Origin of the sequence: Pseudomonas sp. 14P_5.3_Bac1 (genome assembly GCF_025466135.1) — a bacterium.
In the GTDB taxonomy this organism is placed as follows: Bacteria; Pseudomonadota; Gammaproteobacteria; order Pseudomonadales; family Pseudomonadaceae; genus Aquipseudomonas.
Genome location: NZ_JANLOF010000001.1, coordinates 1 through 55,991, shown reverse-complemented (window position 1 = coordinate 55,991; position 55,991 = coordinate 1). Strand labels below are relative to the sequence as shown.

54 protein-coding genes and 1 pseudogene (1 of these 55 running past the window's edge) are annotated in these 55,991 nt (G+C 59.9%); 22 read left to right on the top strand and 33 right to left on the bottom strand.

What is annotated here, in order from left to right:
- Nucleotides 1-242 carry the 3' end of a cytochrome c oxidase subunit 3 gene (locus NTD89_RS00275; RefSeq protein ID WP_262206033.1) on the top strand. It extends 646 nt beyond the left edge of the window, so only the last 242 of its 888 coding nucleotides appear in the window; its start codon lies off the left edge, out of view; its stop codon occupies nt 240-242.
- A gap of 6 nt (nt 243-248) precedes the next feature.
- Here NTD89_RS00275 and NTD89_RS00270 read toward each other — a convergent pair whose 3' ends face one another.
- The gene (locus NTD89_RS00270; RefSeq protein WP_016969525.1) at nt 249-452 is read right to left on the bottom strand and encodes a twin transmembrane helix small protein; all 204 of its coding nucleotides are present in this window, start codon (nt 450-452) and stop codon (nt 249-251) included.
- A 28-nt stretch (nt 453-480) separates the two neighbouring features.
- Between NTD89_RS00270 and NTD89_RS00265 the strand changes: the two genes are divergently transcribed.
- From NTD89_RS00265 to NTD89_RS00245, 5 genes are read left to right on the top strand one after another with little or no spacing between them, the layout of a single operon-like run.
- Entirely contained in the window at nt 481-1,245 is a 765-nt protein-coding gene (locus tag NTD89_RS00265) for an SURF1 family protein (protein WP_262206032.1), read from the top strand.
- Nucleotides 1,211-1,795 (top strand): hypothetical protein, encoded by a 585-nt coding sequence (locus tag NTD89_RS00260; protein WP_262206030.1) that lies wholly within the window; start codon nt 1,211-1,213, stop codon nt 1,793-1,795. The genes NTD89_RS00265 and NTD89_RS00260 overlap by 35 nt, the downstream gene beginning before the upstream one ends.
- A gap of 10 nt (nt 1,796-1,805) precedes the next feature.
- Nucleotides 1,806-2,885 (top strand): COX15/CtaA family protein, encoded by a 1,080-nt coding sequence (locus NTD89_RS00255; RefSeq protein ID WP_262206028.1) that lies wholly within the window; start codon nt 1,806-1,808, stop codon nt 2,883-2,885.
- The gene (cyoE, locus tag NTD89_RS00250; protein ID WP_262206027.1) at nt 2,873-3,772 is read left to right on the top strand and encodes a heme o synthase; all 900 of its coding nucleotides are present in this window, start codon (nt 2,873-2,875) and stop codon (nt 3,770-3,772) included. The genes NTD89_RS00255 and cyoE overlap by 13 nt, the downstream gene beginning before the upstream one ends.
- Nucleotides 3,769-4,404: an SCO family protein gene (locus NTD89_RS00245; RefSeq protein ID WP_145158510.1), complete on the top strand. Its 636-nt coding sequence runs from the start codon at nt 3,769-3,771 to the stop codon at nt 4,402-4,404. Before cyoE ends, NTD89_RS00245 begins: the two co-directional genes overlap by 4 nt.
- 639 nt (nt 4,405-5,043) lie before the next feature.
- On the opposite strand, the gene NTD89_RS00240 is transcribed toward NTD89_RS00245, so the two are convergent.
- Genes NTD89_RS00240 through NTD89_RS00230 form a run of 3 tightly spaced genes read right to left on the bottom strand, consistent with a single transcriptional unit; the run spans nt 5,044 to nt 7,549 of the window.
- Nucleotides 5,044-5,817 (bottom strand): MetQ/NlpA family ABC transporter substrate-binding protein, encoded by a 774-nt coding sequence (locus NTD89_RS00240; protein WP_106576026.1) that lies wholly within the window; start codon nt 5,815-5,817, stop codon nt 5,044-5,046.
- A 50-nt stretch (nt 5,818-5,867) separates the two neighbouring features.
- On the bottom strand, nt 5,868-6,542 hold the full coding sequence (locus tag NTD89_RS00235) for a methionine ABC transporter permease (RefSeq protein ID WP_106576027.1): 675 nt from the start codon (nt 6,540-6,542) through the stop codon (nt 5,868-5,870).
- Nucleotides 6,542-7,549, bottom strand: coding sequence for a methionine ABC transporter ATP-binding protein (locus NTD89_RS00230; RefSeq protein ID WP_145158580.1), 1,008 nt, complete (start codon nt 7,547-7,549; stop codon nt 6,542-6,544). The genes NTD89_RS00235 and NTD89_RS00230 overlap by 1 nt, the downstream gene beginning before the upstream one ends.
- A gap of 265 nt (nt 7,550-7,814) precedes the next feature.
- Here NTD89_RS00230 and katE point away from each other — a divergent pair, with 265 nt between their 5' ends.
- A complete protein-coding gene (gene katE, locus NTD89_RS00225; protein WP_106576029.1) occupies nt 7,815-9,956 on the top strand; it encodes a catalase HPII in 2,142 nt (713 codons plus the stop codon).
- A gap of 101 nt (nt 9,957-10,057) precedes the next feature.
- Here the strand turns inward: katE and NTD89_RS00220 are convergent, their stop codons facing one another.
- Genes NTD89_RS00220 through NTD89_RS00205 form a run of 4 tightly spaced genes read right to left on the bottom strand, consistent with a single transcriptional unit; the run spans nt 10,058 to nt 12,863 of the window.
- On the bottom strand, nt 10,058-10,777 hold the full coding sequence (locus tag NTD89_RS00220) for a PA5502 family lipoprotein (protein WP_262206026.1): 720 nt from the start codon (nt 10,775-10,777) through the stop codon (nt 10,058-10,060).
- Nucleotides 10,778-10,814: 37 nt separating this feature from the next.
- Nucleotides 10,815-11,603: a zinc ABC transporter permease subunit ZnuB gene (gene znuB, locus NTD89_RS00215; protein ID WP_094949676.1), complete on the bottom strand. Its 789-nt coding sequence runs from the start codon at nt 11,601-11,603 to the stop codon at nt 10,815-10,817.
- Nucleotides 11,596-12,381, bottom strand: a complete 786-nt coding sequence (gene znuC, locus NTD89_RS00210) for a zinc ABC transporter ATP-binding protein ZnuC (protein ID WP_145158518.1) — start codon at nt 12,379-12,381, stop codon at nt 11,596-11,598. The genes znuB and znuC overlap by 8 nt, the downstream gene beginning before the upstream one ends.
- Nucleotides 12,381-12,863, bottom strand: coding sequence for a Fur family transcriptional regulator (locus NTD89_RS00205; RefSeq protein WP_106576033.1), 483 nt, complete (start codon nt 12,861-12,863; stop codon nt 12,381-12,383). Before NTD89_RS00205 ends, znuC begins: the two co-directional genes overlap by 1 nt.
- Nucleotides 12,864-12,921: 58 nt before the next feature.
- Here NTD89_RS00205 and NTD89_RS00200 point away from each other — a divergent pair, with 58 nt between their 5' ends.
- On the top strand, nt 12,922-13,851 hold the full coding sequence (locus NTD89_RS00200; protein WP_262206025.1) for a zinc ABC transporter substrate-binding protein: 930 nt from the start codon (nt 12,922-12,924) through the stop codon (nt 13,849-13,851).
- Between the two features lie 142 nt (nt 13,852-13,993).
- Here NTD89_RS00200 and NTD89_RS00195 read toward each other — a convergent pair whose 3' ends face one another.
- Complete coding sequence (locus NTD89_RS00195; protein ID WP_262206024.1) at nt 13,994-14,947, bottom strand: homoserine kinase; 954 nt, start codon at nt 14,945-14,947, stop codon at nt 13,994-13,996.
- A 56-nt stretch (nt 14,948-15,003) separates the two neighbouring features.
- A complete protein-coding gene (locus NTD89_RS00190; RefSeq protein WP_145158523.1) occupies nt 15,004-15,294 on the bottom strand; it encodes a DUF2782 domain-containing protein in 291 nt (96 codons plus the stop codon).
- A 74-nt stretch (nt 15,295-15,368) separates the two neighbouring features.
- Between NTD89_RS00190 and polA the strand changes: the two genes are divergently transcribed.
- Nucleotides 15,369-18,164, top strand: a complete 2,796-nt coding sequence (gene polA, locus NTD89_RS00185; RefSeq protein ID WP_262206023.1) for a DNA polymerase I — start codon at nt 15,369-15,371, stop codon at nt 18,162-18,164.
- 269 nt (nt 18,165-18,433) lie between these two features.
- Here polA and yihA read toward each other — a convergent pair whose 3' ends face one another.
- Nucleotides 18,434-19,075 carry a ribosome biogenesis GTP-binding protein YihA/YsxC gene (gene yihA / locus NTD89_RS00180; RefSeq protein ID WP_262206022.1) on the bottom strand — a complete coding sequence of 214 codons (642 nt, stop codon included), beginning with the start codon at nt 19,073-19,075 and terminating at the stop codon, nt 18,434-18,436.
- 192 nt (nt 19,076-19,267) lie between these two features.
- On the opposite strand from yihA, the pseudogene NTD89_RS00175 reads away from it, so the two are divergent.
- The 6 genes and pseudogenes from NTD89_RS00175 (at nt 19,268) to NTD89_RS00150 (ending at nt 24,844) form a co-directional block, all read left to right on the top strand.
- A pseudogene (locus NTD89_RS00175) lies at nt 19,268-19,568 on the top strand (c-type cytochrome).
- A gap of 33 nt (nt 19,569-19,601) precedes the next feature.
- The gene (locus NTD89_RS00170) at nt 19,602-20,228 is read left to right on the top strand and encodes a c-type cytochrome (RefSeq protein ID WP_106576039.1); all 627 of its coding nucleotides are present in this window, start codon (nt 19,602-19,604) and stop codon (nt 20,226-20,228) included.
- 169 nt (nt 20,229-20,397) lie between these two features.
- Entirely contained in the window at nt 20,398-21,036 is a 639-nt protein-coding gene (locus NTD89_RS00165) for a thiol:disulfide interchange protein DsbA/DsbL (RefSeq protein WP_119741330.1), read from the top strand.
- A gap of 10 nt (nt 21,037-21,046) precedes the next feature.
- Nucleotides 21,047-21,925, top strand: a complete 879-nt coding sequence (locus NTD89_RS00160) for an endonuclease/exonuclease/phosphatase family protein (protein WP_119741332.1) — start codon at nt 21,047-21,049, stop codon at nt 21,923-21,925.
- On the top strand, nt 21,922-23,979 hold the full coding sequence (locus NTD89_RS00155; protein WP_262206021.1) for a GGDEF domain-containing protein: 2,058 nt from the start codon (nt 21,922-21,924) through the stop codon (nt 23,977-23,979). The genes NTD89_RS00160 and NTD89_RS00155 overlap by 4 nt, the downstream gene beginning before the upstream one ends.
- A gap of 88 nt (nt 23,980-24,067) precedes the next feature.
- Entirely contained in the window at nt 24,068-24,844 is a 777-nt protein-coding gene (locus NTD89_RS00150; protein ID WP_262206020.1) for an N-acetylmuramoyl-L-alanine amidase, read from the top strand.
- Between the two features lie 3 nt (nt 24,845-24,847).
- Here NTD89_RS00150 and NTD89_RS00145 read toward each other — a convergent pair whose 3' ends face one another.
- Nucleotides 24,848-26,635 (bottom strand): KinB sensor domain-containing domain, encoded by a 1,788-nt coding sequence (locus tag NTD89_RS00145; protein ID WP_262206019.1) that lies wholly within the window; start codon nt 26,633-26,635, stop codon nt 24,848-24,850.
- 10 nt (nt 26,636-26,645) lie between these two features.
- Nucleotides 26,646-27,992 (bottom strand): sigma-54-dependent response regulator transcription factor AlgB, encoded by a 1,347-nt coding sequence (algB, locus tag NTD89_RS00140; protein WP_145158535.1) that lies wholly within the window; start codon nt 27,990-27,992, stop codon nt 26,646-26,648.
- Between the two features lie 392 nt (nt 27,993-28,384).
- Between algB and NTD89_RS00135 the strand changes: the two genes are divergently transcribed.
- The 5 genes from NTD89_RS00135 to NTD89_RS00115 all read left to right on the top strand — a co-directional run bounded on the left by NTD89_RS00135 (nt 28,385) and on the right by NTD89_RS00115 (nt 32,768).
- Nucleotides 28,385-28,669 (top strand): hypothetical protein, encoded by a 285-nt coding sequence (locus tag NTD89_RS00135; protein WP_106576045.1) that lies wholly within the window; start codon nt 28,385-28,387, stop codon nt 28,667-28,669.
- A gap of 78 nt (nt 28,670-28,747) precedes the next feature.
- Nucleotides 28,748-28,912: a DUF1328 domain-containing protein gene (locus tag NTD89_RS00130; RefSeq protein ID WP_003170804.1), complete on the top strand. Its 165-nt coding sequence runs from the start codon at nt 28,748-28,750 to the stop codon at nt 28,910-28,912.
- 2 nt (nt 28,913-28,914) lie between these two features.
- Complete coding sequence (locus tag NTD89_RS00125; protein WP_119741338.1) at nt 28,915-29,382, top strand: inhibitor of vertebrate lysozyme family protein; 468 nt, start codon at nt 28,915-28,917, stop codon at nt 29,380-29,382.
- Between the two features lie 727 nt (nt 29,383-30,109).
- A complete protein-coding gene (gene gltP, locus NTD89_RS00120) occupies nt 30,110-31,441 on the top strand; it encodes a glutamate/aspartate:proton symporter GltP (RefSeq protein WP_145158539.1) in 1,332 nt (443 codons plus the stop codon).
- Between the two features lie 97 nt (nt 31,442-31,538).
- Nucleotides 31,539-32,768, top strand: a complete 1,230-nt coding sequence (locus NTD89_RS00115) for a nucleoside recognition domain-containing protein (RefSeq protein WP_145158541.1) — start codon at nt 31,539-31,541, stop codon at nt 32,766-32,768.
- Nucleotides 32,769-32,862: 94 nt separating this feature from the next.
- Here the strand turns inward: NTD89_RS00115 and NTD89_RS00110 are convergent, their stop codons facing one another.
- The 20 genes from NTD89_RS00110 to NTD89_RS00015 all read right to left on the bottom strand — a co-directional run bounded on the left by NTD89_RS00110 (nt 32,863) and on the right by NTD89_RS00015 (nt 53,328).
- Nucleotides 32,863-33,474, bottom strand: a complete 612-nt coding sequence (locus NTD89_RS00110; protein ID WP_262206018.1) for an ABC-type transport auxiliary lipoprotein family protein — start codon at nt 33,472-33,474, stop codon at nt 32,863-32,865.
- Nucleotides 33,471-34,409 carry an MlaD family protein gene (locus NTD89_RS00105; RefSeq protein WP_262206017.1) on the bottom strand — a complete coding sequence of 313 codons (939 nt, stop codon included), beginning with the start codon at nt 34,407-34,409 and terminating at the stop codon, nt 33,471-33,473. Before NTD89_RS00105 ends, NTD89_RS00110 begins: the two co-directional genes overlap by 4 nt.
- Before the next feature lies 1 nt (nt 34,410).
- Nucleotides 34,411-35,214 (bottom strand): ABC transporter ATP-binding protein, encoded by an 804-nt coding sequence (locus NTD89_RS00100; RefSeq protein ID WP_242200467.1) that lies wholly within the window; start codon nt 35,212-35,214, stop codon nt 34,411-34,413.
- On the bottom strand, nt 35,211-36,359 hold the full coding sequence (locus tag NTD89_RS00095) for an ABC transporter permease (RefSeq protein ID WP_145158549.1): 1,149 nt from the start codon (nt 36,357-36,359) through the stop codon (nt 35,211-35,213). The genes NTD89_RS00100 and NTD89_RS00095 overlap by 4 nt, the downstream gene beginning before the upstream one ends.
- A 54-nt stretch (nt 36,360-36,413) precedes the next feature.
- Complete coding sequence (locus NTD89_RS00090; RefSeq protein WP_106576053.1) at nt 36,414-37,445, bottom strand: DUF5924 family protein; 1,032 nt, start codon at nt 37,443-37,445, stop codon at nt 36,414-36,416.
- A 70-nt stretch (nt 37,446-37,515) separates the two neighbouring features.
- Nucleotides 37,516-38,898 carry a M16 family metallopeptidase gene (locus NTD89_RS00085; protein ID WP_262206016.1) on the bottom strand — a complete coding sequence of 461 codons (1,383 nt, stop codon included), beginning with the start codon at nt 38,896-38,898 and terminating at the stop codon, nt 37,516-37,518.
- Between the two features lie 57 nt (nt 38,899-38,955).
- Entirely contained in the window at nt 38,956-40,614 is a 1,659-nt protein-coding gene (locus NTD89_RS00080; protein ID WP_106576055.1) for a Na/Pi cotransporter family protein, read from the bottom strand.
- A gap of 208 nt (nt 40,615-40,822) precedes the next feature.
- Complete coding sequence (locus tag NTD89_RS00075) at nt 40,823-41,590, bottom strand: TerC family protein (protein ID WP_106576056.1); 768 nt, start codon at nt 41,588-41,590, stop codon at nt 40,823-40,825.
- Between the two features lie 65 nt (nt 41,591-41,655).
- On the bottom strand, nt 41,656-42,963 hold the full coding sequence (locus NTD89_RS00070; RefSeq protein WP_106576057.1) for a CitMHS family transporter: 1,308 nt from the start codon (nt 42,961-42,963) through the stop codon (nt 41,656-41,658).
- 274 nt (nt 42,964-43,237) lie between these two features.
- Nucleotides 43,238-45,199 (bottom strand): DUF4105 domain-containing protein, encoded by a 1,962-nt coding sequence (locus tag NTD89_RS00065; protein WP_262206015.1) that lies wholly within the window; start codon nt 45,197-45,199, stop codon nt 43,238-43,240.
- Entirely contained in the window at nt 45,196-45,516 is a 321-nt protein-coding gene (locus NTD89_RS00060; RefSeq protein WP_145158555.1) for a DUF2388 domain-containing protein, read from the bottom strand. The genes NTD89_RS00065 and NTD89_RS00060 overlap by 4 nt, the downstream gene beginning before the upstream one ends.
- Nucleotides 45,517-45,542: 26 nt before the next feature.
- On the bottom strand, nt 45,543-45,851 hold the full coding sequence (locus tag NTD89_RS00055; RefSeq protein WP_106576060.1) for a DUF2388 domain-containing protein: 309 nt from the start codon (nt 45,849-45,851) through the stop codon (nt 45,543-45,545).
- A 105-nt stretch (nt 45,852-45,956) separates the two neighbouring features.
- Entirely contained in the window at nt 45,957-46,277 is a 321-nt protein-coding gene (locus NTD89_RS00050; RefSeq protein WP_106576061.1) for a DUF2388 domain-containing protein, read from the bottom strand.
- Nucleotides 46,278-46,434: 157 nt separating this feature from the next.
- Nucleotides 46,435-46,614, bottom strand: a complete 180-nt coding sequence (locus NTD89_RS00045) for a DUF1127 domain-containing protein (protein WP_145158557.1) — start codon at nt 46,612-46,614, stop codon at nt 46,435-46,437.
- A gap of 261 nt (nt 46,615-46,875) precedes the next feature.
- On the bottom strand, nt 46,876-47,091 hold the full coding sequence (locus NTD89_RS00040; protein ID WP_003214752.1) for a DUF1127 domain-containing protein: 216 nt from the start codon (nt 47,089-47,091) through the stop codon (nt 46,876-46,878).
- Between the two features lie 318 nt (nt 47,092-47,409).
- Nucleotides 47,410-48,903 carry an acetyl-CoA hydrolase/transferase family protein gene (locus tag NTD89_RS00035; RefSeq protein ID WP_262206014.1) on the bottom strand — a complete coding sequence of 498 codons (1,494 nt, stop codon included), beginning with the start codon at nt 48,901-48,903 and terminating at the stop codon, nt 47,410-47,412.
- A gap of 179 nt (nt 48,904-49,082) precedes the next feature.
- Nucleotides 49,083-50,519, bottom strand: a complete 1,437-nt coding sequence (locus NTD89_RS00030; protein WP_119741358.1) for an NAD(P)(+) transhydrogenase (Re/Si-specific) subunit beta — start codon at nt 50,517-50,519, stop codon at nt 49,083-49,085.
- The gene (locus tag NTD89_RS00025; RefSeq protein ID WP_003187417.1) at nt 50,519-50,839 is read right to left on the bottom strand and encodes an NAD(P) transhydrogenase subunit alpha; all 321 of its coding nucleotides are present in this window, start codon (nt 50,837-50,839) and stop codon (nt 50,519-50,521) included. The genes NTD89_RS00030 and NTD89_RS00025 overlap by 1 nt, the downstream gene beginning before the upstream one ends.
- Before the next feature lie 15 nt (nt 50,840-50,854).
- Nucleotides 50,855-51,976, bottom strand: coding sequence for a Re/Si-specific NAD(P)(+) transhydrogenase subunit alpha (locus NTD89_RS00020; RefSeq protein WP_262206012.1), 1,122 nt, complete (start codon nt 51,974-51,976; stop codon nt 50,855-50,857).
- A 452-nt stretch (nt 51,977-52,428) separates the two neighbouring features.
- Nucleotides 52,429-53,328 carry a LysR family transcriptional regulator gene (locus tag NTD89_RS00015; protein WP_262206011.1) on the bottom strand — a complete coding sequence of 300 codons (900 nt, stop codon included), beginning with the start codon at nt 53,326-53,328 and terminating at the stop codon, nt 52,429-52,431.
- A gap of 157 nt (nt 53,329-53,485) precedes the next feature.
- On the opposite strand from NTD89_RS00015, the gene NTD89_RS00010 reads away from it, so the two are divergent.
- Nucleotides 53,486-54,667 carry an acyl-CoA dehydrogenase gene (locus NTD89_RS00010; RefSeq protein ID WP_053253703.1) on the top strand — a complete coding sequence of 394 codons (1,182 nt, stop codon included), beginning with the start codon at nt 53,486-53,488 and terminating at the stop codon, nt 54,665-54,667.
- Between the two features lie 12 nt (nt 54,668-54,679).
- The gene (locus NTD89_RS00005) at nt 54,680-55,900 is read left to right on the top strand and encodes a CaiB/BaiF CoA transferase family protein (protein WP_262206009.1); all 1,221 of its coding nucleotides are present in this window, start codon (nt 54,680-54,682) and stop codon (nt 55,898-55,900) included.
- The last annotated feature ends 91 nt before the right edge of the window (nt 55,901-55,991 follow it).

Below are 55,991 nucleotides of genomic sequence, written 5' to 3'. Positions count from 1 at the left end.
CCTACAAAGAACTGGGCCTGACCCTCGGCTCGGGCGTGTACGGCGCGACCTTCTTCATGCTCACAGGCTTTCACGGCGCTCACGTAACCATCGGCACCATCATTCTGTTCGTGATGCTGATGCGCATCCTGCGCGGGCATTTCAATGCCGAGCACCAGTTTGGTTTCGAGGCAGCCAGCTGGTATTGGCACTTTGTGGATGTGGTGTGGATCGGCCTGTTCTTCTTCGTGTATGTGCTGTGAGGCGCCTTACCACGGCGCATGAGACACCAGCTGGCCGCTGAAAAAGCCCCAGGCGATCAAGCCCACGGTGATCGCGGCCAGTACGACGCGCACGGTCAAGGCAGTGACGAGGCGGTTGGAGTTGCCCTCGTCCTTGACCAGAAAGAACAAACCACTGAACAGGCTCACGACAGTCGCGATCAGCATCAGGGCAATGGCTGCTTTGAGCATGGTCAGGTTCCCTTCGGATGGGCGGGCAATGAAAACAAGTATAGCCAGCGCCATAAAAGACTTTCGCCCAGGACTCGCACCCACGCTGGTGGTGCTGGTGCTGCTGCCGTTGATGGTGGGCCTGGGGTTCTGGCAACTGGCGCGCGGCCATGAAAAACAGTTGCTGGTGGACAGCTACGCCGAGCGGCGCGTGGCCGATCCCATCAGCAGTGTCCAGCTCAATGAGATGCCCGACCCTGCCTTTCGCCGCGTGCGCCTGCGCGGCCAGTTCGACGCCGAGCACAGCGTGTTGCTCGACAACCGCATGCGCGACGGCAAGGCCGGCGTCGAGTTGCTGCAACCCTTTCATGATCAGGCCAGCGGCCAGTGGCTGTTGCTCAATCGCGGCTGGCTGCCGTGGCCGGACCGGCGCACGCCACCGGTCTTCACCACACCCGATCAACCGTTGAATCTCGACGCCTGGGTCTACGTCGCCCCCGGCGAAACCTTCCAACTGCACGCCGACCCAGCCACCACGCAATGGCCGCGCTTGCTTACCGCGCTGCACCCCGCCGCCCTGTGGACTGAATTGGGCCGTGGCGGTTTTGCCTACGAACTGCGCGCCGAACCCGGCCCGGGCACGTATGACACCACGTGGCCGGTGGTCGCCATGGGCCCGGAAAAACATTTGGGGTACGCCGTGCAGTGGTTCGCCATGGCCTTGGCGCTGCTGGCGCTGTACCTCTACCTCGGATGGCACAACAAAAAGGAGAAGTCCCATGGGAGCGGCCATGAATCCACCCAGCATGTCTGAGGCGCCCGACCGGCGCAAAGGCCGCTGGCAGCTGATCTTGATCCTGATGATGGTGATCGGCCCGATGGCGCTGGCCACCTTCATGTACAAGTTGCAGTTCTGGGTGCCGGACAGCCGCAGCTACCACGGCGAGCTGATCGGCAACGGCCAGACCCGCGCCGACATTGGCGTGCAGGCCGATGAAGATCGCTGGCAACTGCTGGTCACCGCGCCCACCGCCTGCGCCGCTGAGTGCCAGCAGTTGGTATACCTGGCGCGCCAACTGCAAATCAGCCTGGGCCGTGATGCCTCGCGCGCCAGCCATGCCTTGGCCAGTGCGCAGCCAGTGAGCAGCGCCTACGCGGCCAAGCTCAAAACCGAATACCCGCAACTGCACCGCTATCCGCTGGACCTGTCGACCTTCACCAAGGACGCCGCCGCACCCGGCGATGCGCAACTGTGGATCGTCGACCCGCACGGCAACTTGGTGCTGCGCTACGACGCCAAGGTCAAGGGCAAGGACCTGCTCAACGACCTGCGCTTGCTGCTGAAACTGTCGAACATCGGATAAGGGCATCGTCATGGCCAAACCTGGATTTCGCCTCGCGTTGTTTGCCACCTTGCTGGCGCTGATCGTCGTGCTGCTCGGCGCCTATACGCGCCTGACCCATGCCGGCCTCGGTTGCCCGGACTGGCCCGGCTGTTACGGTTTTATCAGCGTGCCGGAGAGCGAAGCCCAACTGGCGCACGCCGAGCTGCACTTCCCTGATACGCCGGTGCAGGCCGACAAGGGCTGGGCCGAGATGACCCATCGCTACTTTGCCGGCACCTTGGGGTTGCTCATCGTGCTGTTGGCGGCGCGTTCGTGGAGCCATCGGGGTGATCCAGGCCAGCCGGTGAAATTGCCGCTGTTTGTGTTGGCGGTGGTGTTCGCCCAGGCCGCGTTTGGCATGTGGACGGTGACATTGAAGCTGTGGCCGCAAGTTGTAACCGGCCATCTGCTCGGCGGTTTTGCCACCTTGAGCTTATTGTTTCTGCTGACCCTGCGACTGTCCGGCGTGCTGCCCGCGTTGATCGTGCCCAAGCGCCTGCAATACTGGGCGACTGCCGGGTTGGTGTTGGTAATCGGGCAAATTGCGCTGGGCGGCTGGGTGAGTTCCAACTATGCGGCGGTGGCCTGTATCGACCTGCCCACGTGCCATGGCCAGTGGTGGCCGGCGGCGGACTTTGCCAACGGCTTTCATCTCACTCAGCACATCGGGCCCAACTATCTCGGTGGCCAGCTCGACAGCGAAGCGCGTACCGCTATCCACCTGACCCATCGCCTTGGCGCGATGCTGGTGACACTGGTGCTGTTGGGGCTGGCCTGGCAATTGCGCGCAGTGGGCATGACGCGACTGGCGGGCTTGTTGCTGATCGCCCTGGCGGTGCAAATCAGCCTGGGCGTGAGCAATGTGGCGTTCGGCCTGCCGCTGCCGGTGGCGGTCGGCCATAACGCAGGCGGCGCGGCGTTGCTGCTGACGTTGGTGCTGGTCAATTACCACGCGCGCACCAGCCTGGTCCGGGTGCGCCATCAGTTGCCGTTCGGCTGGCGCTTCATTCCGCGCAAACACGTTTCGGGCCTCATCACCCTTAAAGGAGAGACGCCATGGCGACCTTGATCGACGCGCGCCGCGATCAGGCGATCTGGCGGGACTATTTGGAACTTACCAAGCCAAAAGTGGTGGTGCTGATGCTCATCACCTCGTTGGTGGGTATGTTCCTCGCGACCCGCGCCGGGGTGCCATGGGCGGTGCTGATTTTCGGCAACCTGGGCATTGCGCTGTGTGCCGGTGGTGCGGCGGCGGTCAACCATGTGGTGGATCGGCGCATCGATGCGGTGATGGCGCGCACGCATAAGCGGCCGATGGCCGAAGGGCGGGTGTCGCCGGTGGCGGCATTGGCCTTTGCTTTGTTTCTGGCTGTTGCAGGCTTGGCCTTGCTGCTGGCGTTCACCAATCCACTGGCGGCCTGGTTGACGCTGGCGTCGCTGCTCGGCTACGCGGTGATCTACACCGGCTTCCTCAAGCGCGCAACGCCACAAAACATCGTCATCGGCGGCCTCGCCGGCGCGGCGCCGCCGCTGTTGGGCTGGGTTGCCGTGACCGGGCATATCAGCGCCGAGCCGCTGCTGCTGGTGTTGATCATCTTCGCCTGGACCCCGCCGCACTTCTGGGCTCTGGCCATTCACCGCAAGGAGGAATACGCCAAGGCCGACATCCCGATGCTGCCGGTCACCCACGGCGAGCACTACACCAAGGTGCACATCCTGCTCTACACCTTCGCCCTGCTGGCGGTGAGCCTGATGCCGTATGTGATTCACATGAGTGGCCTGCTGTACCTGGCGTGCGCGCTGGTGTTGGGCGCACGCTTTCTGCAATGGGCCTGGGTGCTGTACCGTGGCAGCCAGCCGCACGCGGCGATCAACACCTTCAAGTACTCTATCTGGTACCTGTTTGTGCTGTTTATCGCCCTGCTCGTAGACCACTACTTACTGTTGAACCTATGACTCGAACTCAAAAAACCGTCTTTATCCTGGTGGCCATCGTCGCGTTGATCATGGGCCTGACCGTCAACAAAGTGCTCAGCGGCAAAGGCCAGGGCGACCCTACTGCGCTGATCGACGCGGGCATCATCCTGCTGCCGCAAAGCCGCCAGCTGCCGCCAGTGACCATGACAGACCAGAACGGCCAGCCGGTGGTGGTCAACGAGTTGAAAGGCAAATGGAGCCTGCTGTTTTTCGGCTACACCTTCTGCCCCGACATCTGCCCCACCACCCTCGCCCAACTGCGCCAGATCAAGAGCGAGCTGCCCAAAGAGGCGGTGGATAAGTTGCAGGTGATTCTGGTCAGCGTCGACCCGAACCGCGACACGCCGGCTCAGCTCAAGCAATACCTGGGCTACTTCGACCCGCAATTCGAAGGCCTGACCGGCGCGAATGTGGACGATGTGCAGAAGGTCTCGAATGCGGTGAGCATCCCGTTTATTCCAGCGGATACCAGCAAGCCCAACTACACCGTCGACCACAGCGGCAACCTGGCGCTGATCGGGCCGGACGGCACGCAGCGCGGGTTTATTCGTGCGCCGCTGAACAATCAAAAGCTGGTGGCGCAGTTGCCGGGGTTGCTGCAGCGTAAATAACAGGCACCGTACCGTACATGTGGGAGCTGGCATGCCTGCGAGGGCGGTGGATCAGAGGCTAATAGGCTGACTGACCCACCGCCATCGCAGGCAAGCCAGCTCCCACAGTGCTTTGTGCAAGGTTTGAACAACGCGTAGCGGGTAAGTGCGCCGGCCTGATCTTCCAAGCAACACAAAACAAATGTGGGAGGGGGCTTACCCCCGAAGACGGTGGTTCAGTCGATAAATTCGGTGGCTGACACTGCGCCTTCGCGGGCAAGCCCGCTCCCACAGGGTTTTGTGCAGGTTTGAGCAATGCGTAAGCAGGTAAGTGCGCAGGCCAGGCCTTTCAAGCAACACAAAAACAAATGTGGGAGGGGGCTTGCCCCCGAAGACGTTGGTTCAGTCGATAAATTCGGTGACTGACACTGCGCTTTCGCGAGCAAGCCCGCTCCCACAGGGGTTTTGTGCAAGGTTTGAACAATGCGTAAGCAGGCAAGTGTGCTGCTTGATCTTCCAAACAACACAAAACAAATGTGGGAGGGGGCTTGCCCCCGAAGGCGGTGGGCCAGTCACCATCTTCGGTGACTGACACTGCGCCTTCGCGAGCAAGCCCGCTCCCACATTTTTGATCTTCAGAGTTTTGAAGATCGGGGCAGATCAGAACGCCGGCAGGATCGCGCCTTTGTACTTCTCAAGAATGAACGCTTTCACTTCCGGCGTGTGCAGGGCTGCAACCAGCTTCTTCACGGCGTCTGAGTCTTTGTTGTCTTCGCGGGTCACCAGGATGTTCACGTAAGGCGAGTCGTTGCCTTCGATCACCAGGGCGTCCTTGGATGGGTCCAGTTTGGCTTCCAGGGCGTAGTTGGTGTTGATCAGCGCCAGGTCGACCTGGGTCAGCACGCGCGGCAGTGTGGCGGCTTCCAGTTCGCGGAATTTCAGGTTTTTCGGGTTACCGGAGATGTCCTTGATGGTCGACAGGATGTTGGTCGGGTCCTTCAGGGTGATCAGGTTGTGCTTGGCCAGCAGCAGCAACGCGCGGCCACCGTTGGTGGCGTCGTTCGGGATCACGACATTGGCGCCATCCGGCAGGTCTTCGAGTTTTTTGTACTTGCTGGAGTAGGCGCCCAAGGGCTCCAGGTGCACGGCACCGACGCTCACCAGGTGAGTGCCCTTGGCCTTGTTGAACTCATCCAGGTACGGCTGGTGCTGGAAGAAGTTGGCGTCCAGGCGCTTTTCAGCCACTTGTACGTTCGGCTGCACGTAGTCGGTGAAGACTTTGACCTGCAGGTCCACGCCTTCTTTGGCGAGTGCGGGCTTCACAAACTCCAGGATTTCCGCGTGCGGCACTGGCGACGCGGCGACCGTGAGGGTCTCGGCAGCGTGGGCGGAAAACGCGGCAACGGCAGCGAAAGCAACCAGTAGTTTTTTCATCCAGCAAGCTCCTTGTTCGGGCATGCGCCGGCGGGGGCCGGCCATGGCCGTTATTTTCGAGAAAAGTGCACCACCAGCTTATCGCCGACGGTTTGCAGAATTTGCACCAGGATCAGCAGCATCACCACAGTGACAACCATCACGTCAGTCTGAAAGCGCTGGTAACCAAAGCGGATCGCCAGGTCGCCCAAGCCGCCGGCGCCGACAACACCGGCCATGGCCGTGTAGGAAACCAGTGTAATGGCCGTCACCGTAATCGCAGCGAAAATACCGGGGCGCGCTTCGGGCAGCAGTGCATTGATGATGATCTGACGCGTGCTGGCGCCCATGGACTGCGTGGCTTCGATGATGCCGCGGTCCACTTCACGCAGGGCGGTTTCCACCAGGCGCGCGAAGAACGGCGTCGCGCCTACGACCAGTGGCGGAATCGCACCGGCCACGCCCAGCGAGGTGCCGGTGATCAGTATGGTGAACGGGATCATCACGATCAGCAGGATGATGAACGGCAGCGAACGCAGGATGTTCACGATCAGCGACAGCAGCGCGTACAGGCCTTTTTGTTCGAACAGTTGGCGCGGGCTGGTCAGAAACAGCAGCACACCCAGTGGCAGGCCGAGCAGGATGGTAAAGAACAGCGAACCGAGCAGCATGGTCATGGTGTCGCCGGTGGCGAGCCAGATCTCGGACCAGTCGATATTGGCGAAGAAACTCAACAGGATTTCCATTAGCGCAGAACCTCCATGTGGACGTCTGCCGCGGTAAAGCGGGCGAAAGCGGCGTCCATGTCCCCGCCGGTCACGGCGAGGGTCAGTTGGCCGTAGGGAATGTCTTTGATGCGGTCAATACGACCGGCGAGGATGCTGTAGTCCACGCCGGTTTCGCGGGCGACGGTACCCAGCAGCGGCGCGTAGGTTGCTTCGCCCTGGAACGTCAGACGCACGATACGTCCTGGCACGTGAGCAAAGTCATCGCGCTGCTCGCTTTCGTCGACCTGATCCGCTTCTTGCACAAAGCGCTTGGTGGTCGGGTGCTTGGGGTGCAGGAACACATCGGCCACCGAACCTTGCTCGACGATCACGCCAGCATCCATCACCGCCACTTGGTCGCATACGCGACGGATCACGTCCATTTCGTGGGTGATCAGCACGATGGTCAGCTTCAACTCGCGGTTGATCTCGGCCAGCAGTTGCAGCACCGAGGCGGTGGTTTGCGGGTCGAGGGCGCTGGTGGCTTCGTCGCACAGCAGGATTTTTGGCTTGGTTGCCAGGGCGCGGGCGATGCCGACGCGCTGCTTCTGGCCACCGGACAACTGCGCCGGGTATTTCTTGGCATGGTCCGACAGGCCGACACGGGCGAGCAGCTCAGCCACGCGCTGGTCGATTTCCTTGCGCGACAGTTCGCCAGCCAGCGTCAGCGGCAGCGCTACGTTGTCGGCGACGGTCTTGGAGGCAAGCAGGTTGAAGTGCTGGAAGATCATCCCGACTTGCTGGCGAAAACGGCGCAGGCCATTGGCGTCCAGGGCGGTGACTTCTTCGCCGTCGACATTGATCTGGCCACCGCTGGGTTGCTCCAGGCGGTTAATCAGACGCAACAGGGTACTTTTTCCCGCACCGGAGTGGCCAATCAGGCCGAACACCTGGCCGTTTTCGACACGCAGGCTGGTGGGGTGCAGCGCGGGGATTTCCTTACCGGCGACGCGGTAGGTTTTATGGACGTTATGAAACTCGATCACGTAGCGAACCTTGTGGGGCGCATGGAAAAGGGATCAGCGGTTAGCCGGGCGCGCATTTTAGCCTGTCCGTATAGTGTTTCTTAGCATTTATTTCGCATTCAACCAGCGATTTGGCAATAACGCGATCAAAGGTCATAAAAAAGGAACGGTGCAAATCCGTGTCAGTCACTACTTAAGCAACTCAATTTCCCAGGTGCCGTGCCTGGGGGTTTGCTCAAACGAGCCGGGGACCGCTCTGGCCAATTTGAATAAGGAGTTTTGACTGATGAGTACCAAGAAGCCAGCTACCCCGCCGAAGAGTGAACTCGCGGGCACCGATACCCTGGACCGTGGCAACACCAACGCCAAGCTGCAGGCCCTGGAAGAGTTCCGTTCCGACGCAACCGGCCAGGCGCTGCGCACCAATCAAGGCGTAAAGATTTCTGACAACCAGAACACCCTGAAAGTCGGCGCCCGTGGCCCATCGCTGCTGGAAGACTTCATCATGCGTGAAAAAATCACGCACTTTGACCATGAGCGTATCCCGGAGCGCATCGTGCATGCTCGCGGCACTGGCGCCCACGGCTATTTCCAGACCTATGAGAACCATTCGGCGCTGAGCAAGGCCGGTTTCCTGCGCAACCCCGAGCATAAAACCCCGGTGTTTGTGCGGTTCTCCACCGTGCAGGGCCCGCGTGGCTCGGGCGATACGGTGCGTGACGTGCGTGGTTTTGCTGTGAAGTTCTTCACCGACGAAGGTAACTTCGACCTGGTGGGTAACAACATGCCGGTGTTCTTTATTCAGGACGCGATCAAGTTTCCTGACTTCGTGCACGCGGTCAAACCTGAGCCGCATAACGAGATTCCCACCGGCGGTTCTGCCCACGACACGTTCTGGGATTTCGTCTCGCTGCAGCCAGAATCCGCGCACATGGTGCTGTGGGCCATGTCCGACCGTGCCATCCCCAAAAGCCTGCGCGCCATGCAGGGCTTCGGCATTCACACCTTCCGCTTGATCAATACCGAAGGTAAGTCGAGCTTTGTGAAATTCCACTGGCATCCAAAAGTGGGCACCTGCTCGCTGGTGTGGGACGAAGCGCAAAAGCTTGCCGGTAAAGATACCGATTACCACCGTCGCGACCTGTGGGAAGCGATTGAAAGCGGCGACTACCCTGAGTGGGAATTGGGCGTGCAAATCGTTGCGGAAGAAGACGAGCACAAGTTCGACTTCGACCTGCTCGACCCGACCAAGATCATCCCTGAAGAATTGGTGCCGATTACGCCGCTAGGCAAGATGGTGCTTAACCGTAACCCGGATAACTTCTTCGCTGAGGTTGAACAGGTGGCTTTTTGCCCGGGCCATATCGTGCCGGGTATCGACTTCACCAACGACCCACTGCTGCAAGGCCGTCTGTTTTCCTACACGGATACTCAGATCAGCCGTCTCGGTGGCCCGAACTTTCATGAGCTGCCGATCAATCGGCCGGTCACGCCGTTCCATAACGGTCAGCGCGACGCTCAGCATCGCACCGTGATCGACAAGGGTCGCGCGGCCTACGAGCCGAACTCGATTGACGGCGGCTGGCCGAAAGAAACGCCACCGGCTGCGCAGGATGGCGGTTTCGAGACCTATTACGAACGTGTCGACGCCAATAAAGTGCGTGAGCGCAGCGAGTCGTTTGGCGATCACTTCTCGCAAGCCACGCTGTTTTTCCACAGCATGAGCCACCACGAGAAAGAGCACATCATCGCGGCGTACAGCTTCGAGTTGGGCAAGGTGGAGCGTGAGTTTATACGCGCCCGTCAAGTCAACGAGATTCTGGCCAATATCGACCTGGAGCTGGCCAAGCGCGTAGCACAGAACCTCGGTTTGCCAGCGCCAACCAAAGGCACCGTGCCACCGCGTGAGTCGTCGCTCAAAGAGTCGCCTGCGTTGAGCCAGGTGAACCTGCTGTCGGGCGATATCAAAACGCGCAAAGTTGCGATCCTCGCGGCTAACGGCGTGGACGGCGCGGCAATTGCTGCGTTGAAGAAAGCGCTGGAAGCTGAAGGTGCACACGCCAAGCTGCTGGGGCCAACTTCGGCGCCGGTGACCACCGCCGATGGCAAGAGCCTGAAGGTGGATGCGTCGATGGAAGGCATGCCGTCGATTGCCTTTGACGCGGTGTTCGTACCGGGCGGCGCCAAGTCGGTGCAGGCATTGAGCGGTGATGGTGTGGCGTTGCACTTCCTGCTGGAGGCGTACAAGCACCTGAAGGCGATCACGGTTGCCAATGATGCCAAGCCGTTGCTGGATCTGCTGAAGCTTGAAGTGGATGCGGGGCTGATCGTGGGGTCGGATGCGAAAGCGTTCAAGGCGTTCTTTGCCGCGATTGCACAGCACCGGGTTTGGGATCGTGAGCCGAAGGCTAAGGCGATTCCGGCTTAATTCATTGGTTGTTGGTTAGACAGCTATCGCGGGCGAGCCCGCTCCCACATTTGAATGTATTCACAGTTCAAAATGTGGGAGCGGGCTTGCCTGCGATGCTTTTATTGCGCCTTGCGCGGAATCAGCACTACCTGCGCCGGAATGTGTTTCACAATCTGCCGGTGAATCTTCAGGTCATACCCCGAATCAATTCGCTTCACCCGTTTGGTCAGCAATGTGGCCAGCCACGGGTAGTCCTGCGTGCGCGGCGCTTGAATGGTCACGTCGCACTGGTAGTTCACTACGTCGGTAGCGATAGCGTCCAGTTGATGGCGAAGTTCTTCGATATCGACGAGGTTCAGCGCCACAGTGGTGCTTTCAGCGGCCGGGTCGATGACTTTGGCAGGCGGCTTGGCTTCAGCGGCTTTCAAGGCGGCTTCGGCTTTATCCAGCTCGGCTTTGCGCGCATGGCTGATGGCGCTGTTGACGCCACCGGTCAGTGCCGGGGCCTTGGGCATCAGCGCACGTGCACGGCTCAGGGCCGTGGCGGCAGCGTTGACATCGCCTTTTTGCAGCACAATCTGGCTGCGCTGCAAGTAGGCTTCGGCCAATTGACGCTGGTAAGCCTCAAGGGCCGGGTCGTTGGGCGACTGGGCCTGTAACGCGGCCAATTCGTCTTCGGCAGTGGCAAGCTCGCTGCTGGCCAGGTTTTGCTCAAGCTGCGCGATGGCCGCAGCGCGTGCGTCCGGTACCTCAGGGGCGGCGGGCGGCGTACTTTGACAGGCGCCCAGCAGCAGGGAAAATGCGGCAAGGAGCAGATAACGGGCGTTGAACAGCTTCATTCCTGCGACTCTCTATTTGCGCAAAAAGCGAGCAAGTCTACACCCCTCGACGGGGCAGGACAAAACTCAGCAGAAAGAGGGCGGCCGCCGTGACGACAATCGACGGGCCGGCTGGCGTGTCCTTGAACCACGACAGCGCCAGGCCCCCGCACACTGCAAGCATGCCCAACAGGCTGGCGCCGATCGCCATTTGCTCGGGTGAGCGCGCATGGCGTTGGGCGGCGGCTGCGGGAATGATCAGCAGCGAGGTGATCAACAATACGCCGACAATCTTCATCGCGACAGCAATCACCACCGCGATCAACAGCATCAGGGTCATGCGCAGGGCGGGCACGGGCAAACCTTCCACCGTGGCCAGTTCTTCATGCACGGTGATCGCCAGCAACGGACGCCACAGAGCCACCAGCAAGAGCAGCACGGCGGCGCTGCCACCGAGGATCCACGCAAGGTCTGTAGGGCTGATCGCCAGCAGGTCGCCGAACAGGTAGGCCATCAGGTCGATGCGCACTTCATGCATGAAGCTCAGCACCACCAGGCCCAGGGACAGGGTGCTCGGCGCCAGGATCCCCAGCAGTGTGTCGGAGGCCAGCGGTTGGCGCTGTTGCAGGGTCACCAGCAGCACCGCCAGCAGCAGGCAGCCCACGGTGACGGCGATGGTCGGGCTCACGTCCAGCAAAAAGCCCATGGCCACGCCCAGCAGCGCGGCATGCGACAACGTGTCGCCAAAATAGGCCATGCGCCGCCAGACCACGAACGAGCCCAACGGGCCCGCCACCAGCGCCAGAGCCAAGCCTGCTAGCAGGGCGTAGAGCAGAAAATCAGCCATGCTTGCAGCTATCTCCATGAACATGTGTATGAGGGGCGGCGGGATCGTCAACCACGGCGCCGTGCAAATCATGGGCGTGGTCGTGATGGTGGTGGTAGATCGCCAGGCTCGGGGCATTCTTGCCGAACAGCTCGACAAACGCCGGGTCGCTACTGACCTGCTCCGGGTGGCCGGAGCAGCAGACGTGGCGGTTGAGGCACACCACCTGATCGGTGGTGCTCATGACCAGGTGCAGGTCGTGGGAGACCATCAACACGCCACAGCCGTGGCGGTCACGCAGGCGGGTAATCAGGCTGTACAGTTCGGCCTGGCCGGCAACGTCAACGCCTTGCACGGGTTCATCGAGCACCAGCAGTTCAGGCTCGCGCAGCAAGGCGCGGGCCAGCAGCACGCGCTGCATTTCGCCGCCGGAGATGCTTTGCACCGGGCTGTCGATCACCTGTTCGGCACCGACCTCCTTGAGCGCAGCCTGCGCGCGGGCGCGGTCTACACCGGGCACCAGGCGCAAAAAGCGCAGCACGGACAGCGGCAGTGTCGGGTCGACGTGCAATTTTTGCGGCATGTAACCGACGCGTAGCTTGGGCTTGCGCCATACGCTGCCACTGTCCGGCTTCAACAAACCGAGTACTGCGCGCACCAGCGTGGTCTTGCCGGCGCCATTGGGGCCGATCAGCGTGACGATCTGGCCCGGCTCGACGCTCAGCCCGATGTTATCCAGCACGTTTTGCCCGGCGAACGTGACACCAACCCCTTCGAGGCGGATTAACGCATTGCTCATCAAGCCCCCTGGCAACCCGAGCAGAGCCCGACCACTTCGACCGTTTGCCCTTCGACCCTGAAGCCGACGTCGGCCGAGCTTTTGATGATGGCGTCGCTGATGCTTTTTTGTTCAAGCTCGATGGCCGCATGGCACTCGCGGCAGATCAGGAACTGGCCCTGATGCGCGTGTTCCGGGTGGTTGCAGCCAACAAAGGCATTGAGGGAGGCGATGCGGTGCACCAGGCCGTTTTCCAGCAGGAAATCCAGCGCGCGGTACACCGTTGGCGGCGCGGCGCGACGGCCGTCCTGCTCGCTGAGCACGCCAAGAATGTCGTAGGCGCCCAGCGGCTTGTGGCTTTGCCACACCAGTTCCAGCACCCGACGACGCAGCGCGGTCAGGCGCAGGCCCTTCTGTGCGCACAGGGTATCGGCCTCCGACAGCGCGGTATGCACGCAGTGAGAGTGGTCGTGGGGGCGGCTGGCAATGGGTGTTTTAGGCATGAGCGGCGACAGACATTTGATAGAGACGTTATTATGTTACCCGTTCCTACGTCATTGAGTGGTCATCGTGTCCCGACTTTTTCCCGTTTTTGTCGTATTTGTCACCAGTTTGTTCATTGCCGGGGCCGCTCAGGCCGAGGTCAAGGTGCTGACGAGCATCAAGCCGTTGCAGTTGATTGCCGCGGCTGTGCAGGACGGTGTGGCCATTCCAGAGGTGTTGTTGCCGCCCGGCGCTTCGCCGCACAACTACGCCCTGCGTCCATCCGACGTACGGCGCGTGCAGTCGGTGGACCTGCTTTATTGGATCGGCCCGGACATGGAAAGCTTCCTGCCGCGCGTGCTTAAGGGGCGTAGCCTGCCGACCGTGGCGGTTCAAGACCTGCCGGGGATGAAGTTGCGTCGTTTCGCCGAAGATAGCCACTCGCACGCCGATGATGCTGACGAACATGATCACGATCACCGCCCAGGCAGCCTGGATGCGCACTTGTGGCTCTCGACGGTCAACGCGCGCGTGATCGCTGCGCGCATGGCGGCTGACCTGAGCACTGCCGACCCGGCCAATGCTGCGCGGTATCAGAGCAACGTGCAGGCATTCGATGAGCGTCTGGATGCGTTGGATGCCCGTTTGAAGGCGCGCTTGGCGAGTGTGGGCGACAAGCCTTACTTCGTATTCCACGAGGCCTTTGATTACTTCGAAGACGCTTACGGGCTCAAGCACACTGGCGTGTTCAGCGTGGCCGCCGAAGTGCAGCCCGGCGCCCAGCACGTGGCAGCAATGCGTACGCGGTTGCAGGAAGTCGGCAAGACCTGTGTGTTCAGCGAGCCGCCGTTGCGTCCGCGCTTGGCTGAGACGTTGGTGGCGGGGTTGCCGGTGAAGTTGGCGGAGTTGGATGCGTTGGGCGGTTACACCCCGGCCACAGCGCAGGGTTACGAGCAGGTGCTGGAGAAGTTGGGGAATGACTTGGCTGGGTGCCTGGAATCGTTATAACAACCAACACAGAACTACTGTGGGATCGGGCTTGTGTGGGAGCGGGCTTGCTCGCGAATGGGAGTGTCAGTAAATACCTCTGTTACTGACCCACCGCATTCGCGAGCAAGCCCGCTCCCACATTTTCTGACCGAGTGCAGCTTTAGAGTGCGAACGGCAGATGGAGCGTGACCTGCTGACGCTGCGCCAGCCGATGCTCGAACTCCGCAGGGTCATGAATCAATACATCCTGCCCGGCAAACGACTCCGCGGCGATCAGGCGTGACAGCCAGAAGCGCACACACGCTACCCGCAGCATCGTTGGCCACAACTCCGCTTCCTTGGCCGTGAATGGCCGCAGAGCCGCATACGCACCTAGCAGTGCACGGGCGCGTTGCCCATCAATCGCGCCCTCGGCGTCCGAACACCAGTCATTCAAGGCGATCGCCACGTCGTACAGCATCGGGCCTGAGCAAGCGTTGTAAAAGTCGATCAGACCGGTCAGGTGTGTGCCTTCGAACATCGCGTTATCGCGGAACAGATCGGCGTGAACGTTGGCGCGTGGCAGCGCGAGAATGTGAGCCTTGTGGGCTTTGATCTCGCTCAGCGCGTCTTGCAGCAGGCGCTGCTGCGCGTCGTTAAGGTGCGAGATCAGCTGCGCACCTTCGGTGAGCATCCAGTCCAGCCCGCGATCAGTCTTGCGCTCCAGCACTTTCTCGCCCTGAGTGGCCAAGTGCAAATGGCCGAGCAGGTCGCCAACCTGGGCGCAATGCTGCGCGTTGGCTTCCTTGATATGTTTGCCGGCCAGGCGTGGTTGCAGCAGCGCCGGTTTGCCCTTCAATTCGCGCAAGGCCACGCCGTCGGTGGTGCGCAGCGCATAGGGCACCGGCAAGTCAGCGTCATGGAGCACGTCGAGCAGTTCGATGAAAAACGGCATTTCTGCGACTGGGCCGCGCTCAACCAGGGTCAGAACGAATTCGCCCTGTTCCAGGCTGACAAAGAAGTTGGTGTTTTCGCTACCGGCGGCAATCCCCTGGAAATCAAGCAGGCGGCCGAGCCCGTAAGGGCCGAGAAAGGTTTCCAGCTCGGGCCGAGCCAGCGGGGTGAACACAGACATGGTTAAAACTGCCAGTACGGGCGCCGCGAGGGGCGGCGCCAATTTAAGTTAAGAAATCATTTCCATTCGAAGATCTTCCATGACGGAATCAGCATATCCGGCTGGTCAGAACGGATGAAGTTCGCATCGGTTCCGTCCGCGCGCACCAGGAAATACGGCGGCGCGCCCTTTACGGTGACCTTGATCGCGTACAGGAAACCGTTTTGGCGGTACTCCTGGATGGTTCTGTCACCTTCGGTGCGGATCGTGACTTCCGGGTCTGCCGAGGGTGCGCTGTCAGCTGCCGTGGCGGCCAGCGGCAAGAACGCAATCAAGCCGGTCAACAACAGGCGATTTACTGTACGCATGATAACCTTGTCCCTTTGTCGTCATTGGTCCGGCTATTCTAGCGCCTGACCCGCCGAAAAGGTTGATCCTGCTCATGAGCCAAGCCCCCCTCGTCCTGGTGGACGGTTCTTCTTATCTGTACCGCGCCTTTCACGCGCTGCCACCGCTGACCACTTCCAAAGGCCTGCCGACCGGTGCGGTCAAGGGCGTGTTGAACATGCTCAAAAGCCTGCGCAGGCAGTACCCGGACAGCCCGTTTGCCGTTGTTTTCGACGCCAAGGGTGGGACCTTTCGCGATGAAATGTTCGCCGAATACAAGGCCAACCGCCCGAGCATGCCCGATGACATGCGCCTGCAAATCGAGCCGCTGCACCAAAGCGTCATCGCGCTGGGCTTCCCGCTGCTGTGCGTCGAAGGCGTCGAGGCCGATGACGTCATCGGCACTTTGGCCCGCAGCAGTGCGGCGGCGGACCGCCCGGTAGTAATTTCTACCGGCGACAAGGACATGGCGCAGTTGGTCGACGGGCACATTACCTTGGTCAACACCATGACCGGTAGCGCGATGGACATTGAGGGCGTGAAGGAGAAATTCGGTGTCGCTCCCGAGCAGATCATCGATTACCTGGCGCTGATGGGCGATTCGTCCGACAACATCCCGGGCGTTCCGGGCATTGGCCCGAAGACCGCGTCCGGCTTGCTCGTAGGCGTGAATGGCGGCCTCAAAGAGCTTTATGAACAGCTGGATATCGTGCCGACCCTGCCGATTCGCGGGGCCAAGAACCTGCCGGCCAAGCTGGAAGAGCACAAGGAGATGGCGTTCCTGTCCTATCAACTGGCGACGATCAAAATCGACGTACCGCTGGATGTAGGCCTGGAAGATCTGCACCTGATCGAGCCTGACCGTGAAAAGCTGCTGGAGCTGTACACGCTGCTGGAGTTCAAGAGCTGGATTGATGAGATTCAGCGCGACGCCAAGCGTGTCGAGCTCAAGGCTTCGACCGAGGCGGCGCCGTCTGCCGAAGCCGTGGCTGAGGTAGTAGCGGCCGCGCCGGTGGAGGCGTCCTACACGACCATCCTGGACCAGGCGACTTTCGATAGCTGGCTGAAGAAGCTCAACGACGCCAAGCTGTTCGCATTCGATACCGAAACCACCGGGATCGACGCGCAAAAAGCGCAGTTGGTTGGGGTTTCCTTCGCCGTGCAGCCGCATGAAGCCGCCTACATCCCGTTGACCCATTCCTATGTCGGTGCGCCCGAGCAGTTGGATCGCGACACGGTTCTGTTGGCGTTGAAGCCGCTGCTCGAAGACCCGACCAAACTCAAGGTCGGCCAGCACGCCAAGTTCGACATGAACATCCTGGCCAATTGCGCCATCGGTGGTGACCCTGCGCACGGCATCACCGTGCGCGGCATCGCCTTCGACACCATGCTTGAATCCTACGTGTTGAATTCCACCGCGACCCGGCACGACATGGACAGCTTGGCCAAGAAGTACCTGGACTACGACACTGTCAGCTTCCAGGACATCGCCGGCAGAGGCGTCAAGCAACTGACATTCGACCAGATCGCGCTTCAGCAGGCCGGGCCATACGCAGCTGAAGATGCGGATATAACCCTGCGCCTGCACCAGGCGTTGCATGCACAGCTGTCAGCCATACCGAGCCTGGCCAGTGTGCTGACGGATATCGAAATCCCGTTGGTGCCGGTGCTGGCGCGTATCGAGCGCCAGGGCGCATTCGTGGATAAGGACCTGCTGGGCATCCAGAGCATCGAGCTGGGTAACAAGATGGTTGAGCTGGAGCGCCAGGCGTTCGAGATCGCCGGTGAAGAATTCAACCTGGGTTCGCCCAAGCAGCTCGGGGCGATTCTCTACGAAAAGCTCGGCTTGCCGGTGTTGAAAAAGACGGGCAAGGGGCAGGCGTCCACGGCCGAAGAAGTGCTGGCCAAGTTGGCCGAAGACGACTTCCTGCTGCCCAAAGTGCTGATGCAGTACCGCAGCATGAGTAAGCTGAAGAGCACCTACACCGATCGGCTGCCTGAGCAGATCAACCCGCGTACCGGGCGTATTCACACCTCTTATCATCAGGCTGTGGCGGCGACCGGGCGCTTGTCTTCGAGCGATCCGAACCTGCAGAACATTCCGGTGCGCACCGCTGAAGGGCGGCGGATTCGTCAGGCGTTTGTCGCGCCCAAGGGCTACAAGCTGCTGGCGGCGGACTATTCGCAGATCGAGCTGCGGATCATGGCGCACTTGTCCAAGGATGAGGGCTTGATGAACGCGTTCCGTAACGATTTGGACGTGCACACCGCTACAGCGGCCGAGGTGTTCAAGGTTGAGTTGGCTGAGGTCAGTTCCAACCAGCGTCGCAGTGCCAAGGCGATCAACTTTGGACTGATCTACGGCATGGGCGCGCAGAAGCTTGGCAAGGATATCGGCGTCGATACCAAGACCGCCAAGGCGTATATCGACGTGTATTTCGCGCGCTACCCTGGCGTTCGCGAGTACATGGAGCGCACGCGTGCTCAAGCGGCCGATCAAGGCTATGTAGAAACCTTCTTCGGGCGTCGGCTGTACTTGCCGGATATCAATTCCAACAAGCCTCAGGAGCGAGCAGCTGCAGAGCGCACGGCGATCAACGCGCCGATGCAGGGCACCGCGGCGGACATCATCAAGAAGGCCATGGTGTTGGTGGATAACTGGCTGACGGAGTCGGGCCTGGATGCCAAGGTCATCCTGCAAGTGCACGATGAACTGGTGCTTGAGGTGCGCGAGGACTTGGTTGCGCACGTCAGCGAGAAGGTCCGCGAGTACATGAGCGCAGCGGCCAAGCTGGATGTACCGTTGGTGGTGGACGTAGGTGTGGGCGATAACTGGGACGAGGCGCACTGATTTCGCGGCTCTGCCACTGCCGGGGGTGGTGGCAGAGCGCTTTAGATCGGAAAACGGTGTCAGTTATTTCCAATAGTTTTTTTAACCTGCCGGAACTTAACCTGTGAACTGCTACTCAGAGTTACTGAATGGGTGGTGAAGCCCTTCAATGCTCCTATGTTGTGTTAAGTGTTGGCAGATATCTGGACCCCGCCCTAGCGGTCCGGAACTTGGACCCCGAACTTCCCCTCCCCATACGAAGTCCGGGGTTTTTTTTGCCTGCAGAAAAGTTATTCCGCGTCTTGCGCGCCCTTGTCCGCCAATTCCATCCAACCGGCCAACACAGTGTAGGCGTCTTCAAGGCCCATGCGCTTGGGCGCCGAGAACAGCTGGATGGTGATCGCATCACCCCAACCCTTACGGATCTCGGACTGCACTTTGAGCAGGGTGTTCTTGGCTGCGCCGTAGGTCAGTTTGTCTGCCTTGGTCAGCAGGATATGCATCGGCATGCCGCTGGCGACGGCCCAATCGAGCATCAGCAGGTCGAAGTCGGTCATTGGATGACGGATGTCCATCATCAAAATCAAACCCTTCAAACTCTCCCGGCCACCCAGGTAAGCCTCAAGGTGACGCTGCCAGTGCAGCTTCAACGGGATAGGTACTTTTGCGTAACCGTAGCCCGGCAGGTCGACCAGACGCCGATCATCGTCTAGCTTGAAGAAATTGAGAAGTTGCGTGCGGCCCGGGGTTTTCGAGGTGCGTGCCAGGCTGGCATGGGTCAGGGTGTTCAACGCGCTGGACTTGCCGGCGTTGGAACGACCGGCAAAGGCGACTTCAAAGCCTTCGTCATCGGGGCATTGGTCTACTTTGGCGGCGCTGAGCATAAACGTGGACTGTTGGCACAGGCCGAGGATGGGATTCTTGAGTTGCATGAGATTTCCGATGTGGGCGGTGCCGAAAAAGGGTGCGGCAAGCGGTGTCGTTTCCGTTTCAGTAGCGCCAGTATATAATGCCGCAGATTTTGTGTGTGCTTTGTCCCAGCGAAGGATGAGGTTCACGGGAGCGAAAGACCTTCATTGCGCATTAGAACGCAAAACGCTCTCAAACCCTGAAAAGGTCGATGTATGACCCGATGGTTGCTCGCTTTTGGTGTCCTGATGCCGCTTTACGGCGCTCAGGCTACACAGGATCCGGAGGCGGTGTACAACCGAGTTTGCGTAGCTTGCCATGCCGGCCAGCTGCCTAACGCCCCCAAACGGGGACCAGGCAGCCTGGCAGCCAAGACTGGCTAAGGGCATGAACACGTTGGTGCAAGACGTGACCCAGGGTTTCAAGGCAATGCCGCCGCGTGGTTTGTGCATGGACTGCAGTACTGAGGATTACCAGGCCATCATTGAATTGATGGTGAGTAAACCCGGTAGATAACTCTTAAACCCTTAGCCGTAGTTGGATTAGCTGATGAACAAACTGATCGTGAGTCTGCTGTTGACCTTGGGCATCACCGGTGTTGCCCATGCTGCAGGCGACGCTACAGCGGGTCAGGCGAAAGCCGCCGTGTGTGGTGCTTGCCATGGACCGGATGGCAATAGCCCGGCGCCGAACTTCCCCAAACTCGCCGGCCAGGGTGAACGTTACCTGACCAAGCAGATGCACGACATCAAGGACGGCAAGCGCACGGTGCTGGAAATGACCGGCTTGCTGACCAACCTCAGCGATCAAGACCTGGCGGACATCGCGGCGTATTTTGCCAGCCAGAAAGGCAGTGTGGGAGCTGCCGACCCGAAACTGGTCGAAAAAGGCCAAGCGTTGTTCCGTGGCGGCAAACTCGCCGAAGACCAGCCTATCGGCGGCATGCCGGCGTGCAAGGCTTGCCACATTCCGGACGGCGGCGGTGTCGCAGCGGCGGGCTTCCCTCACCTGAGTGGTCAACATGCTCAGTACACGGCCAAGCAATTGAAGGATTTTCGCGAGAAGGTTCGCTATATCGATGGCGACGCGGGTAACAAAATGATGACTGATATCGCGGCCAAGCTTTCGGATAAAGACATCGAGGCGCTGTCCAGCTACATCCAGGGCCTGCACTGATCCGGGCAGGACGTTAACGCTCGATTAATCCATCGATGCAAGCATAAAAAGGGTGGCTTAGGCCGCCCTTTTTTATGGCCGGTGCCGTTACACTAACGAACTCATGCCCGCGTAGACCTGTCACACCTAAAGGTCGCGTGAGGCGACTTTATTTGTCCAGGAGTAAAGCATGCGTAATCTGATCCTCAGCGCCGCTCTCGTCACTGCCAGCCTCTTCGGCATGACCGCACAAGCTGCCGATAATGTGCCGCTTGAAGCCGGTAAAACCTACGTTGAATTGGCCAACCCGGTGCCGGTTTCGGTGCCAGGCAAGATCGAAGTCGTGGAGCTGTTCTGGTATGGCTGCCCGCATTGCTATGCTTTTGAGCCGGTCATCAATCCATGGGTCGAGAAGCTGCCTGAGGATGTGAATTTCAAACGCGTCCCAGCGCTGTTCGGCGGCCCATGGGATGCTCATGGTCAACTCTTCATCACGCTGGACACCATGGGTGTAGAGCACAAAGTGCACGCAGCGGTGTTCAATGCCATTCAGAAAGAAGGCAAGCGCCTGGTCAAACCTGAAGACATGGCTGATTTCGTCGCCACTCAGGGCGTCGATAAAACCAAATTCCTTGAAACGTTCAACTCGTTCGCTGTGAAGGGCAAGATGGCCCAATACAAAGAGCTTGCCCAGAAGTACGGCGTACAAGGCGTACCTACGCTGATCGTTAACGGTAAATACCGTTTCGACATCGGCAGTGCTGGTGGCGAAGAGCAAGCGCTGAACGTTGCCGACCAACTGATCGCCAAAGAGCGCGCAGCCAAGTAAGGGGCCTACCATGCGCCGCTGGGGTACTGAACGTGTCGTTGGCCTGCATGATGCGAAGGTCAACGAGCATCACCTGGAATCCACAGGCCTTCCGGCAGATAGCCGCCTGCGCTTGCTCAGCTTCAATATTCAGGTGGGCATCAGCACCGAAAAGTATCGGCACTACCTCACCCGTGGCTGGCAGCATTTGCTGCCCCACAATGGGCGTGCCGTTAACTTGCAAAAAATCGGCAACCTGCTGAACGACTTCGATTTGGTCGCCCTGCAGGAAGCTGACGGCGGCAGCATACGCTCCGGTTACATCAACCAGGTGGAACACCTGGCGCAGCTCGGCGCGTTCCCGTACTGGTATCAGCAACTCAACCGCAACCTCGGGCGTCTGGCGCAGCACAGTAATGGTGTGCTCAGCCGCTTGAAACCGACCGCCATCGAAGATCACCCCTTGCCAGGCCCCAAAGGGCGCGGGGCGATCCTCGTGCGTTTCGGCGAAGGCCCCGAAGCCTTGGTGGTGGTGATGATGCACCTGGCGCTCGGGGGGCGTACGCGCAACCTGCAGCTCGCCTACATTCGTGAATTAATTGGCAACTACAAGCACCAGGTACTGATGGGTGACATGAACACCCATGCCAACGACCTGCTGCAGAATTCCCCGTTGCGGGACCTCGGGTTACTGGCGCCGCAAGTCGAAGCCACGTTCCCCAGTTGGCGTCCGCAACGCTGTCTAGACCACATCCTGCTCAGTCCGACACTCACACTTGAAAGTGTGCAAGTACTGGCGCAGCCCATCTCCGATCACCTGCCGGTCGCGGTAGAGATTCGTCTGCCGGGTTCGCTTACGGCTGATGCATTACCCGCGTTGAGCCCAGGCCCTCGCGGACCCCTTGCATGAGCGACGACGCCCAGCGCTGGAAAGAGAAATACCTGAAAAGCGTCGAGCAGCAAGACAAGCTCGAACGTCGCTGGGCTTCCCGTCTCGACCTGTTACGTCGAGGCCTGGTGCGCAGCACGCTGGCGGCTGAGGGCACCGATCGCGCGGTTGACCAGTGCATGAAAGAGATGCGCGACGTCGTGCGTACCGACGACATGGACGCCGCCCTCGCAGCCCTGCTGCCGCGCCTTGAAAAGGCCGTGCTGGATTCGGAACAGCGCCGCGAAACCCGGGTTGACCAGATCAGCACTGCGCTCACGGCCCTGGTTGCGCAGCTGCAAAAACTGCCGCTGCCGCGTGAAGTGGCACGCCCGCTGAAAACCTTTGCCAAGCAACTGGATGGTCGAGTCGGCCAGGCACGCGAGATTCCTTTGTTGCTCAGCGAGCTGAGCAGCCTGCAAGGTCAGGCGCTGAATAACCTGGACCCGGATGGCGAAACCCCGCGCTCTGGGCCGGGTTTGCTGCAACGCCTGTTTGGCGCGAAAGAGGGTTCGAATGAAGCGCCGGTGGCTGAAGCTGTACCCGCGCCGGCTGCGCCAAAATCCGCTGCGCCCAAGCCCACCCCTGAGCCTCAGGAGCCGGAGCAATCCGAAGAACTGACACAAGCCTTGCGCGCCTTTGCGCCACTGCCGCAAACGCCGGCAGCGTCACAACCCGAACACGTTGTGCCTGTCAAAGTAGCGGAGGTTGCCGGCGAAACCTTTGTCTTCGAGGCGCCGGCTGCAGAGGAGCCTGTCGTTCTGCCCGCCGAGGTACCTGAACCTGAAGCAGTGGAGGCGCTGGTTGAAGAAACCGCTCCAGAAAGCGCACTTGCCGCCTTTATCGAAGAAGCGCAGGTCGAGGTCGACACTCCGAACGAAACCGCCATTGGCAGCTTGTCTCTCCCGCCTGTGCTGGAAAGTCCCGAGCCTGACCCGGATGCGTTGGAATCGGATGGCGTCTACGCACTGCCGGACTCGCCGGAGCCTTCGTACAGCTCGGTTGCCAAGCACATCGAAGACACCTTGCTTGGCCTGCTGGAAGACCTGTCACTGCCCGAGCGTCACCGTCCTCAGGCTGAAGCCATGCGCGAGCGCCTGGCTCATGGCTTGAACTGGTACGAACTGTTGCCGATTCTCGATGACCTGGCGGTGTTGATGCTGGCGATCACCGACAGCGGCCAGCACGAGTTCGAGGCTTACCTCAAACAGCTCAATGAGCGCCTCGAAGCGTTCCAGGGCCATCTGCAAGTGGCCAGTGATGGCCACGCTGACAGCCGCTCGGCTGCGCGCGAGCTGGACACGCAGATTCGCGAGCAAGTCGACGGCCTGCAAAGCAGCGTGCAGGAGGCGGCCGACCTGGACAGCCTCAAGTACGTGCTGGAGAGCCACCTTGAAGGCCTGCTCGGCACCATGGATCAACATCAGCAGCAGCGTGATCAGCGAGAGCAGGAAGTGGCGGCGCGCCTCAAGGGGCTGGCTGAGCGGGTGGCGAATATGGAACAGGAAGCCCAGGGGTATCGCGAGCATCTGGAGGTCCAGCGCCAGAAGGCGTTGATCGATCCGCTCACCGGCCTGCCCAACCGGGCGGCCTGGAGCGAACGTCTGGACCACGAAGTCAACGCCTGGCACCAGCGCGGCAACAGCCTGTCGCTGGCCATGCTGGACCTTGATCACTTCAAGCGCGTCAACGACGGCTATGGGCATTTGGCGGGCGACAAAGTGTTGAAGATCATCGCCAATGTGCTGCGCAAGTACCTGCGCCCGACTGACTTTATTGCGCGGTTTGGCGGTGAAGAGTTTGTGTTGCTGATGCCTGACTCCGCTTTGCCGGATGCGTTGGGCGTGGGCGAGGTGCTGCGCGCGGCGATCGAAGCGTGCCCTTTCCATTTCAAGGGCGAGCCGGTGACGATTACGGTGTCCATGGGCGTGGCGCAGTTCCAGCCGGGTGAGCGCAGTGACTTGGCGCTAAAGCGTGCCGACGAAGCACTTTATCGAGCGAAGGCCGCGGGACGTAATCAGGTGCAGGCGGCGTAAAAGATGTTCCATTTTGTAATTTGACCGCTCAAGTACAATCCGTACGTTACACTGTTGCATTATCGTCTTCAGCGTAATGTCTTCTGCCATGAAATCCTTTTACCTCGCCTTCGTACTGCTCCTGCTCGCCGGCTGCGCGAGCGGCCCTCGCCTTAACACCGACCATCCTTCGCTCAATCACGACAATCGTGTGCAATTCGTTGTCGTCCATTACACCTCCACCAACCTTGAACGCTCCCTGGCGCTATTGACGCATGGCCAGGTCAGCAGTCATTACCTGATCGGCGATGATGCTTCAGGCACCATCTATAAGCTGGTGGATGAGAGCCAGCGTGCCTGGCACGCCGGGGAAAGCGAGTGGATGGGCCGTACCTGGCTCAACTCCAGCTCCATTGGTATCGAGATCGTCAATCCGGGTTATCGCGACACGCCGACTGGCCGCGTCTGGTACCCGTATTCCGAGGCGCAGGTGCAGTCGTTGGTGGTGTTGCTCAAGGACATCAGCAAGCGCAATGGCATCGACCCCAAGAACATCATTGGTCATAGCGATATCGCGCCGTTGCGCAAGCTCGATCCGGGCCCGTTGTTCCCGTGGAAACGCTTGGCGGCTGAAGGGCTGGGAGCCTGGCCGAATGCGCAGGCCGTCGCTCGATTCCAGATGCAGTACGCCGCTAATCTGCCGAGCATCACCTGGTTCCAGGAAGAGTTGGCACGGTTGGGCTATCAGACACCACAGACCGGCGAGCTGGATGTTGCCACGCGGCACGTGATCGCGGCGTTCCAGATGCATTTCCGGCCATCGCTGTTTGATGGTACGCCGGATGCCGAAAGCGCCGCGATCCTGCGCGCATTGAACCGGAGTTAGGCGCTAAAGCGGCAGCGCCATGTAGAACTGCGTGCCCTGCCCCGGCCTCGAGTAGACGCCCATGCGCCCGCCGTGCAGTTGCACGATTTCCTTGCACAGCGCCAGCCCCAGGCCGGCGCCGCCTTTCTTGCGTCCAACCTGCACGAACGGTTCGAAGATACGTCCCTGCTGGCCATAGGCGATACCTTCGCCGTTATCCTCGACGCTGATAATCACCCGCTCGCCATGCCGACGCGCCTGCAGGCGAATTTGCCCGCCATCGGCGGTATGGCGCAATGCGTTGCCTAAAAGGTTGTCGAGTACGCGCTCAAGCTGGGCCTGGTCTGCGTACAGCCTGGGCAACCCGGATTGGGCTTCGACCAGCAATTCGACGTGCTGAGCATTTGCCAGCTCAGTAAAGCGTGCCCGTGCGTGTTCCAGCAGATCGGTGACATCACACGGCCCTAGCGTGAGTTTTTGCAGGCCATTCTGGTAGCGCGAGAAGTTGAGCAAGTCGTTGATCAGCTGCATCAAGCGCTGCATTTCTTCATTAACCGTATCCAGCAGGTCCGCTTCACGGGATTCTGCGGGAAACTTCGCGCGCTCGCGAAACAGACCAAAGGCCATGTGCATGCCGGTGACGGGCGTGCGCAGTTCGTGGGAGGCCCGCAAGACGAATTCGCTACGCACGCGCTCGAAAGCGCGCTGCTCGGTCACGTCGTGCAGCACCATCACCGCCCCAAGAATATGCCCTTGGGTATGACTGACTGGCGTCAGGCTGTAGGTCAGCAGGCGCAATTCGCCCTCGACCTCCACTTCCAAATCCTCAGGTGCCCGCTCCAGGTTGCCGCCGCGCAGCACCAGTTGCAGTTGCTCATCCATTTCCGGGCGACCCAATGCTTCGCCCAAGCCCTGCCCCAAGCGTGCCTCGTCCCAGCCCAACTGGCGCTGTGCCACAGGGTTGAGGTGTTCGAGGCGACCTTGGCGGTCGATCATCAGCAGGCCATCGTCGATGCTGTCGAGCACCGCTTGCAGACGCTGCTGGCCGGCCAGCAATTCGTCGACATTGGTTGCCTGATGCTGGCGCAACGCTTCGGCCATGATGCCGAAGCGGCGGGTCAGCTGGTTCATTTCCGCGGCCGACGAGATGGGCAGCGTCACTTCGAAATCACCCTGCCCAATCTTGTCGGCGGCTTTGGCCAAGGCTTCGATGGGGCCACCAAAGCGTCGGGCGATACCGTGTGCCGTAATGAAGCCGATGATCAACACTGCCAGCCCGACCAGGCCCAGAAGACCGGCAATCAACAGCGCCCGGTCGCGGGATTTGTGTTCACTCTCGTTGATATTATCCAGCGCGTGCTTGTGCTCGGCGATCAGGCCATTACGCAAGGCGTTAAAGGTTTCGGTCAGCTTCGGGTTTTTGCTATTTGCCAGTGAGCTTTGCTGGGCTTCATCAAATGCCTTGAGGAAGTTCAGGTAGTCAACGCGTGCCTGGCTGAACCCGCTGAGCTTGCCGTCTTGCTGTTCATGGGCGATGCCCTCATCCAGCAAGGCGAAATACTGCTCTTTTGAGGTTTTCAGTACCTCGGGGTCCGGTTGCTCCTGCAGCATCAGGATCAACTGGTCGCCCAAGGTCTGACGCAGCTTGAGGCCAAGGTCCAGCGTGATGAAGTTGCTGCGGATCAGCGACTCCTGGCTCTTGGCCATTTGCATGACACTGACCAGTCCCAGAACCAGTCCCAGCAGGGCGACGGTGATCAGCGCTGAGATACTCAGGAACAAACGAGTGCGCAGTTTCATCGCTAGCTTCATAGGGTACAGCTCACAGGTTGTACTGTTTACGTTTGCGGTACAGGGTCGACGCGTCGATACCGAGAGTGCGGGCCGCCTGATCCAGCGTGTCACTGGTGGCGAGTACCGCGCCGATGTGGGCCTTCTCCAGCTCATCCAGGCTCAGCGCCGCACCGATGCGCGGCGCATTGTTGGTCGGCTGCTCGGCCATCCCGAGGTGGCTGATTTCAACCTTTTCCTGGGGGCAGATGATGCTGGCTCGCTCCACAACGTTTCGCAGTTCTCGGATATTCCCCGGCCAGCGGTAATTGAGCAGTGCTTCGCGCGCTTCATCGCTGAAGCCGCGTGCCGGTCGGGCATATTCCTTAACGAAGCGCGCCAGGAAGCGGTCGGCCAAGGTCAGAATGTCTTCACTGCGCTCACGCAACGGTGGCAAGTGCAAGGTGATGACATTCAGGCGGTAGAGCAAGTCTTCACGGAAGCGGCCTTCGCGCACCATGTCTTCCAGGTTCAGGTTGGTCGCCGCGAGAATGCGTACATCAGCGCGTCGGGTGACCGGGTCGCCCACGCGTTCATATTCCTTGTCCTGAATGAAGCGCAGCAACTTTGGTTGCAAGGTGAGGGGAAAATCGCCGATCTCGTCGAGAAACAGCGTGCCGCCATCCGCCTGGTTGACTCGGCCCAAGGTGCTTTCGCTGGCGCCGGTAAAGGCGCCACGGCTGTGACCGAACAGTTCGCTTTCCATCAGCTCTGCCGTCAGTGACGGGCAGTTGATGGTCACGCAGGACTTCTTCGAGCGCTTGCTCCAGCCGTGAATGGCGCGCGCCAATTCACCCTTGCCCGTGCCTGACTCGCCGAGGATCAAGATGTTGGCGTCGGTGCCCGCGACTTGGCGCGCGGTTTCCAGCACTACCATCATGGCCGGGCTGTGGGAGTCGAGGCCGTCCTTGGGCTGGCGAACTTCGCCTTCCAGAGCTTCGAGGCGAGCGGAGAGTTGGCGCACTTCCAATTGCTTGGCGGTAGCGAGGCGCAGTTGGTCTGGGCTGCACGGCTTGACCAAGTAATCGGCGGCGCCAGCCTGGATCGCGTCGACTGCGGTATCCACGGCGGAGTGTGCGGTCACAATCACCACGCGCATCCATGGCGCCTGGATGCGCATCTGCGCCAACACGTCCAGACCATTGTCCTCGCCCAGGCGCAGGTCCAAGAAGCACAGGTCGAACACCTGGCGCTGCATCAGCGCATCCGCCTGCGCGGCGCTGTTTGCGGTGGCTACGGTGTAGCCTTCATCTTCCAGGCAGTAACGGAAGGTGCGAAGGATCGCGGATTCGTCATCCACTAAAAGAATGCGGCCTTGAAGTTCCTTGGCTGATTCCATCTGTCCCGCGCTCCCCTTAACTATGAATGATGGTGTTTAGTCCCGGAATAATCGGGCAAGTTGCATGGTTTATTCTGATCGATAAAAGCCGTCTTCGCGCAGGTATCTGCACAACCTCCTACAAACGCGCGATTTACTGGCCTTTTCATGCCTCGTAGCCACTTCGGCAATGCTATTTCTCTTTTCGATCCCCTGACCCGACCACTGACCATCGTGCATTTCGCACGGCCTGGATAGGGGCATCGTGCAGGATGCTGGGCTATCGATCCGGGATGTATTATTAACTAATTGATTTTATTGAGTTTTATTTTGTAAAAAAACTGGCACGCGCCCTGCAATATCCCTCTCAACAGTGTCATGACCGAATAATCAGAATGCGGGAGAAATGCAGCATGACTCGCCAAAGCCTCAGCCAATTGCGTGTATCGCCACTGCGCTTGCAGCAAGGTCTGTTTGCCAGCCTGGCCTTGATGGTCACGTTGATTGCGGGCCAGCAATTCCAGCATTGGCAGCAGAGTCAGCAGCAAACCCTGCAATTTGAACGTCCGGTGATGACCCAGCACCATTTCAGTTCCGTCAGCAGCGTGGCTGCCGACGTTACCGCCCCGCAATTGAGAGTGGCAGACCAGGATTCGACTCTTGGCGAGTTGCCTGCTCAAGAACGTTGGGTGTTCTAGGCAACAAAAAGCCGCTTGTGTTGAGCGGCTGCACGGCACTACCGCTGTTACCCCTATAAAAGCGTAAGGAGAATCACCATGTTGAGTTGGGCAATCACATTTCTGATCATCGCCATTGTGGCTGCAGTCCTGGGCTTCGGTGGTATCGCGGGCACCGCCACGGGTATCGCAAAAATTCTGTTTGTGGTCTTTCTGGTGATGTTCATCGCTTCGTTCTTCTTTGGTCGTCGCGGCCGAGGCTGAATATGACCACTTTGTTTATCAAAGCCTGTGCTGCCGCCCTGATTCTGGGCGGTAGCGGCTTGGCGATGGCCGCCAATGACGGTCAATCCCGGGCTAACGAATTGCTCAGTGCGGACAAGCAGTACCGCGAAACCTGGCAAAGCGTGGTGAAGAAAGAACAACGCCTGCCGGAATGGGTGATGAACCTGTCCGGTACGGCCGAACAAATGAATGCCGTGGAAGAAGATGGCGATAAGTATCTGGTCGGGCCACTCTGCGAGACTGCAGACACCTGCCTGAACAAGCGCCTGATCGTCGCCTTCAGCTACGACAAGGAAGACGCCTACGCCATGTTGGTGGAAGTCCCGGCCGGTTTGCCGGCAGACAAATCCCCGACGCGGCACGCCGATTACCGTTTTATCGGTAAGCCGAACGAAGGCATGAAACAACTGCTGATGGAACAGCTTAAGAAAGATCCGAATTGGTACTAGGTTCCGTCTGACGCATCTGTCGTCAACGGAGCCGGCGTCCATAGAAAGAAGCCCTTTGCTTCTTTCTGTCTGCACCAGTCGCCAAGGGTGGTGCATGACCAGGGGGCCGGGTTGCTCTGATCGATTCGGATCGGCGTGACCTACGGGTACAGGGAGTGCCTGCGCAAGGGCCGGGTCAGGCGAAAAGCTGCGACGCAAGTTCACAAGTCCTCAAGCTTGCTGAACTTGCGGCGGGCTTATCGCGCATTAATCCTCTTGTATGTCGCCCATAGTCGCTATTTTCTATCTCGCCTCCTCCCAAGCGTTACTTTGTGTGTCGGTGCGACCTTCTATCTAGAAAATTATGCTCGCGCTATAGGACTCTTCGGACGCCAACCCCATCTAATTCCAGGCATTTTTGCCGATGACTCACAGACGTCCAACCTCTCTGAGCGAGCCGCTCGTGGCCGGTTCACGGCATATTCACCGGACGGAATGGCGGAATCGAACTGACCGTTCAGACAACTATTTTCAAAAAAAGCCATGCCGATTCGGCATAGGGTAGGCGTTTACGGCATTAGACGTCGCCCCCTTGCATGGGAATAGTTGCGCCTTTTTTCGCCTGCCAGTAAGCCATTTCGGCCACGCTGCGGTGACCTTCTACGGAGGCAGATGCACACACTTTTTCGCTTCCGAGCGTTCCAGATGGCGCATGTGCCTTAAGTCCACTTGAAGTAAGGGTAATGACATGAAGAAGGCAAAGCTAAGCCTCGCCTGGCAGATCCTCATCGGTTTGGTGCTGGGGATCGCAATCGGTGCAGTGCTCAACCATTTCAGTGCTGAAAAAGCCTGGTGGATCAGCAATGTGTTGCAGCCGGCGGGCGATATCTTTATCCGCCTGATCAAGATGATCGTGATCCCGATTGTGATTTCCTCGCTGATCGTCGGCATCGCCGGCGTGGGTGACGCGAAGAAGCTCGGTCGCATCGGCGTCAAAACCATCCTTTACTTCGAAGTGGTCACCACCATCGCCATTGTGGTTGGTCTGTTGCTGGCCAACCTGTTCCACCCAGGCGCTGGCATCGACATGAGTACCCTGGGTACCGTCGATATCTCCAAATACACCGCCACCGCTGCTGAAGTGCAGCATGAGCATGCGTTCATCGAGACCATCCTCAACCTGATTCCCTCGAACATCTTCGCTGCCGTCGCCCGTGGCGACATGCTGCCGATCATCTTCTTCTCGGTGCTGTTCGGCCTCGGCCTGTCGAGCCTCAAGCCGGAACTGCGTGAGCCTCTGGTCACTATGTTCCAGGGCGTTTCCGAGAGCATGTTCAAAGTTACCCACATGATCATGAAGTACGCCCCGATCGGCGTATTCGCGTTGATCGCGGTGACCGTCGCCAACTTCGGCTTCGCCTCGCTGCTGCCGCTGGCCAAGCTGGTGATTCTGGTTTACGTCGCCATCCTGTTCTTCGCCTTTGTGGTGCTGGGCCTGATCGCTCGCCTGTTCGGCTTCTCGGTGATCAAGCTGATGCGCATCTTCAAGGATGAGCTGGTGCTGGCCTACTCCACCGCCAGTTCCGAAACCGTGCTGCCGCGCGTCATCGAGAAGATGGAAGCCTACGGCGCGCCGAAGGCCATCTGCAGCTTTGTGGTACCGACCGGCTACTCGTTCAACCTCGACGGTTCGACTCTGTATCAGAGCATCGCGGCGATCTTCATCGCCCAGCTGTACGGCATTGACCTGTCGATCGGCCAGCAACTGATGCTGGTGCTGACCTTGATGGTGACCTCCAAAGGCATCGCCGGCGTACCGGGTGTGTCCTTCGTCGTATTGCTGGCTACCCTGGGCAGCGTGGGCATTCCGCTGGAAGGCCTGGCGTTCATCGCCGGTGTCGACCGTGTGATGGACATGGCGCGTACCGCACTCAACGTGATCGGCAACGCCTTGGCCGTATTGGTCATCTCCCGTTGGGAAGGCATGTACGACGACGCCAAAGGCGAGCGCTACTGGAACTCCCTGCCGCACTGGCGCAGCAAACAGGCATCGCCAACCGCCCAAGCCACTCGCGGCTGATAGCCCGCGGCGTGAACACAAACCCCGGAAAATTCCGGGGTTTGTCGTTTCTGCCAGCCCCGCTATCATTCGCCCCATCTTTCGGGGGATTCAACAGATGCTCAATGGCCTGTGGCTTGGCTTCTTTGTCGTGGCAATGGTGTCAGCACTGGCGCAATGGCTGATTGGCGGTAATGCCGGGATTTTTGCGGCGATGGTGGAAAGTATTTTCGCCATGGCCAAATTGTCGGTGGAAGTCATGGTGCTGCTGTTCGGCACCCTGACCTTATGGCTGGGCTTTTTGCGCATCGCCGAAAAAGCCGGGATCGTCGACTGGTTGGCCAAGGCCCTTGGCCCGCTGTTTCGCCGCCTGATGCCGGAAGTGCCGGCCGGCCACCCCGCTATCGGCTTGATCACCCTCAACTTCGCCGCCAATGGCCTTGGGCTGGACAACGCCGCCACGCCGATTGGCCTGAAAGCCATGAAGGCGCTGCAGGAACTCAACCCGATCCCCAACACCGCCAGTAACGCGCAGATTCTGTTCCTGGTGCTTAACGCGTCGTCGCTGACGCTGTTGCCGGTGACCATCTTCATGTACCGCGCCCAGCAAGGCGCAGCGGACCCGACGCTGGTGTTTCTGCCGATCCTGCTGGCAACCAGCGCCTCGACCCTGGTCGGCCTATTGTCGGTGGCGGTGATGCAGCGCCTGCGGCTGTGGGATCCGGTGGTGCTGGCCTACCTGATTCCCGGCGCATTGATCCTCGGTGGCTTTATGGCGTTGCTGGCGACCTTGTCCGCCACGGCGCTGGCCGGTTTGTCATCGATCCTTGGCAACCTGACGCTGTTCGGGTTGATCATGCTGTTTTTGCTGATCGGTGCGCTGCGCAAGGTCAAGGTGTACGAGGCGTTCGTCGAAGGCGCCAAAGAGGGTTTCGACGTTGCCAAGAACCTGCTGCCGTATCTGGTGGCGATGCTGTGCGCGGTGGGCGTGTTACGCGCCTCGGGAGCCTTGGACTTTGGCCTTGAAGGCATTCGCCACCTGGTGGCCTGGACGGGTTTGGACACGCGTTTTGTCGACGCGTTGCCGACCGCCATGGTCAAGCCCTTCTCCGGCAGTGCCGCGCGGGCGCTGCTGATCGAGACCATGCAAACCAAGGGCGTAGACAGCTTCCCGGCGTTGGTGGCGGCGACGATTCAGGGCAGTACGGAAACCACCTTCTACGTGTTGGCGGTGTACTTCGGCTCGGTGGGGATCCAGCGGGCGCGGCATGCGGTGGGGTGTGCGTTGCTGGCGGAGTTTGCCGGTGTCGTGGCGGCGATTTCGGTGTGCTACTGGTTCTTCGGTTAAGGCTTAAATGGCTATCGCAGGCAAGCCAGCTCCCACATGTTGATGTGTAAATACATTCAAAAATGTGGGAGCTGGCTTGCCTGCGATGAGGCCCTTAGCCTTTCGGTGCCGCATTGCCCTGCTGTACCACCCAATCCACCACCTGCTTATTCAACTGATCCCCCGCCTGCCCAAACGCGGCCACCACCGCCGGCACCTGGGTGGCACCCACCGGCTGCTTCACCTCAAACCGCCGGCTGGCAATAATGCGTTGATCACTCCCCCGCACCAGCCTTGCGTCCAGGCGGACGACTACCTCTACAGCACTGCCGTGGTACTCGCTCTGAAACGCCTGCAATTGCCCGCCCAGCTCGTAATCGGCCTGCAAGTTGGTCTCGTCGGTACTCAACAGCGTCACCCGCCCATCGCGCTGGAAACCGTCCATGAACCGGTTGCGCAGCAACACGGGCGTCGGGTCGCTCCAGCGTGAGTTCGCATAGCTGCTGATCAGGTCACCGTTGGGCACCACGGCAATGCGCGGGCTGTCGAGAAACTCGCTGCTCTGCGGCTTGCTCACGCGCAGCGACCAGCTCACCGGCGCGCCTTGGGTGGTCGTCTGGGCCGAAGCCAAGCGGTACACGTCCGAAGGGTCGGGCTTGGGCAGGATCGAGCAGGCGCTGACCAGCACCAGGGCCACAGGGGCGATCATCTGATAAGCGCGCTTCATGGCGTGAACTCCTTATTCTTGTCGCTGCCCAGCAGGTAGCCGCTGGGGTTGGCTTCCAGGCGGCGGGAGATGGCGCGCAGCGAGCCCAGGGTTTCGCGCAGTTCGCGCACGGCCGGCGCCAGTTCATTGAGGCCCTGCATGCCGCTGTTCACCGAGTCCTTGTTATTGGTCAGCAAGGTGTTGATGGTTGCGGTGCTTTGTTCGAGCGATCTCATTGCCTGCTCGGCACTGCCGAAGGCTTGCTTGCCTTGATCGTTCAGCAGGCCGTTGGCGTTGCGCATCAGCACGGTGGTTTGCTCCAGGGCGGCCGTCGCCTGTTTGCTCACCTGCATCAATTGCTGCATCACCACCTTGATGTCACCGCGTTGCTCGGCGATGGCGCCAGTGGTTTGTTGCAGGTTGTCCAGGGTGTTGCTCAGGCGCTCGACGTTCTCCCGGGAGAACATGTGGTTGGCGTTGTGCAGCAGCAGGTTGATGCTGGTCATCAGGTCGTTGCTGTTATTGAGCAGGCGCGCGATTGGCGATGGCGAGGCGATGATTTCCGGCAGGTTGCCGTCCTTACCCTTGAGTTCCGGGCTTTGCGGTGTGCCACCGCTGAGCTGGATGATCGAGGTGCCGGTGATGCCGGTCAGGGCCAGCTTGGCCTGCGTGTCTTCCTTGATCGGCGTCTGCCCGGCCAGGCGGATACGTGCCAGTACGCGGCGCGGGTCGTTGGGGTCCAGGCGCAGGCTGGTGACGTCGCCCACCTTGATCCCGCTGTACTGCACCGAGCTGCCTTGCGACAGGCCGCTGACCGCCTCGTTGAACACCACTTCGTAATCCTGGAAGGCGCTGTCGACGCTGGACTTGGCCAGCCACAGGCCAAACAGCATCGCGCCGACCACAACGATTACGCTGAACAGACCGATCATCACATGATGGGCTCGGGTTTCCATGTCATACCTCGTTGAGCGATTGAGCGGCATCCAATGCCGCGCGGCCGCGGGGGCCGTGGAAATATTCGTGAATCCAGGGGTCGTTCGTTTCCGAGACGACATCAATGGCATCGGCCACCAGCACTTTCTTCTGCGCCAGCACCGCCACACGGTCGGTGATGGTGTACAGCGTGTCGAGGTCGTGGGTGACCAGGAACACGCTCAGCCCCAGCGCATCGCGCAAGGTCAGGATCAGTTGGTCGAATTGCGCCGCGCCAATCGGGTCGAGGCCGGCGGTGGGTTCGTCGAGAAACAGGATGTCCGGGTCCAGCGCCAAGGCTCGGGCCAGAGCCGCACGCTTGATCATGCCGCCGGAGAGTGACGCCGGGTACTTGTCGGCCGCCGACAGCGGCAACCCCGCCAGGGCAAGCTTGACCGCGGCCAGGTGCTCGGCGTCGGCGCGGCTGAGGCCCGCGTGCTCGATCAGCGGCAGGGCGACGTTTTCGGTGACGGTCAGCGAGGAAAACAGCGCGCCCTTCTGAAACAGCACGCCAAAGCGTCGCTCCACCAGTGAGCGTTGCTGTTCCGGCAGGCTCGGCAGGTTCTTGCCGAACACCCGCACCTCGCCTTCGCTGGGGCGGCGCAGGCCGACGATGCTGCGCAGCAACACCGACTTGCCGCTGCCGGAACCGCCCACCACCGCGAGGATCTCGCCCTTGTACAAATCCAGATTGAGGTTCTCGTGCACGCTCTGGCTGCCAAAGCGGTTGCACAGGCCGCGCACTTCGATCACCGCCTCGGTGGGCGCACGGTGTAGACGACTCACCAGCCCATCTCCATAAAGAACAGCGCGGCAACTGCGTCCAGCACGATCACCACAAAAATCGATTGCACCACGCTGGAGGTGGTGTGGGCGCCGACCGATTCGGCGCTGCCACTGACCTTGAAGCCTTCGAGGCAGCCAATCGCGGCGATCAGGAAGGCAAAGATCGGCGCTTTCACCATGCCCACCAGAAAATGTTGTACACCGATGTCCGATTGCAGCAGCGAGAGAAACATCGCCGGTGAAATATCCAGTGCCACCGCACACACCACGCCGCCGCCGACAATCCCCGAGAGCATCGCCAGAAAGGTCAGCATCGGCAGCGACACCAACAGCGCCATCACGCGCGGCAGCACCAGCAGCTCCATCGGGTCCAGGCCCAGGGTGCGGATGGCGTCGATTTCTTCGTTGGCCTTCATCGAGCCGATTTGCGCGGTGAAGGCGCTGGCGGTGCGGCCGGCGATCAGGATTGCAGTGAGCAGCACGCCAAATTCACGCAGGAAAGAGAACGCCACCAAGTCCACGGTAAAAATGGTCGCGCCGAAACTCTTGAGCACCGTAGCGCCGAGAAATGCCACCACTGCGCCGACCAAGAAGGTCAGCAAGGCCACGATGGGGGCGGCGTCGAGGCCGGTCTGTTCGATATGCGCGACCATGGGCGTAATGCGCCAGCGCTTGGGGCGCAAAATGCCGCGGGCGAAGGTTTCCAGGATCAGGCCGATAAAGCCGAGCAGCTTCTTGCTGTCTTGCCACACGGTGTCCACCGCGCGGCCGATGCGCGCCAGCACCTGGATGCCGGCGGCCTCTTCCGGGGCTTTGTCCGGCACACAAAAATCATTCAGCGAGCGGTAGACGGTTTTCAGCAGCGCGCGGTCGGCGGCGGACAGGCTGCAATCGGTCTGTTCGGCCGATTGCTCGATACGGTGCGGCCCCAGCAGCTCTACCAGCAGCGACGCGCCGGCGGTATCCAGGGCGCCCAAGCCATTGAGGTCGATGCGTGCGCCGGCGTCGTATTGGCCGTCGAGTGTGTCCGACAGCTTCTTGAGGTTTGCGTAGTGGGCAAGCGTCCAGTCCCCCGTAATCCTGAGTAACGGAGGAGCGGTAGTCGTGTCGAGATGGGCGGCGCCCGCCGTGGTACTGGTGGTCATAAGCTCCGAGCTTGTTTGGCTATCCAGAATTCCTACGTAATAGCACGATACGGCCTACTTTGGCGTGTCCGTTTGTGCTGTGTCAGTGACTTTGAATCGCAGCACGCCAATGACCTGGCCGTCCTCCGTCAGCACCCGCACTTGCCAGCGGCCTACCGCGTCGGCGGGGAAGTTCTGCTTGTGCGTCCAGGCGCGGTAGCCTTCGTCGCGCCCGCCGTGGATATCCAGGGCAATGCGGTCAACCTCTTTGCCGTTGAATTTCCACACATGGTAAATCCGCTCATCCAGCCCGCGCGGCGCGTTGATCGCGGTGTAGGCGTACAGCCCGCCACTGCGCAGTTGGGCGGCGGTGACTTCCTTGAGGTCGTCACCGGGCGTACGGTCCTGCAGTTGGGTGCTGATCGCCACTTCGGTCATCCACAGCGTGGCCGGCGGCACCCACGTGCGCAGGAACCAGCCGGCGCAGCCAATGGCGGCCGTCACCCCCAGCAGCATCGCCCAACCTTTGAAGCTGCGCAGCGGCAAGCTGACCGCCAGGCTCGGGATCGACAGCGCCATAGCCACACCCAGCGCCAATTTGTAACTTTCGGCGGTGGTCAGGTGCAGGATGATCGGCAGCGCGGTAAGCAGCGCGGCGAACAAGGTCAGTGTGTGCAGCGCCAGGAACAGTGAGCGTTTCGGCGCCAGCCACTTGTAGTACAGCGGGTCGGTGATCGACACCAGTGCCGCCGCGCCGAGCAGGCCGGTGAAAACCGACTGGCCGCTGTTCCAGGTGGTGGTGACGAAAAAGAAGGGCAACACAAAAAACAGACTTTCCTGGTGGATCATCTGGGTGGCGTAGCGCAGCAGGGGTTCGGGGATTTCGCGCTTGAAGACCTTGGCGAACAGCTGGGTGAAGCTGTTTTCCAGCATCAGCCACAGCCAGCTCACCAGCATGATCACGGCGATCCAGCTGGCCATGCCCTGCTGGCGATCCACCAGCATGAAGCTGCACACACCCGAGATAAAGCCGCCGAGTGCGATGACCCCAGGGTAGCGCTTGATCAGGACGAGAATGCGCTGGATAAGGGGCGGCAGCTTTGGCATGAGCGATCCACAATGTGTGTAGGAAAAAACCCGGACAGAATAACGTCTTAGTCCTGTGTTCGGTGCCTCATTACGCGATCCGTTTGCGATAAAGCCGCAGGCCGCCCAACACAATGGCGATCAGCCCGAGCACGCCCGCGCCGATCCAGGTCAGGCTGTCGTAGCTCAACAGCGGTTTTTCGATACGCCAATAGCCCGCCTGGTCAAACACTTGGCGCATGGCCTGGTTGGCCTGTTTCAGGTTGACGGCCTTGATGCGTTTGACCGGGTCGCTGAAGTGGCCGTCGGCGTAGTCGCCGGATGCACTCCAGTAGTAATCGGCCAGCGCACTGTTGCCCTGCACGGCCCACGCCTGGCGCGCGATAGCAGCTTGCTGCAGGCGGGAGAAGGTGGCCGCGTCGAGGCCGTCCTTGAGCAGTTGCGCCTTGAGCGCTTGCAGCACCTGTTCGGCCTGCGGCAGGTTTTCACGCTCAAGGTCGGCATTCAGGCTCAGGAAACCGACGCCGCCGAGCACTTCACGCTCGCTCCACGGGCCGTAGGACAAACCGTGCTTGAGGCGCAGTTCGCGGTACAGCGCCCAGTCGAGGTAGTCCTTGAGCAGGTCGTAGGTTTCATCATGCTGGTCGTCGAGTACCGGTTCCGGGAACAGCCAGTGCAGTTTGGCGCTGTCACCGATCCAGCCGTGTATCAGGTCGCGATGGTTGGCGGCGGCGTGTTGAATTTCCGGAAGCGGCAAATGCTCGCTCGGCTTGATTGGGTCAAGTTGGCCGTAAGTACGTTCCAGATAGGCTGGCAGCAGCTTGTCGAGGTCGCCGACGATGATCAGGGTCATGTTGTTGGGCGCGTACCAGTTTTTGCGCAGCGCTTGCAATTGATCGCGGGTCAAGTGGTCGACCTCGGCGCGTTCAGCGCACTTGAGCCCCAGCTCAACGGCCAATTGGTTGCTGGCGGTGTGGCCAAGGTCCTGGCGGTCGAGCAGGCGTTGCAGATGCGAGTAATGCCCGCCGTCTTCGCGTTCGACCACGCGCTTGGCCGCAGAGATGTTGGCGTCGGTCAGTTCTGTGCGAGTGATGATGGCCAACAGCAAATCCAGCACTTTGCGCTGGTTTTGCGCGGGCGCTTCAATCACGAAAGTGGTGTCGGCGTTACTGGTGTAGGCGTTCCAGTCGCCGCCCAAGGCCTGCATGCGTTCTTCGAGGTCGCCTTCGCCGCCGCCGTCGATGCCACTGAACAACAAGTGTTCGAGCAGATGCGGCAGCTCTTTTTCTTCACAAGGGAAGTCATCCAGGCCTACGCCTACCACCAGGCGGATAGCCACGTGCCCGCGCTCGGTGCCCGGTTTGAGCAGCAGCTGCAGGCCGTTGGGCAAGGTGTAGCCCTCGACTTGCAGGCGGTCAAAGGCAAAGGTATGTGCCGAGCCCATGAGCAGGCAGGCGAATAACAGGCGACGCATAACAGCTTCCTGGCGAGTGAGGTCCACTGTTAACTGACTTCACTCACCGTCGTACGTTCAGGGTGAATGGGTGATGTCGGCGATATCTTCGGCCGAGAGCGCGCCGGTGTCGGACGTTTCGAGCACGACGTAGGCGCTGCTGCAGAACAGCGAGTTGAGGCGTTTCATGTCGGCAATCAGCTCCAGGTGCAGGGAACTGGTTTCCAGGCTCTGTACGATCTTGCGTTGCAGACGGCTGACGTGGGCGTGGGCCAGGCGGCGTTCCTGAGCACGGAAGCGGCGCTTCTCGCGCAGCAGTTGGCGGGCGCTTTCCGGGTCGGCACTGAGGAATACCGACAGGCCCAGACGCAGGTTGGCAATCAGCTGGGTGTGCAGGCCGGCCAACTCCTCCAGGCCTACTTCGGAGAACTGTCGGCGTTGCGAGGTTTTCTGCTGCTGGACTTTGCGCAGCATGCGCTCGATCAGGTCGCCAGCCAGTTTCAGGTTGATCGACAGCTCGATGATCTCGGCCCAACGACGGCTGTCCTGTTCGCTGAGGTCTTCACGCGGCATTTGCGCCAGGTAAAGCTTGATCGCGCTGTACAGGGCTTCAACGTCGTCACTGAGGCTGCGCATTTCCTGAGTGATGGCGGTTTGCTTGCCGCGCAACACTTCGAGCATTGCGGTGAGCATGTTGTCGATCAGGTCGCCCAGGCGCAGGGTTTCGCGCGCGGCGTTGGCCAATGCCAGGCTTGGGGTGTCGAGCGCGGCAAGGTCGAGGTGGCGCGGTTTGGCTTTGCCGTTGGTCTCGGCTTGTTCGGGCAGCAACCAGGCGCACAGGCGCGCCATTGGGCCGATCGTCGGCAGCAGGATGAGGCAGCGGCTGACGTTGTAGAGCAGGTGGAAGGTAATGACCATGCCTTGGGCGCTGTAGTCTAGGCCGTCCATCCAGCCTACGAGCGGGTCGAGCACCGGAATGATCAGCAGCAAGCCGATCAGTTTGTACAGCAGGCTGCCCAGTGCCACTTGTCGACCGGCCGCGTTCTGCATGCTGGTACTCAGAAACGCCAGCACGCCACTGCCGATGTTGGCGCCGATCACCAGGCCGATGGCCACGTGCAGGCCGATCACGCCCGCCCCGGCCAGGGTTGCCGTGAGCAGTACGGCAGCCAGGCTGGAGTAGGAAATCATCGCGAACAATGCACCGACCAAGGCATCCAGCAGGATGTCGCCGGTCAGCGAGGCAAACAGCACTTTGACGCCTTGGGCGTGGGTGATGGGCCCAGCGGCTTCGACAATCAGTTGCAGTGCCAGAATGATCAGGCCCAGGCCGATGCCGACGCGTCCCATCTGCCCTGCTCGCGTCTGTTTGCGCGACAGGAAGAAAATCACCCCGAGAAAAATCAGTAGCGGCGACAGCCAGGACAAGTCAAAGGTCAGCACGCGCGCCATCAACGCTGTACCGACGTCGGCACCGAGCATGGTCGCCAAGGCAGGCGTGAGCCCCATCAGGCCCTGGCCGACAAAGGATGTCACCAGCATCGCCGTGGCGTTACTGCTTTGCACCATGGCCGTCACCAGGATACCGGCGACAAACGCCAGCCAGCGCTTTGACATGTTCTGCCCGATGACTTGGCGCAAGTTGGAGCCGTAGACCCGCAAGATGCCGGTACGGACGATATGCGTGCCCCAGATAAGCAGGGTCACGGCGGAAAGCAGATTGAGCAAGGTCAGCATGCTCGGCCCCCCGTGTGGGTTAGCTCAAAAAGAGCAAATAAGAATTGCCGCGTGCCGCTCTACGTCTACTTAAGCTGTAGTTGGCGAATGGGCTGCGCGCCAGCATCGCATAGCTAAAGTCGTGTTTGAAATAAAACTGTCATGAAATCAGTTTTTTGCAGATGAAAAAAAGGGGCTCGAAAGCCCCTTTTTCAGCAGCGGGTCAGTGTTATTGACCCGGAATGTCCTTGCGCAGTTTCACTGGATCCTGCTGTTTCTTCTTTTTCGCGATAGCGGTGCGCATCTTGATATTGATCGCCTCCACCGCCAGCGAGAACGCCATGGCGAAGTAGACGTAGCCCTTTGGCACGTGCACGTCGAAGGATTCGGCAATCAGCACCGTACCCACCACCAGCAGGAACGACAGCGCGAGCATCTTCAGCGACGGGTGCTTGTCGATGAATTCGCTGATGGTGCCGGCAGCCAGCATCATCACCAGAACGGCCACCACGATCGCCGCCACCATCACCGGCACGTGAGAAACCATGCCGACCGCAGTGATCACCGAGTCCAGCGAGAACACGATGTCGATGATGGCGATCTGAATGATGGTGTAGATGAACTTGCCGCCGGCGCCTTTCGGCTCATCGTGGGTTTCGTCTTCGCCTTCCAGTGCGTGGTACATCTCCTGGGAGCTTTTCCACAGCAGGAACAGGCCACCGAAGAACAGGATCAGGTCGCGGCCGGAAATGCCTTGGCCGAAGACCACGAACAGGTCGGCGGTCAGTTGCATGACCCAGGTGATCGACAGCAGCAACAGGATTCGCGTGACCATGGCCAGGGCCAGGCCGAAGATCCGGGTGCGCGCCTGCATATGCTTGGGCATGCGGCTGACCAGGATCGAAATCATGATGATGTTATCGATGCCCAGGACGATCTCGAGGGCCGTCAGGGTGAAGAAGGCAATCCAGATTTCCGGATTGGTCAGCCATTCCATGTGTATTCCTTTGAGCAAATGTTAAACCGCGCAAGCTGCAGCGCCGCGCGGGTGAGTGGGTACGATTATAGAGTGCTGAACAGCGGAAAAATCCCCATCAGCAAAGCGGCGAACATTATGCACAGGCACACCAGCACTGCCCACTTGAGGGTAAAGCGTTGGTGATCGCCAAATTCGATACCGGCCAGGGCCACCAGCAGGTAGGTCGAAGGGACTAGCGGGCTGAGCAAATGCACGGGTTGGCCGACGATAGACGCGCGGGCCATTTCCACGGCGGTGATGCCATAGTGGCTGGCGGCTTCGGCGAGTACCGGCAGTACGCCGTAGTAAAACGCGTCGTTGGACATGAAGAAAGTAAACGGCATGCTCACCAGCGCGGTGATCACCGCCAGGTAAGGGCCCATGGCTTCAGGGATGACCGCCAGCAGGCTTTTGGACATGGCGTCGACCATGCCGGTGCCCGACAGGATGCCGGTGAAAATACCGGCGGCGAAGATCAGCCCCACCACCGCCAGTACGCTGCCTGCGTGGGCAGCGACGCGGTCCTTCTGCTGTTGCAGACACGGGTAGTTGACGATCATCGCGATGCTGAACGCCACCATGAACAGCACTGGCAGCGGCAACAAGCCGGCGATCAGGGTGCACATCAGGGCAAAGGTCAGGGCGCCGTTGAACCAGATCAGCTTCGGACGGCGAGCATCCGGGAACTGCGACACGCTGATCTCGCTGTGGTCGATCTCGTCACCCTGCAGGTGCAGTTCGCCCAGGCGCGCTCGTTCGCGTTTGCCGTACATATAAGCAATCGCCAGGATTGCTACGACGCCGGCGGCCATGGCCGGGATCATCGGTACGAAAATATCCGAAGGGTCTACGTGCAGCGCACTGGCGGCGCGGGCGGTCGGGCCGCCCCATGGCGTCATGTTCATCACGCCACCGGCGAGGATGATCAGGCCGGCCATGATCCGTGGGCTCATGCCGATGCGCTGGTACAGCGGCAGCATGGCGGCGACGCAGATCATGTAGGTGGTAGCGCCGTCACCGTCGAGAGACACCACCAGTGCCAGCACGGCGGTACCGACCGACACTTTCAGCGGGTCGCCCTTGACCATCTTGAGGATCTTGCGCACGGCCGGGTCGAACAGGCCGGAGTCGATCATCAGGGCAAAGTAGAGAATGGCGAACATCAGCATCACGCCGGTCGGCGCAAGCTTGGTGATGCCCGCAAGCATCATCGGCCCGATCTCGGGTGCAAAGCCACCAAACAGGGCGAACAGGATGGGCACGATGATCAAGGCAATCAGCGCGGAAAGGCGCTTGGTCATGATCAGGAACATGAACGTGATGACCATGGCAAAGCCAAGGAAAGTCAGCATAGGAATACTCCAGGCGTAGCGCGGCTAGGGAATGGCGAACCGGTTTGGGGTCAGCGCAGTACGAAAGGCACGTGGCGTACGGGTGGAGTTGGAGCGAAAGGGCAAGGACGAGCGGACATCGGGAATCACCATTGTTGTTGTTAACAGCCGGTCTGTTGCCGACAGTGGGGGCGATCCTAGACGTGGAAGCTTTCAGCCAGCTTTCGCTGTGTAATCAGGTGATGAGAGGTTTTTCTGTTTCTTCTGTAGGGCGAGTCAGCTTGTGTCGGGCGAATTATGGAAGCTCAAGGCCGCCCGCCGCTTTGTGCAGCGCGCGCAGGTGCTCGCCCACCTGTTTGAGATTGGCTTCACACGCGGCAATTTCGGCGGCGCGGGAAGGCTCGAGCAGCACCCTCACCTCTTTATCCAGATCGCCGGTCAAAGATTGCAGCTGCTTCTGGCGCTCGGCGCTTTCCGATTCCAGGCGTTTGGATTCCGAAGGTTGTGGCAGGCCGTAGCCACTACTGCCCAGTAGTTCCGCCGGGCGGCTGAGGAAGCCGCTGTTGGCGAGGATCTGTTGCAGTGTGTTGTTGGCTTTTTCCATGCCGCCGTTTTTCAGCTCGCGGGCACCGAGGTAGCGTTGTTTGACTTCATCCTGGGCCAGCATCAGCTGTTTGCGATAGCTGGCCTGTTCCAGCAGCAACAGCGCGGCGCTGGTGCGCAGGTCGGCCTGGCTGAACCATTGGCGGCGCTCTTCTGCGCTGAGCGACAGCCAGTCTTCGACCTCGGTCTGCTTGATCGGCAAGTGTTTGCGCAGGACATCGAACATCGCCTGGTAACGCTCGCGGAACGAGTCGAAGTGATAACCCCGGCGCAATGCCTCGCGTTTATCCTTGAGGACGCTGGTGTCGGCCAGGCCGCGTGCACTGAGCACTTCCAGCAGACCGTTGGGGGTGATGTTGTCCAGCCCGGTCAGCTGTGGGTTGGCGCTGCCACTGCGCAGGAGTTTCAGGCTTTCGACCGCGCAGTTGTTGGAGATGAAGAAGTAGTTGCCGTCGTAGCTCCAATGCATTTCGGCGGCATGCTCGACGGTGTCGTTGATCTCTTGGCGGGTGAGTTTCAGCGGTACGGAGGCCAGCCCGCGCAGCTCGGTCTTGGTGTATTCGTCGATGACCTGGGCCAGTGGCAGCACGAACAGGCGTGACGGGTATTTGCCCACCAGGCCATCCCAGCTCGACAGCTGTACGTCACCGACAAAGGCGCGGTAGGACAGGACCAGGTGTTGGTCCAGGTCCAGGCGGCAATCCGGGCCGCGCGGGCGACCGGGCGCGCAAATCACCAGGCGCAACATGCTATGGCCCCAGCGGCTGACCAGGTTCTGGTTGGCTTCGGCCAGCAGGTAGTCGATTTCGTACACGCGCTCCGGATCGATCTGGCCCAGAGGCGTCTTGGCGAAATCGTTGCCTGCGTTCAGGAATGCGTAGGTTTTGGCGCAGGTGTCTTGCGCAGGCGGCGCCCAGCCGAAGTGTTCCTTGTAGTAGCGAAACAGCGCGGGGCGACGGCAGGCGTAGCTCGGGTCGAGGAGGAAGTACTCCATGTTGACTGCCACGAACTCCAGCGGGCTGGTGGTTTCGTAGATGTCCGGGCTACGGGCAACCTGGTGGTTGTGTTGTTCACGTTCGCCGCGACGGCCCACGTATTGCGGCCAGCCGGCGAGGTCCAGCAAGCGCGGGTCGTCACTCAAGGTAAAGCGGCGATCATTCTGGCCACGGCATTGATCGGGCAGGCCGATCAGGCCGGTGATGTTGTTTTGGCGACTGCACCGCTGGATGAGCGTGCGGTCGTCTTTGGACCACAGGCGCGCACGGTCATAGATGTGGGTCAGCTCATGCAGCACGGTGGCGAGCATTTCGCGGCGCACAGTGCCGTGTGGGCGATTGGTTTTTTGGGTGGCGGCGCTGCCGTCGGTCAGGCTGGCGAGCAGGTTCTGATTCAGATCAAGCTCAGACACCAGCGAGGCCTGACCATAGGCGTTTTCAGGCATTTTGTCGGTCCAGCCGACATCGATACGTCGGTCCAGTTGCTCGACAAAGCGCGGCGGTAAAGCGCGCATCGCTTCATCAAGCAATGCCTGGCTGGCCTGCTGTTCGGCCGGGCTCAAGCCATCGGTCTTGAGCCGCAGTTGCAGGCTGGCCTGGGCTGCGCCTGCACAGAGCAGTACAGTCCCGGCCAATAGCCAGGCGACCAGGCGCCTCACAGAGCGAGGATGGCTTCGGCGAGCGTCTGGTCACTGGCATCGCGAGCTTCCGGCACGCGGGTTCGCAGGGTGTCGAAGGCGGCTTCCAATTGGGCGCCACGGATCTCGCCATTGGTGGCGACGAAACTGGCGGCATCGTCGTGGGCTTCGCGCACGACTTTGGAGTCGCGTATGGAGGTGGTGGTGTCCGAGGTGAAGTCGATGGTGCGGGCCGAGGCACGCACGACGATGTTACTGGTGGCCTTCAAGGTTTGCGCGTGGGCGACATCGGCCAACAACAGCAGGCCGAGAGCGGCGGCGATCAGCGGGCTACGCATGAAATAACTCCAAAATACAAAGATGATTATTGGACGAGAATTGCTTGCGCCAGTTCAAGGTCGCTTGCATGAAGTTTTGGCTGGGTGCGGCGCAGATAATCCAGCGCGGATTCCAGACGAGCGCCCCGCCATTGGCCGTCAGTGGCGATAAAAGCGGCAGCGTCATCCTGGGCGGCCATTACCAGCTTTCTGTCAAAGGGCGCTGACGTCACCTTGCTGGTGGCGTACGCACTGATGACGGTGCTCTGGGTGGACACATCAAAGGCCGAAGCCAAGGGTGACCAGCAGACGGAAAATAATACGGGAACGATCAACAGGCGGTATGAAAAAACCATGAGACTCGACAACTGAAAGCGAGCGCCAAGGCTAGCGCAACGCCCGGGCGAGAGCCAGCGCTGACACATGAGGTAGCAGCTGGCGCCCTTCTCTGTCGATCTGCGTCAGATAGCCAGGATCGCTTGAGCGAGCTGCGTGTCACTCGCCGCATTCAGTTGGGGGGCCTGTTGGCGGATCTGGGCCAAGGCGCTCTCCAGCTTCACGCCACGGATGGCGCCTTCGCTGGCCACAAAGCTGGCGGCGTCATCGCGAGCGGCCTGGACAACCTTGTTGTCCCGCAGGGAGGACGTGGCATCCGAGCTGGCATCGGAGGTGGCTTTCAGCGCGCCGACGATCGAATCGGTGGTCACGATAAGGCTGCTTGCGTTGGCATTGGCAGCCACGGCCAACAGGGCTGCAGCACTCAGCAGGCGAAGACGGGACATGGAATGACTCCTGTAGATGAACAAATAAAGCGGCGCAAAGCGGCCACTGTGAAACCGACGTTGTTGCAATTGAGCATCAGACGTCGGTTCTACAAGGTTCGCCACGTGATGACGCGATCTTAAGCTGCCGTTTATCTATTCGGAAAGCCCCACCGTTTTAGTCGCGCCAGAACGGTTTGGACAGCTCGGCGATTCGGTCGCCCTGGCTGATGCCAGCGTCGGACAGCTCGCGAGCGTCGAGTTGTGCCAGTTGTTGGCGCTCATGGGCCTGTTTCGCCCATCGAGCCAGGGCACTGGCGGTGCGAATAATCAGTTGTTTACTGGACGAGGCTCGCATGGGGATGGCCTTTTATGAGGTAGTGGAACTCCATGTTGGGCGTGTCCCTGACATCAATACAGATACACCAAGTCTAAATTGTACTGCTTAACTGTAGTGTTTTTTAAACTGTACTGGTTACGAAGCAGCTCATCTGTTTGCGATCTAAAAGCTGAATCCCAGAAACAGCAAAGCCCGCCTCCGGTTACCCGGGGCGGGCTTTGCTTTGACAAATCTGGATGCTGGCGGTGGACCCGGCGGGTCAGGGCCAGCGGGCGCCAATTAGCGCCAGAACGGCTTGCTCAGCTCTTCGTAGCGTTGAGCTTCGCTGATACCGGCGTCAGCCAGCAGACGCGAATCCAGACGAGCCAGTTGATGGCGGCTGGAGATGCGGCGCTGCCACAACATCAGGTTGGCGAGAACGCGCAAAGGCAGGGAAGCCTGGGTGTTTACAGCTTTTTCTTCGAAGAACAGATCGGAACTGAGTGTACGTTCCATGATGACATCCTTCCGCTTGTGGCGGGATTAGGTAGTGGTTTAACTGATGCCAATGATCCTCCTCCGACGCAAGACTCTGTAGATACAGTTCACCTGTATTGTGAAGGGCCAGTTAACTGTTTATACCCGCTGTACTGTACGGAAATGGGGCAACTGTACCTGTCCGCACTGAAACAGTGCGAAATTGGCAATTTCGATGATGTATGTAGGAATATACGGCGGGAAATGACCGGTACAGCAGTACAGTTTTTTGCAGATCTGATTCTGATGCATTCGAGCTGATGCAACTGTATGAGCATCAGCTCGAATCTGTATCAATCACGCCTTGAGCATGTGCCCGGTTTCTTCCAGGTTAATGTGCCAGCTCAGTGCCTCGCGCAGGATATGCGGGGTATGCCCGCCGATAGCACAGGCCGCATTGAAGTAGCTGTTCAGCGCATCGCGGTACGCCGGGTGCACACAGTTGTCGATGATTACCCGAGCCCGTTCCCGTGGCGCCAGACCGCGCAAGTCGGCAAGGCCCACTTCGGTGACCAGAATGTCGACATCATGCTCAGTGTGGTCCACATGGCTGACCATCGGCACGACGCTGGAAATGGCGCCGCCCTTGGCGATCGACTTGGTCACGAAGATGGCCAGGTGCGCATTGCGCGCGAAGTCCCCGGAGCCGCCAATACCGTTCATCATCCGCGTGCCACATACATGGGTGGAATTGACGTTGCCGTAGATGTCGAATTCCAGCGCGGTATTGATGCCGATAATACCCAGGCGCCGCACCACCTCAGGGTGGTTGGAGATTTCCTGTGGGCGCAGCACCAGCTTGTCCTTGTAGTGCTCCAGGTTGCCGAACACGTCGGTGTTGCGCCGTTCCGACAAGGTAATCGAGCTGCCGGAGGCGAAACTCAGCTTGCCCGCATCGATCAGGTCGAAGGTCGAATCCTGCAGGACTTCCGAATACATCGTCAGGTCTTCGAACGGCGATTCGATCAAACCGCACATCACGGCGTTGGCGATGTTGCCAATCCCGGCCTGCAACGGGCCGAGCTTGTTGGTCATGCGACCGGCGTCCACTTCCTGCTTGAGGAAATTGATCAGGTGATTGGCGATGCCTTGGGTATCGGCGTCCGGCGGCGTCACAGTGGATGCGGAATCAGACTGGTTGGTGATTACGATGGCGACAATCTTTTCCGGCGGGATCGGAATTGCAGTGCTACCGATGCGGTCGTCGACCTTGACCAGCGGGATCGGCGTGCGCGTCGGCCGGTAGGTGGGAATATAGATGTCGTGCAACCCTTCCAGGTTCGGGTTGTGCGCCAGGTTGATCTCTACGATCACGTGCTTGGCGAAAATCGCAAAGCTCGCCGAGTTACCCACAGAGGTGGTCGGCACAATATGGCCTTGCTCGGTGATCGCGACGGCTTCGATCACGGCAATATCCGGCAGCTTGAGCTGGTTGTTGCGCAGTTGTTCGACGGTTTCGGACAAATGCTGGTCGATGAACATCACCTCGCCGGCATTGATCGCCTTGCGCAGGGTGCTGTCGACCTGAAATGGCATGCGTCGGGACAGCACGCCTGCTTCTGTCAGTTGCTTGTCCAGGTCATTGCCCAGGCTGGCGCCGGTCATCAAGGTGATTTTCAGCGGCGAAGTCTTGGCGCGTTCGGCCAGGGCGTGAGGGACGGCCTTGGCTTCACCGGCGCGGGTGAAGCCGCTCATGCCGACGGTCATGCCGTCCTCGATCAGTGCGGCGGCGTCTGCCGCGCTCATGACCTTGTTCAACAACGAAGGCAAGCGGATACGATCACGGTACATGAATTCTTATCTCAGGCTACGGAAGCAAGGTGGGCAGTGTAGTGATTTCAAAAAATTTCGGCCCGCTACCATGGTCGAATGCCAGGCGGCGATTTAGAGCCTTTGGTCGGTTTTAATCCAGCAATAAAAAACCCCAGCCTACTGCGGGCCAGGGTTTCGGGTATTGCGCTGGCGCAGTGTTATTCGACGGCTTTGACCATGTCTTCGATGACCTTCTTGGCGTCACCGAAAACCATCATGGTCTTGTCCAGATAGAACAACTCGTTGTCCAGGCCCGCATAGCCGCTGGCCATCGAGCGCTTGTTGACGATGATGGTCTTGGCCTTGAACGCCTCAAGGATCGGCATGCCGGCGATCGGCGAATTAGGGTCGTTCTTGGCGGCCGGGTTGACCACGTCGTTCGCGCCCAGCACCAGCACCACGTCGGCCTGGCCGAACTCGGAGTTGATGTCTTCCATCTCGAACACCTGGTCATAAGGCACTTCGGCCTCGGCCAGCAGCACGTTCATATGACCAGGCATACGGCCAGCCACCGGGTGGATCGCATACTTCACGGTCACGCCGCGGTGGGTCAGCTTCTCGGTCAGCTCTTTAAGCGCATGTTGCGCACGTGCCACCGCCAAGCCATAGCCCGGCACGATGATCACGGTGTCGGCGTTGGTCAGCAGGAAAGTCGCGTCGTCGGCAGATCCGGATTTGACCGGGCGCGCTTCTTTCGAGCCCGCAGGGCCCGCCGCATCGGCTGTGTTGCCAAAGCCGCCGAGCAGTACATTAAAGAACGAGCGATTCATCGCCTTGCACATGATGTACGACAGGATCGCGCCGCTGGAGCCCACCAGCGAGCCGGCGATGATCAGCATCGAGTTGTTCAGCGAGAAGCCAATACCCGCCGCTGCCCAGCCGGAGTAGCTGTTGAGCATCGACACGACGACCGGCATGTCGGCGCCGCCAATCGGGATGATGATCAGCACGCCAAGCACGAACGCCAGGGCCAGCATCAATGCGAAGGCGCTGAGGTTGCCAGTGAACATGAACGCCAGGCCCAGACCCAGGGTTGCAAGGCCCAGCACCAGGTTCAGCTTGTGCTGGCCGCCGAACTGTACCGGTGCGCCTTGGAACAGGCGGAACTTGTACTTGCCCGACAGCTTGCCGAACGCGATCACCGAACCGGAGAAGGTGATGGCACCGATGGCCGCGCCGAGGAACAGTTCCAGGCGGTTACCGGCAGGGATCGAGTCGCCCAAGTGTTTGACGATGCCCAGGGATTGCGGCTCGACCACGGCGGCGATGGCGATAAACACCGCGGCCAGGCCGATCATGCTGTGCATGAATGCCACCAGCTCGGGCATCTTGGTCATTTCTACGCGCTTGGCCATGATTGAACCGGCGGTGCCGCCGATCAACAGGCCGACAATCACGTAACCAATGCCAGCAGTGGCCAGCTCAGCGCCCAGCTTATAGATCAGGCCTACGGTGGTAAGCACCGCGAGCGCCATGCCGAGCATGCCGAACAGGTTGCCGCGTCGCGACGTGGTGGGGTGTGACAAGCCTTTGAGGGCCTGGATAAAGCAGATCGACGCGATCAGGTAGAGCGTCGTTACAAGATTCATGCTCATTACTTCGGCGCCTCTTCTTTTACTTTCGGGGCTTTTTTCTTGAACATCTCGAGCATCCTGCGCGTTACCAGGAAGCCGCCGAACACGTTGACCGCCGCCAGAGCCACGGCCAGAGTGCCCATGGTCTTGCCCAAGGGTGTAACGGTAAGGGCCGCCGCCAGCATGGCGCCGACGATCACAATCGCCGAGATCGCGTTGGTCACGGCCATCAATGGCGTGTGCAGCGCGGGTGTGACGTTCCAAACCACGTGGTAACCGACGTAAATCGCCAGCACAAAGATGATCAGGTTGTAGATACCGGGGGAGATAAGCTCTTCCATCGTCTGAATCCCTGCTTAGGCGTTTTTACGGATGACTTGGCCGTCGCGGCACATCAGGCACGCGGCGACGATGTCGTCTTCGAGGTTGATTTCAAACTGCCCTTCCTTGGTGAAGACCAGCTTCAGGAAGTCCAGCAGGTTGCGCGCATACAGAGCGGAAGCATCAGCAGCGACTGCGCCGGCCAGGTTGGTCGGGCCGCAGATGGTCACGCCGTTTTCCACGATCACCTGATCGGCGACCGTCAGCGGGCAGTTACCGCCCTGGGCGGCGGCGAGGTCGATGACCACAGAGCCGGGTTTCATTTGTGCGACGGTTTCAGCACTCAACAGCGTCGGTGCCTTGCGGCCCGGGATCAGTGCGGTGGTGATAACAATGTCGGCTTGCTTGGCGCGTTCGTGTACGGCCAGGGCCTGGCGTTGCATCCAGCTGGAAGGCATGGGGCGCGCATAACCGCCGACGCCGACCGCGCATTCGCGTTCTTCATCGGTTTCGTAGGGCACGTCGACGAACTTGGCACCCAGGGATTCGATCTGCTCTTTTACTGCCGGGCGCACGTCGGACGCTTCGATCACTGCACCCAGGCGTTTGGCCGTGGCAATGGCCTGCAAGCCTGCAACGCCGGCGCCGAGGATCAGCACGCGCGCGGCTTTGACGGTGCCGGCGGCAGTCATCAGCATTGGCATGAAGCGTGGGTAGTGATGGGCTGCCAGCAATACCGCCTTATAGCCGGCGATGTTTGCTTGCGATGACAGCACGTCAAGGCTCTGGGCCCGCGAGGTGCGCGGTGCAGCTTCAAGGGCGAAGGCCGTAATGCCGCGCTCGGCAAGCTTGGCGATGGTTTCGTTGCTGAACGGGTTGAGCATGCCCACCAACACGGTGCCGCTTTTGATCAGCGCCAGTTCGTTGTCGCTGGGGGCAACCACCTTGAGAATCAGCTCGGCACCCAGCGCATCCTCGGCACTGCCAATGGTTGCGCCTGCCGTTTCATAGGCGCTGTCCACGACACTGGCTTTAATGCCTGCACCGCTTTGAACAGTGACCTTATGGCCCTGGCCGATCAGCTTCTTGATGGTTTCCGGGGTGGCAGCCACCCGCGTTTCACCGGTCTGGGTTTCGAGAGGAACACCAATGTGCACGTCAAATCTCCTGCATGATCTTTTTGCTTTTGATCTTTTTGTAAAAAGGCCAGTGCACCGCGAGTGGCGCAACTGGGGCGGCCGATCAGCACGATCCCGCCGAAATGACAGCGGGGCGCGGCATTTTGCAGGCGAACTTTACGGCCATCAAGGGATTATGACGGGTGACGAAAAATTAACTACAAGTCACCCTGTGACTGATTGTCGCAATGCACCCTAATAACCGTTTTAAATACAGGTGTTTAGAGGGGTTCAGGCTTTTTTGAGACTTTTTCCAATCGTCGCTGTGAATGGGCGGGCATTGGCCGCATATGGTCGCTGCAAGCCATGTGGATCATAGCTTTGAGCTTGATTTCTGGCTGGCAAGTACAGTCTGCGTAAATGCGACATATCCGTACATCTGTAGGATTTGAAATATCTTGACTACAGGGTCAGTAACTAGCGTAGGACCTTTAAACATTGGGGCTATAACGCTGTGATTGATCAATTAACCAGTCTCTGAAGGCGTGCAGTGAGGCGGATTCGACTTTTCGTTCGGGAATCATCAGGTAGTACGCCTTCGAACTGCTGAGGGCTTCGGGGCTTGCGATCACTAATTGCTTCTCCTCAAGCTCGCGCTGGATAAGGAATGGCGGAATCAGCGCAATGCCCATGTCATGCATGGCGGCTTGAGACAACATCGAGAATAGCTCGTAACGAGGGCCTGTCATGTCACGGGGTATGTTCAGTTGTTGCGCGCTGAACCATTGGCGCCAGGCGTATGGCCGAGTGGTTTGCTGCAGTAGCGGCAATTGCGCGATCTGCTGAGGGCTGAAGTGGTCACGGTCACCCAACAAGCGCGGGCTGCACACCGGGAGCGGATTTTCCCCCATCAGACGGTGAGACTCGGTGCCGGACCAGTCGGCATCGCCGAAGTAGATCGCCGCATCGAATTCGGTATCGGCAAATAGAAAGGGGCGCGTCCGGTTGGTGAGATTGACGGTCACCTCTGGGTGGTGTCGTTGAAAATCTTTGAGGCGAGGGATCAACCATTGGGTACCGAAGGTTGGCACCACGGCCAATTCAATGACGTTGGCGCCCTGCTGTCCCATTACTGACAAGGTGTCGCGCTCTACGGCGTCCAGTTGCATGGCGACGCGCCGGCTATAGGACAGGCCCGCTTCCGTCAGTTTTACCCCGCGCCTTGAGCGCCGAAATAGCTCGACACTCAAAAACTCTTCAAGGCTGGCGATCTGTCGACAGATGGCGCCTTGGGTGATGGAAAGCTCGTGCGCCGCCTTGGTAAAGCTCTCGTGGCGGGCCGCAGCCTCAAAGCTGACCAGAGCAGTCGTACTGGGAATTTTTCTGCGCATGTACGGAGTACTCACTTATAAAGCGCGTCTGCGCCCTTCTCAGTCGTTTCGGAGTGAGAAATTAGCACAACCCTATGCAGAAACCTCGTTTGCCCTCTGCGTCTGCCCAGCCTAGGCTGCACCCACGACTTCTGATTTTTTCCGCGAGGGCTTATTCATGGCTGGTAAGGCAAGCTTCAACTGGATCGATCCGCTGCTGCTGGATCAACAGCTCACCGAAGAGGAGCGCATGGTGCGTGACAGTGCTGAGCAGTTCGCCCAGGACAAGCTGGCGCCGCGTGTGCTCGAAGCCTTCCGCCATGAAAAGACCGACCCCGCGATTTTTCGCGAGATGGGCGAAACCGGCCTGCTCGGCGCGATGATCCCTGAGCAGTACGGTGGCAGTGGCTTGAATTACGTCAGTTATGGGCTGATCGCCCGTGAGGTCGAGCGTGTCGACTCTGGCTATCGCTCGATGATGAGTGTGCAGTCGTCACTGGTCATGGTGCCCATCAACGAATTTGGTACCGAGGCGCAGAAGCAGAAGTACCTGCCGAAGTTGGCATCCGGGGAATGGATCGGCTGCTTCGGCCTGACCGAGCCTAACCATGGTTCTGACCCGGGTGCGATGATTACGCGGGCGCGCAAGGTAGACGGCGGCTATAGCCTGACTGGCGCCAAGATGTGGATCACCAATAGCCCGATCGCCGATGTGTTTGTGGTGTGGGGCAAGGACGATGCCGGGGATATCCGCGGTTTTGTCCTTGAGAAGGGTTGGAAAGGTCTGAGCGCTCCGGCGATTCACGGCAAGGTCGGCCTGCGGGCTTCCATTACCGGTGAAATTGTCATGGATAACGTCTTTGTGCCGGAAGAAAACATTTTCCCGGATGTGCGTGGTTTGAAAGGGCCTTTCACCTGCCTTAACTCGGCGCGCTACGGCATCTCCTGGGGCGCGCTGGGTGCCGCCGAGTTCTGCTGGCATACCGCTCGCCAGTACACCCTGGATCGTCATCAGTTCGGGCGTCCATTGGCGGCAACCCAATTGATCCAGAAGAAGCTGGCCGATATGCAGACCGAGATCACGCTGGCGCTGCAAGGGTGCCTGCGTCTGGGGCGCATGAAGGATGAAGGAACGGCGGCGGTTGAGATCACTTCGATCATGAAGCGCAACTCGTGCGGCAAGTCCCTGGATATCGCCCGTATGGCGCGTGACATGTTGGGTGGCAACGGTATTTCCGATGAGTTTGGGGTGGCGCGCCACCTGGTCAACCTGGAGGTGGTCAACACCTATGAAGGAACGCACGACGTGCATGCCCTGATTCTTGGGCGTGCGCAAACCGGTCTTCAGGCGTTCTATTAATAGGAGCACGGTATGGGCGCGCTTTCACATCTGCGTGTACTGGATTTATCGCGAGTGCTGGCGGGCCCCTGGTCCGGGCAGATCCTTGCGGACCTTGGGGCTGAAGTGATCAAGGTCGAGCGGCCTGGTAATGGCGACGACACGCGTGCATGGGGGCCGCCCTTTCTTAAGGATGCATTTGGCGAGAACACCAGTGAAGCGGCGTATTACTTGTCGGCCAACCGTAACAAGGAGTCGGTGACTATCGACTTCACGCGGCCGGAGGGGCAGAAGCTGGTGCGTGACCTGGCGGCCAAGTCCGACATCCTGATCGAGAACTTCAAGGTGGGCGGCCTGGCGGCATATGGGCTGGACTATGAATCGCTGAAGGAGATCAATCCCGAGTTGATCTATTGCTCGATCACGGGCTTTGGTCAGACGGGGCCTTATGCGACACGCGCGGGTTATGACTTCATGATCCAGGGGCTGGGTGGCCTTATGAGCCTGACCGGTCGGCCAGAGGGTGATGAAGGGGCTGGGCCTGTGAAGGTGGGCGTGGCATTGACCGACATCCTGACCGGGCTCTACTCGACGGTGGCCATTCTCGCAGCGCTGGCCCATCGCGATCATGACGGTGGCGGGCAGCACATTGATATGGCGTTGCTGGATGTGCAGGTGGCGTGCCTGGCTAATCAGGCGATGAATTACCTCACGACGGGTGTTTCGCCAAAGCGTTTGGGCAATGCTCACCCCAATATCGTGCCTTATCAGGATTTTCCCACGGCTGATGGTGACTTCATCCTCACGGTGGGTAACGACGGGCAGTTTCGCAAGTTCGCTGAGGTGGCGGGGCAGCCTCAATGGGCAGAGGATCCGCGCTTTGCTACTAATAAGCTGCGGGTGGCTAATCGCGCGGAGCTGATTCCGTTGATTCGCCAGGCTACCGTCTTCAAGACCACCGCTGAGTGGGTATCGCAGCTGGAGCGAGTGGGTGTGCCGTGCGGGCCTATCAATGACTTGGCACAGGTGTTCGCCGACCCACAGGTCAAGGCGCGGGGGTTGGCGATGGCATTGCCGCATGCGTTGGCGGGGATGGTGCCTCAGGTAGCGAATCCGATAAGGCTTTCCAAGACGCCGGTGGAGTACCGTAGCGCGCCTCCTCTATTGGGAGAGCACACGGTTCAGGTGCTGCAAGGTGTGCTTGGGCTGGGGCCGGCGAGTGTGGCTGCTTTAAAGGAGGCGGGGGTTATATGAGCGTTTCCCTCTATATAGAGGGTGTGAAGGGCTCAATGTCGGTTGTTTTTTAATCAATCCTAACTAATTGATAGAAAAGCAAAATTAAGGG

Coding starts and splice junctions, on each gene's coding strand:
- NTD89_RS00260 (WP_262206030.1), top strand. CDS start 1,211: ATGGGAGCGGCCATGAATCCACCCAGCATGTCTGAGGCGCCCGACCGG.
- NTD89_RS00160 (WP_119741332.1), top strand. CDS start 21,047: ATGCGCCGCTGGGGTACTGAACGTGTCGTTGGCCTGCATGATGCGAAG.
- NTD89_RS00170 (WP_106576039.1), top strand. CDS start 19,602: ATGAACAAACTGATCGTGAGTCTGCTGTTGACCTTGGGCATCACCGGT.
- NTD89_RS00060 (WP_145158555.1), bottom strand. CDS start 45,516: ATGCGTAGCCCGCTGATCGCCGCCGCTCTCGGCCTGCTGTTGTTGGCC.
- NTD89_RS00035 (WP_262206014.1), bottom strand. CDS start 48,903: ATGTACCGTGATCGTATCCGCTTGCCTTCGTTGTTGAACAAGGTCATG.
- znuC (WP_145158518.1), bottom strand. CDS start 12,381: ATGAGCAATGCGTTAATCCGCCTCGAAGGGGTTGGTGTCACGTTCGCC.
- NTD89_RS00205 (WP_106576033.1), bottom strand. CDS start 12,863: ATGCCTAAAACACCCATTGCCAGCCGCCCCCACGACCACTCTCACTGC.
- NTD89_RS00025 (WP_003187417.1), bottom strand. CDS start 50,839: ATGGAAGAGCTTATCTCCCCCGGTATCTACAACCTGATCATCTTTGTG.
- NTD89_RS00135 (WP_106576045.1), top strand. CDS start 28,385: ATGACTCGCCAAAGCCTCAGCCAATTGCGTGTATCGCCACTGCGCTTG.
- NTD89_RS00155 (WP_262206021.1), top strand. CDS start 21,922: ATGAGCGACGACGCCCAGCGCTGGAAAGAGAAATACCTGAAAAGCGTC.
- katE (WP_106576029.1), top strand. CDS start 7,815: ATGAGTACCAAGAAGCCAGCTACCCCGCCGAAGAGTGAACTCGCGGGC.
- NTD89_RS00050 (WP_106576061.1), bottom strand. CDS start 46,277: ATGTCCCGTCTTCGCCTGCTGAGTGCTGCAGCCCTGTTGGCCGTGGCT.
- yihA (WP_262206022.1), bottom strand. CDS start 19,075: ATGCAACTCAAGAATCCCATCCTCGGCCTGTGCCAACAGTCCACGTTT.
- NTD89_RS00055 (WP_106576060.1), bottom strand. CDS start 45,851: ATGGTTTTTTCATACCGCCTGTTGATCGTTCCCGTATTATTTTCCGTC.
- NTD89_RS00070 (WP_106576057.1), bottom strand. CDS start 42,963: ATGCTGACTTTCCTTGGCTTTGCCATGGTCATCACGTTCATGTTCCTG.
- NTD89_RS00015 (WP_262206011.1), bottom strand. CDS start 53,328: ATGCGCAGAAAAATTCCCAGTACGACTGCTCTGGTCAGCTTTGAGGCT.
- gltP (WP_145158539.1), top strand. CDS start 30,110: ATGAAGAAGGCAAAGCTAAGCCTCGCCTGGCAGATCCTCATCGGTTTG.
- NTD89_RS00115 (WP_145158541.1), top strand. CDS start 31,539: ATGCTCAATGGCCTGTGGCTTGGCTTCTTTGTCGTGGCAATGGTGTCA.
- NTD89_RS00245 (WP_145158510.1), top strand. CDS start 3,769: ATGACTCGAACTCAAAAAACCGTCTTTATCCTGGTGGCCATCGTCGCG.
- NTD89_RS00190 (WP_145158523.1), bottom strand. CDS start 15,294: ATGCGTACAGTAAATCGCCTGTTGTTGACCGGCTTGATTGCGTTCTTG.
- cyoE (WP_262206027.1), top strand. CDS start 2,873: ATGGCGACCTTGATCGACGCGCGCCGCGATCAGGCGATCTGGCGGGAC.
- NTD89_RS00105 (WP_262206017.1), bottom strand. CDS start 34,409: ATGGAAACCCGAGCCCATCATGTGATGATCGGTCTGTTCAGCGTAATC.
- NTD89_RS00090 (WP_106576053.1), bottom strand. CDS start 37,445: ATGCCAAAGCTGCCGCCCCTTATCCAGCGCATTCTCGTCCTGATCAAG.
- NTD89_RS00255 (WP_262206028.1), top strand. CDS start 1,806: ATGGCCAAACCTGGATTTCGCCTCGCGTTGTTTGCCACCTTGCTGGCG.
- NTD89_RS00030 (WP_119741358.1), bottom strand. CDS start 50,519: ATGAGCATGAATCTTGTAACGACGCTCTACCTGATCGCGTCGATCTGC.
- polA (WP_262206023.1), top strand. CDS start 15,369: ATGAGCCAAGCCCCCCTCGTCCTGGTGGACGGTTCTTCTTATCTGTAC.
- NTD89_RS00040 (WP_003214752.1), bottom strand. CDS start 47,091: ATGGAACGTACACTCAGTTCCGATCTGTTCTTCGAAGAAAAAGCTGTA.
- NTD89_RS00010 (WP_053253703.1), top strand. CDS start 53,486: ATGGCTGGTAAGGCAAGCTTCAACTGGATCGATCCGCTGCTGCTGGAT.
- NTD89_RS00080 (WP_106576055.1), bottom strand. CDS start 40,614: ATGCTGACCTTGCTCAATCTGCTTTCCGCCGTGACCCTGCTTATCTGG.
- NTD89_RS00270 (WP_016969525.1), bottom strand. CDS start 452: ATGCTCAAAGCAGCCATTGCCCTGATGCTGATCGCGACTGTCGTGAGC.
- NTD89_RS00265 (WP_262206032.1), top strand. CDS start 481: ATGAAAACAAGTATAGCCAGCGCCATAAAAGACTTTCGCCCAGGACTC.
- NTD89_RS00075 (WP_106576056.1), bottom strand. CDS start 41,590: ATGGAATGGCTGACCAATCCGGAAATCTGGATTGCCTTCTTCACCCTG.
- algB (WP_145158535.1), bottom strand. CDS start 27,992: ATGGAATCAGCCAAGGAACTTCAAGGCCGCATTCTTTTAGTGGATGAC.
- NTD89_RS00095 (WP_145158549.1), bottom strand. CDS start 36,359: ATGACCACCAGTACCACGGCGGGCGCCGCCCATCTCGACACGACTACC.
- NTD89_RS00220 (WP_262206026.1), bottom strand. CDS start 10,777: ATGAAGCTGTTCAACGCCCGTTATCTGCTCCTTGCCGCATTTTCCCTG.
- znuB (WP_094949676.1), bottom strand. CDS start 11,603: ATGGCTGATTTTCTGCTCTACGCCCTGCTAGCAGGCTTGGCTCTGGCG.
- NTD89_RS00145 (WP_262206019.1), bottom strand. CDS start 26,635: ATGAAGCTAGCGATGAAACTGCGCACTCGTTTGTTCCTGAGTATCTCA.
- NTD89_RS00130 (WP_003170804.1), top strand. CDS start 28,748: ATGTTGAGTTGGGCAATCACATTTCTGATCATCGCCATTGTGGCTGCA.
- NTD89_RS00240 (WP_106576026.1), bottom strand. CDS start 5,817: ATGAAAAAACTACTGGTTGCTTTCGCTGCCGTTGCCGCGTTTTCCGCC.
- NTD89_RS00045 (WP_145158557.1), bottom strand. CDS start 46,614: ATGCGAGCCTCGTCCAGTAAACAACTGATTATTCGCACCGCCAGTGCC.
- NTD89_RS00150 (WP_262206020.1), top strand. CDS start 24,068: ATGAAATCCTTTTACCTCGCCTTCGTACTGCTCCTGCTCGCCGGCTGC.
- NTD89_RS00195 (WP_262206024.1), bottom strand. CDS start 14,947: ATGTCTGTGTTCACCCCGCTGGCTCGGCCCGAGCTGGAAACCTTTCTC.
- NTD89_RS00125 (WP_119741338.1), top strand. CDS start 28,915: ATGACCACTTTGTTTATCAAAGCCTGTGCTGCCGCCCTGATTCTGGGC.
- NTD89_RS00165 (WP_119741330.1), top strand. CDS start 20,398: ATGCGTAATCTGATCCTCAGCGCCGCTCTCGTCACTGCCAGCCTCTTC.
- NTD89_RS00005 (WP_262206009.1), top strand. CDS start 54,680: ATGGGCGCGCTTTCACATCTGCGTGTACTGGATTTATCGCGAGTGCTG.
- NTD89_RS00085 (WP_262206016.1), bottom strand. CDS start 38,898: ATGCGTCGCCTGTTATTCGCCTGCCTGCTCATGGGCTCGGCACATACC.
- NTD89_RS00110 (WP_262206018.1), bottom strand. CDS start 33,474: ATGAAGCGCGCTTATCAGATGATCGCCCCTGTGGCCCTGGTGCTGGTC.
- NTD89_RS00235 (WP_106576027.1), bottom strand. CDS start 6,542: ATGGAAATCCTGTTGAGTTTCTTCGCCAATATCGACTGGTCCGAGATC.